The following is a 57,671-nucleotide window of genomic DNA, read 5'->3' as shown; positions in this document are numbered from 1 at the left end:
CCAACTGCTTCTACTGAAGAATAAGATAACATTACAATAAAGCCGTTGTGCCGGGTGATGTTTACTTTTGTGGCATTATCTACATAACGGCTTTACCTTTTTTATAACTATAAACATATTTTAAAATGGCAAATATTACTGCTGCAGACGTAAATAAACTAAGAACCATTACCGGTGCCGGTATGATGGACTGCAAAAAAGCGCTTGTTGAAGCTGACGGAGATTTTGACAAAGCTATTGAAAACCTTAGAAAAAAAGGTCAAAAAGTTGCTGCTAACAGGGCAGACCGCGAATCTAGCGAAGGTGCGGTACTTGCTGTTGTTAATGCAGACAAAACCGAAGGTGTTGTTATATCTGTTAACTGTGAGACTGACTTTGTTGCTAAAAACGAATCTTACGTTAAACTTGCTACAGACATTGCTAACCTTGCCCTTAACTTTAAAACTAAAGAAGAGCTTTTAGCTGCTGATTATAACGGTATTACTGTTGAAGAGAAGCTTATTGAGCAAACCGGTGTTATAGGTGAAAAAATCGAGATTGGTGCTTTTGAAAGACTTGAAGGTGCTTTTGTTGGTTCTTACATCCACGCTGGTAACAGGATCGCTACTCTTGTAAGCCTTTCTGCTAACGTAGAAGGTGCTGAAGAAGCTGCACGTAACGTTGCTATGCAAGCTGCTGCTATGGCGCCACTTGCACTTAACGAAGAAGGTGTTGATGCTGCTACAGTTGAGAAAGAAATAGAGATCGCTAAAGATTTACTTCGTCAGGAAGGTAAGCCGGAGGCTATGCTTGATAATATTGCTAAAGGTAAACTTGGCCGTTTCTTTAAAGACAACACCCTTGTAAACCAAGACTATATAAAAGACAGTAAACTTAGCGTAAGCGAGTACATTAAATCGGTTGACGCTGGTTTAACGGTTACTGGCTTTAAAAGGGTTGCTCTTGCTTAATTAGCAAACCATTTTTTACAATATAAAAACCCGCTCTCAAAAGCGGGTTTTTTCGTTTATAACATCAAGGTAATTCCTTACAATTTATATTCTAAAAGTGCTTAATATTTCACTTTTTGATTTTGAAATAGCCTTTTTTAGCCAAAAAATCAGGCATAAATATGCAAAAAAACGCTAATATTTCACTTTTGGATATTGAATTTAGATTGAAGATTGAAGATTGAAAGATTTAAGATTTAAGATTTAAAAATTCGCTGCCAAAATTTAGATTTCAGATTCAGTTTGGAATTTGAGATTTGTTTCTTGGAATTTGTTTCTTGGAATTTGAAAATTGTGATTTGGAATTTCAAACGCTACTTATTTGCTTTCAAAAAATATTGCACCGATAAAAATTCTTCAAAAAGCCCGAAAGTAATTTTGTTCAAAATTTTGGCGGCTGATTTTCCTTTATAAATACTTATGGCACTTTTTACCTCGGTAATTTTAAAACCACTATTTTGCAGTAATTGTTTCATGTTGTACTTGCAGTAAAAACGCATGTGGGTATAATCAAAAAGGCCACTTTCATCGTACTTAAAATCGCCTTTAATAAAGATCCTTATAAAAGTACTATAGTGCCTTACATTAGGCATGCTTACTAAAAGCGTACCGTCCTGTTTAAGGTATTTTTTAGCCTTCGCCAAAACAAGCTTAGGCTCAACCAGGTGCTCTATAACATCGGGCAGTAAAATGATATCAAAATAATCATCATACTCAGGGAAATCCATGTTTTCTATATTGCCAAATATAAACCTGTCCAAAGGTTTGTAGTTAGCAGGATTTTTAAGGTCTTCAAAGATATCAACACCCACAGCCTCCCCCGCAATACCTGTTTGCTTTAAATGATACAGGGTATCGCCGTAGGCAGCGCCAATTTCCAGTACTTTTAGTCCGGTTCGTTTTTCGTCCAGGCAGGTTAAAAGATCTAAACGGTTGTTAGAGTAATATTCTGAAGCCTTATCTATATAATTCATGCGAGAGGTGTGTATGTAAGTTAAGAGGCAATGTTACAATACTACAAGTTTACACAAATTATCTCAAAAACAGCACACTAAATAAGTGTTAGAATAAACACTTACACCAAACCCGACTCAAAAGCATTGGTAATTTCATCAACAACCACCTTGCCTTTAACAATGTTTAGTCCGCGGCCCAGGTCGGGGTACTCTTTGCAGGCCGTTTCCCAACCCAGGTTGGCCAGCTTTAAAACATACGGCAGCGTAACGTTAGTAAGCGCCAGTGTGCTGGTATAGGGTACCGCACCCGGCATGTTCGCCACGCAGTAATGCACAATATCATTTATAATGTAAGTAGGGTCTTCATGGGTGGTAGGCCGCGTAGTTTCAAAACAGCCGCCCTGGTCTACCGCCACATCTACCAGTACGGTACCGGGGCGCATATCTTTAAGCATGGCGCGGGTAATAAGCCGTGGCGCCTTAGCCCCGGGAATAAGCACCGCGCCAATAATAAGGTCGTGGTTTTTAATATGGCGCTTAATGTTGTACACACTGCTAAACTCGGTAACCACATGGGGTGGCATCATATCGTTAATGTAGCGCAGGCGTTTCATGTTAATATCAAGCACGGTAACGTGGGCACCAAGCCCGGCAGCCATTTTAGCCGCCTGTACCCCTACAATACCCGCACCCAATATAAGCACCCTGCCCGGCGGTACACCCGGCACACCGCCAAGCAGCACTCCCCTGCCCTTTATAGGCTTCTCCAGGTACTTTGCGCCCTGTTGTATAGCCATACGCCCGGCAACCTCGCTCATAGGCGTTAGGAGCGGCAGGGAGCCGTCTTCGTCACGCACGGTCTCATAAGCAATGCAAACCGCCTTACTGGCAATCATGGCGCGGGTAAGGCTTTCGCTGGATGCAAAATGGAAATACGTAAAAACAACCTGGTTCCGTTTAATAAGAGGATATTCCTGTGGCACCGGTTCCTTAACCTTTACGATCATCTCGGCCATGGCATACACCGCCTCTATAGACGGCAGCATAATGGCACCGGCCTCGCGGTAATCTTCATCGGAAAAACCGCTACCTTCGCCCGCCGTTTCCTGAATATACACCTGATGGCCGTAATTAACCAATTCAAAAACCCCACCCGGCGTTAGGGCTACACGGCTTTCATTTGTCTTTATTTCCTTTGGCACCCCTATTGTCATGGCAGTATGTTTTTAAATTTATGCAAATATAAAACACATACCCCTATGATGATTAGCCATACGACAGATTTAGGTATTTAGAAAATTTGATAGTCTAAAATTAAATATCTGACACCTATAGTTTAATTCTAACAGCACATTTTGACGAAACCCATACTACCGACAGCCGAATGTTTATTACCTTTGAAAATTAAGTTTTTGAGGGAATTTGTCTTCTCTGTTTATGGATAAGGACATTTCAATAGCTACAAGAACTCTAAACCCGAAACTACAAACCTGTTAGCATGTTCGAAACCCGTAAAAGCACCCTTTTTGTAATATTAGCCGGTATCTTTATTACCAATGCCGTTGTGGCCGAGCTTATTGGCGGCAAGCTGATACACATAGGCCCCTATGTTATGAGCGTGGGTATTATACCGTGGCCGGTGGTGTTTATAACAACCGACCTTATTAATGAATACTTTGGGCAAAAAGGCGTTCATAAACTATCGCTTATTACCGCCGGGCTTATTACCTACTGTTTTGTGCTGCTGTACATTACGCTCCAGATACCGGCCGTAAAAGGTGAGGGACTGGTGAACGACGAGCAGTTTACCGCCGTGTTTGGGCAAAGCCTTTGGATCATTGTGGGCAGCATTGTGGCCTTTATGGTGTCGCAGCTTATAGATGTTACCGTTTTTCACTTCTTTAAAAACAAAACGGGCACTAAAATGATATGGCTGCGCAGTACTGGCTCTACGGTTATCTCACAGTTTTTTGATACGTTTATCGTGCTGGGCATTGCCTTTTATGCCACCGGCAAAATGGATACCCATACCTACATCACATCGGGCCTGGTGGGATACTCGGTTAAGCTGGCAATTGCCATAGTGATGACACCGCTTATTTATCTGGGGCACGGACTTATAGAAAAGTACATCCACAATAAATAAACCGGTTTAATACCCACCTGTCAACCCCATTAAAAATACTTTAATAAGCCGCTTTTACGTTATAAATAATATAGTTGGCATGCGGGCGCATATCTAAAAACTATGCACTATATTTGATTGTATATACTTAAAATTGCTCACCTTGAAAAAATTAGCTTTACTACTGCTGCTAACCTTTACATCGCTTTTTGCACAGGAAAAAAAATACCAGGGGCTGCTGTGGGAAATATCGGGCAATGGCCTAAAAAAGAACTCGTATCTGTACGGGTCCATGCACGTGAGCGATAAGGTTTCGTACCACTTATCTGATGCTTTTTTTGCCCATTTGCTTAGCGCCGATATTATAGCTAACGAGAGTGAGCCCTCTACCTGGATGGACATCATGGGGCTGGTGGGCAACGGCAGCAACTATTACCGTGGCAGCAGCAGGAAATTTTATTCGGGCTTTTATTTAGAGCCGTCTACTAAAAATGAGCTGTACCAGCTGTTCCGCACCAATAACTATACGCTTAACAACCTGCTTTTCCGCACTAACGAAAACCAGAAAGAATACCAGGAAGAAACCTACCTGGATATGTTTATTTACCGCACAGGCCGCAAATACAACAAAAAGACCGTGGGGCTGGAGGATACCAAGACATCGCTGCTAAACATTATGAATATTGATTACAGGGCCATGAAACCCCGTGAGGAAAATATTGCCACCCTGCAAAAAATACTAAAAAATACAGGCTACCAGGAAGCCTTGCTTAACTACTACCGCGATAAGGATTTAGATATGCTCGATTCGCTTACCACGCTGGCATCGTCTGAATCGTACCTTAAAACCCTGCTGTACGACCGTAATGTGGTTATGGTGCACTCTATAGACTCCATTATTAAAACAGGCAGCCTGTTTGCCGCTGTGGGTGCTGCCCACCTTCCAGGCAAGCGCGGTATTATAGAAATGCTTCGCTCACGTGGCTACAAGGTTAACCCCGTGGTAGACCGCTATACCGATGCCGGCAAAACCAAAAAAGAAAAAATTGAGGAGTACTTTATTAAACCCACCTTTAAAAGCTACACCACCGCCGATGGCATTGTTACGCTGCCCGTATTTAACGGGTCGGTTATAGAGAGTGGCGAGAACATGCAGTCGCCCGACCTGGCCAATGGCGGGTACATTAACATTAAGCGCCTGCTGCTGAAAGACTTTCTTAAAAAAGACAACAAGCCGTTTAACCACCAGAGTTTAGACAGTTTGTTTTACGAAAATATCCCGGGGAAGATCATCCAGAAAAACTTCTCGCAAACTAATGGCGTAGGGCTTTATGATATTAAAAGCGTTACCAAAACCGGCAATGCGCAACGCTACAGGTATTACATTACCCCGCTGGAGATAATTATGGTGAGCATGGCGGGCGAGAAAAACTACGTGCGCCAGTTTGAGAACGAGGTTTTTAACGGCATTAAGGTTAAGACGGAGCTTTCAGGATGGGGCAGCATCAACCCTGCTAAGGGCGGCTTTAAGGCAGATATGCCTGCCTACCACGCCATACACGGCGAAAACGCCACCGCCAAAACCCTTGAGGATGTAGAATACTACGCCTACGACAGCACCGATAAATCGAACTATTTTGTTATTGAGCGTACCCTTAGCGATACCGAGAACCTGGAAGACACCAACTTTGAGCTGCAACGTATGCACTATGAGTTTTACAACCAATTGGGTATAGATTCTACGCAAACTAAACTAACGGCAAACCCGGCGGCGTTTACATCATCGTCTAAAATTGGCGCTAAGAGCATTAAATTAAAGTCGGTTATAAACGGGCCTAAATATTATTTACTGGGCAGCGTGGGCGCTACAGAGGCTAATACGGGCAGGTTCTTTAACTCGTTTACGCTGGCACCTTACAAAGAAGATGTAGCATACGAAACTTACAAAGACACCACCGCGCTGTACAGCATCAACATCCCGAAATCTCAAAATGCAAAACTGGAGTTTGAGCGCAACATGCCCGAAATGGGCGATTATGGCGACGATGATGAGAATGAGAATGTTTTTCAGGAGAAATACAACACAAGGCAGTTTACGTTGCCATCGGGCGGTACGGTAGAGGTATATTACCACAAATACCACAGGCACCATGCCGTGGTGGTAGATTCGCTTTGGGCCGACTTTAAAAAGTTCATTACCGAGGAAGATACAAATAATGATGTAGTCATTGATGATGAAGTAGTAACCACCATTGCCGACGACGAAACCGAATATAACGAATATGCATCTAACCGGGAGTCGCTTTGGGACAAGCTTATCGACACAAAAACCCGCAAGTTATCTATTGCAAACGAAAAGAAAGAGAACAAAGGCAGCTACCAAACCTATGAGGGCTCGGTAGAAAGCAGCGAAAGCAGCCAGGCCATAAAATTTAAGGCACTGCACCGCAACGGCACCAGCTACCTTATAAGTACCATGACGCCAAAAGGCTATAAGAACAACGACCCGGCCATAGAAAAGATGTTCAGTTCGTTTACGCTTCTGGATAATTCTAAAGAAGAAAACCTGCCCGCCGACAGGATGCAGCTTTTTATAGACGATGCCCGTAGCGAATACGACAGCATCCGCAGCAGCACGTTAAAATCGGTAAACCAGTTACAGGTAACCAAAGAAAACCGCGTTAAGCTACAGCAGTTTATTGAGGGCTTTACCTTTAAGCCTGAGGAAACCAACGCGCTTACCCAACTGTACCGCAAACTGGGCAACCTTAAAGACAAGGCGGTTATCCCGTTCTTTGAAAACCAGTACAAACGCGAGGACAGCAATACCATCATTCAGTTTGCGGTGTTAGAAGCCCTTGCCGAATTTGAAACCGAGGAAGCCTACAAAAAAATTAAAGAGCTTTTAGAATACGACCTCCCGGTTACCGATGATAACTACGAGGTGGCTAACCTTTTCAGCACTTTTAGCATCGACCCTAAAAACAGCGCTGTGCTGTTCCCTGATGTTTTTCAGTACTACAGCATACCCGAGTACCATGAGCCGGTGGTGAGCTTTACCGCCAGCCTGCTGGAAGCCGATGCCATTAGCCCTAAAAAGCTTAAGGCCTACAAAAAAATGCTGCTTACCAATACCCGCCTCGAAATTAAAAGGGCTAAGAGCCGCAAGGCCGGTAAAGAATCGGGCGAAGATGAGTACTATTATGGCAATTCAGCTTCGGGTAATCTTACCGGGTATATGGAGCTGCTGTACCCTTTTAAAAGCGATAAAGAGGTTAACGCCATCTTTACCGCCATAAAAGCCCTGGATATCGACGCGACCAATATGGAAATTGCCCGCCTTGATATTAAGAACGGCAATACTAACGAGCAGGAGCTGCAGGCGCTTTTAAACAACCCTAAAACACTGTTTGAGGTACAAAAAATGCTTATCGCACAAAAGAAAACCGCCGCCCTTAAAAACATTACCGATGAGCAGATAGCAAAATCGGCACTGCTGAAACTTGCAAGGATAGATACCGCAAAAGATTCGGTAGCGCTTAACGAAAAACGTGTTATTCAGCACGGCAAAAACTCGGTTAGTTTTTACTTTTATAAGGTTAAAAGTATTGATAACGAAGGCTCAGGCTATAGGCAAAAACGCGAAAGGCTTTGCGCCGTTGCCTTTGTAAATAACGGCAGCAGGATTAACCCACAAGCCTATAAAAACGCCGGTACCCGCTTTATTACCGATGACGATGAAATAGCCGATTATAAAAAAACCATGATTGATGCCGCCCTAAACGCCCGCCGCAACAGGGCCGGCTATGGCAAGCGCACCACCGGTTATGACGCTACAGAAGAGTATGCGGAGGAGGATTATTAATTTTTTAAAACAGTCACAAAGTTGCAGAGTTACAAAGTAGCAAAGTTTACATCACGGATATTTTCTACTTTGTCACTCTGTTACTTTGAAACTCTGTCACTTTGAAACTAATTCCGTATTTTTACTTTCAAACTATAACCTATGAAAGTAAATTCACTTCAAATAGAAATAGACGGTATTGATAAAGAGATACTCCGTTTCCTTATGGAAGATGCCCGAAAGCCCATTTTACAGATAGCCTCTAAAATAGGAATCTCGGGGGCAGCCATACACCAGCGGCTTCGTAAACTGGAGCAGGCCGGGGTTATAAGCGGTTCTAAATTTATCGTGAACACCCGCGTTTTGGGCTACAGCACCATGGCGTTTGTGGGCATCTATTTAGACAAAGCATCCAGCAACCCCGAGGCGGTAAAAGAACTCAAAAAAATACCCGAAGTTTTAGAATGCCACTACACCACCGGAAACTGGTCGATACTCATAAAGATCATCTGCCGCGATAACGAGCACCTCATGCAGCTGCTCAACAACAAGATACAGCCCATTAGCGGGGTATCGCGCACCGAAACGTTTATATCGCTGGACCAGCAGATAGAAAGGCAGATTCAGTTGTAGTGTTCAGTGTTCAGTCGCAGTAGGCAGTTTTGAACAGGCAATAGGCAATGAGCAATAGGCAATGAGCACCGAACTTTCGACTTGACGACTTTAAGACTTTCGACCCACAAAAAAAACCGCCCGGCATTGCCAAAGCGGTTTTTAACGCATATATATAGACAGGGGTTTTAATCCCTGGAACGGCCTCCAAAAACCATTAATGCCCAGTAAAGCAATGTTGCCAGTGCGCCAATGGCAGCTACTACATAGGTACGGGCAGCCCATTTAAGCGAATCCTCGGCGCCGGCATATTCCTGTGGCGTAAGCATGTTCTTGTTCTTTAACCAGGCAAGGGCGCGGTTACTGGCATCATACTCTACCGGAAGGGTAATAAAGCTAAACAGCGTACCCATAGCCATTAGCACAAGGCCCGCAATGGCAATGTAATACCCAATACCAATGCTTGCCGCAACACCCATACCAAGGCCTACAATAATTAATATAGGCGAAAACCCGCTCGCAATGTTAACCACCGGCACAAGGCTGCTGCGCAGTTGCAGCATACTGTAAGCCTGCGCGTGCTGTACGGCGTGGCCTACCTCGTGGGCAGCAACAGCCGCCGCCGCCGCGTTACGTTCGTTATATACGGCCTCGCTAAGGTTAACGGTTTTATCGGACGGATTATAGTGGTCGGTCAACCGTCCTGAAGTGCTTATAACCCTTACATCATAAATGCCGTTGTCATTTAGCATTTGCTGGGCAATCTCGGCACCGCTCATACCGTTGCGCAAATGCACCTTGCTGTAAAAATCAAACTTACTTTTAAGCTTACTGCCCACGGCAAAGCTTATAAGCGCTATAATACCAATTAATACATAATATCCTATCATCGTCTTTTTCTTTTATTTGGTTGGTATGTATACAGCAAAAAGAAAGCCAATTTTTACAAATGAAAAATTGTCAGGTGCACAGTGCTAAACATTTAGGAAGACTTTAAGAATTTTACCAAACAAAAAAACCAGCCATGGCAGTGGCTGGTTTTTTAACCTAAACTAACTATCTAACTAAATCTAATCTTTATATGTTGTGTAATTTTATTACGCTTAACGTAAGTCAAATTTTGTGCCACAATTTCTGACTAAAATTAAAATCAGCCAGATTTAATAATGCAGACACATTACAGATACAATTTCCTAATATAAATAGTTTCTATCAGCACGTTAAAACATCCCGATACTACAATATTACAAAAAAAAAGAACACAAATTAAAACTTGTGCTCTTTTATAGTTTTGAATATAAATTAGTTACCCAACAATATTAATAATCTTGCCCGGTACTACAATAATTTTTTTAGGCGCCTGCCCGTTTAGCTGCTGCGCGGTGCGCTCGTCAGCCAAAATGGCGGCTTCTATTTCTTCCTTGCTCAGGTCCATTGGCAGCTCTATTTTAAAGCGTGTCTTGCCGTTAAAAGATACCGGGTACTCCTTACTGCTCTCTACCAAATGCTCGGCATTAAAGATTGGGAACGGCACTGTAGAGATGCTCGTTTTGTGCCCCAGCTGCCTCCAAAGCTCTTCGGCAATGTGCGGTGCATACGGCGATATCAATATAGCCAGCGGCTCTAATATAGTGCGCTCGTGACAGTTAATGGCCGTAAGCTCATTAACGGCTATCATAAAACTGCTGACAGAGGTGTTGAACGAGAAATTCTCTATATCATCCTGCGTTTTCTTAATGGTGCGGTGCAGTATCTTAAATGCCTCTTTGCTGGCCTCGTTAGTGGTAACAATTAGCCCGTTATCATCAAAATACAGCTTCCACAGCTTTTTAAGGAAACCCGATACCCCCGTTATACCGGCGGTATTCCACGGTTTGGCCTGCTCAAGCGGACCTAAGAACATTTCATACAACCTTAATGTATCGGCACCGTATTGCTCGCAAATCAAATCAGGCGTAACCACGTTGTATTTTGATTTCGACATTTTCTCGACTTCGCGGCCTACAATGTATTTGCCGTTGTCTTCTGTTACAAATATGGCATCTTTATAATCAGAATATAGTGGATGATTTTTAAATGCCTCAATATCTAATTCATCTGATGAATTAATTAGAGCCACATCCACATGAATAGGTAATGAGAGCGGCTCAGCATTAAACCATGCCATACTACTTATACCTGCGTTACGATAATCATTTAAAATTTCTTCTTTAACTCTATTAATTTGAGGATTATCCACTCCATTAATAAGATCCGTATGAATACTTTTAGAAAGCAAATATGTTTTCTTCTTGATGTCAGAAGTCATTGATTTTACTAATTCATTCGGATCTTGTAGTGTCGTATGCTGATAAAAAATATACACAAAAGCACTCATCCCCAAAATCATACCCTGGTTAATAAGCTTTTTAAACGGCTCTTCCTGATTTACAAAACCGCGGTCTTTTAAAAACTTATTCCAAAAACGGGAGTACAATAAATGGCCTGTAGCATGCTCGTTACCGCCAATGTATAAATCAACATTTTGCCAGTAATCTTCAGCTTCTTTGCTTACAAATTCATCATTATTGTGCGGGTCCATGTAACGCAGCCAGTACCATGAGCTGCCTGCCCAGCCCGGCATGGTGTTTAACTCTAACGGAAACACCGTTGCCTCATCTATCAGGTCGTTGCTTACCACCTTATTCTCGGTAGTGCTCCACGCCCACTCGCGGGAGTTACCCAATGGCGGCTGACCGTCTTCGGTAGGCAGGTATTTTTCAACATCGGGCAAACGCACCGGTAAATGCTCTGTAGCAATAAGCTGTGGCACACCGTTTACATAGTACACCGGGAACGGCTCGCCCCAGTACCTCTGGCGGCTAAAAACAGCATCGCGCAGGCGGTAATTGGTTTTGCCCTTACCCTGGCCTATACCCTCTAAAGAGCTAATCACTTTTTTAGTTGCCTCTTTATATGTATCACCATTTAAAAAGTCGGAATCCTTTAGGATAACGCCGTCTTTAGCACCATACGCCTCGGTTGAAATATCCTGGCCTTCAAATATATTTTTTATCGGGATGCCAAAATGCCTTGCAAAATCATAATCACGCTGGTCGCCTGCCGGTACCGCCATAACGGCACCCGTACCGTAGCCTGCAAGCACGTAATCGCCTATCCAAACCGGGATGGGCTCTTTAGTAAACGGATGCTCGGCATACGCACCTGTAAACACGCCCGATATGGTTTTAACATCGGCCATACGCTCACGCTCGCTGCGTTTTGACGTGGCTTCTACATAAGCGTCTACCAACGGTTTTTGCGTAGGCGTGGTAATTTTAGCCACAAGCTCATGCTCCGGCGCTAACGTCATAAACGTTACACCAAAAATGGTATCAGGGCGGGTGGTAAATACTTCTATTGTATAGTTACTGGTGTCTTCTTCCTCAAACGGACTGATTATATCATCAAAGAATTCTCGTAAGCCGAGGCCTTCAAGGATGGATGGGTTGCCGTTTTGGTTTAGGGTCACATCATTATCAGACCTCACCCCCGGCCCCTCTCCGAAGGAGAGGGGGGCAGCTTCACTCAAATCCTTCTCATCATTGTAGGATTTGCGGTTTGCCAGGGCTATTCTTATTTGGGATAAAACATTATCTAAATTATTAAGCACTTCATCATTAGTAAATCGAAGTACTTTAAACGAATATTTTTGCTCCAGTTCTAATGTGCGGGCGGCATCCAGTTCAACCTGTTCCGCATCATCATGGTATCCCCCATCAACTTCAATGATCAGCCTTTTTTCAAGCGATATAAAGTCAGCAATATAGTTGCCTACATAGTGCTGCCTCCTTATTTTATACCCAAGCTTTTTATCTCTTGCAGCTTCCCATAATAACGCTTCTGCCTTGGTAGCTTCTTTTCTGTTAGAACGGGCAAACCCAACCAACTCTTTAGCATTAGAACTATCGGCGGTCATGTACCCCGGATCTCCGGCTACGTTTCCGGCCTGAGTTCCCCTCTCCTTCGGAGAGGGGTTAGGGGTGAGGTCTTTTGAAGAGCCGGGGGAGAGGACTGCGCTGTTAGGGGTGAGGTCTGAAGATGCATTTATCACATTAAACCTAACCGATGCCCCAACCGATTTACCAATCCAGTTGCGCTGGCTTTCCTTGATAGATTCACTCCAGTCGATGGTATCAAGCCCCTGTAAAAAACGTTCGGCATACGCCGAGATGCGCATACTCCACTGGGTCATCTTTTTACGGATAACCGGGTAGCCCCCACGTTCAGACACTCCGTTAACAATCTCATCGTTAGCCAGTACGGTACCCAATGCCTGGCACCAGTTCACTTCGGTTTCGGCAAGGTAGGTAAGCCTGTATTTAAGCAGCAGTTTTTCCTGCTCGTCTTTAGTGTAGCCTTTCCAATCATCGGCCGTAAAGGCAGCAATGTTATCATCGCTCACGGCGTTTACGCCTGCATTGCCGTTAGCCTCAAAATGGCTGATAAGCGTACAGATGCTCTCGGCCTTATCGGTGTCTTTATTGTACCATGAGTTGAACAACTGGATAAATATCCATTGTGTCCATTTATAATATTCGGGGTTAGAGGTGCGCACCTCCCTGTCCCAGTCAAAAGAAAATCCTATTTTATCCAGCTGCTCGCGGTAACGATTAATATTAGCCTCGGTGGTAACGGCAGGATGCTGGCCGGTTTGTATGGCATACTGTTCTGCCGGAAGGCCAAAACTGTCGTATCCCTGCGGGTGCAGCACATTAAAGCCCTGGTGGCGCTTGTAGCGCGCATAAATATCACTTGCTATGTAGCCCAGCGGATGCCCTACGTGCAGGCCGGCACCACTTGGGTACGGAAACATATCCAGCACATAGTATTTGGGTTTATCAGATTGGTTTTCGGCGCGAAAGGTACCTTCCTCTGCCCAGTATTTTTGCCAGTAGTCTTCGATTCTCTTATGATCGTATCTCATTTTGTACGTTACTTAGGTTCTTAGTGGCTTAGGGCATCAGCACCTTCGCGGCACAAATTTACAGTTATTGTACGAATGTAAAAACTTTGCCCGTTATAAACTATGCTGTACCGAATAGTTTATTTATTTTTACGCCTAAATTAAGATAACCTATGGCATCATCTTTTGAAAAATTCCAGAAACGACGGGTAATTTCTTCATATTTTTCTGTTGTGCTGTGTATTTTTATAGTGCTAACGCTGCTTGGGGCTTTGGGCCTCTTTGTTATTAATACCGATAAGATTTCCGGCTATGTAAAGGAAAATATCCCCATGACGGTTTATTTTAAGCGCGAAGCTACCGATAGTACCACCCAAGCCTTTGGCGTGCGCCTGCAAAACTCGGCGTATATAAAAGACCATGTGTTTATTTCTAAAGAAGATGCGGTTAAGAATAATCCGGAATTAATGAAGGATTATGATGTAATGCTTGACGAGAACCCATTGTTGGATTCGTACGATATTCACCTTAAAAGTGCCTATGTGCAAAAAGACAGCATTAAGGAAATTGAGGTAGAACTGCGATCTGACCCTGCCGTGGGCGATATTACTTATGATAACGTTTTGGTAGACCTTGCCAACGAAAATATTAAAACCATTACTTTTTGGATATTAATTATAAGCGGCGTACTGGCCTTTGTAGCCATGTTGTTAATAAACAGCGCATTACGCCTGTCTATTTATTCGCACCGCTTTACTATTAAAACCATGCAGATGGTGGGCGCTACAAAATCGTTCATCCGCAGGCCGTATATCTGGAAGGGTATTAAATTGGGGCTTTTTGGCGCATTGCTTGCCATTGCCGCACTTATTTACCTGGTGTACTGGCTTGATGGCGCTTTCCCGGTACTGAACATTTGGGAAGACTGGATACCTACCGCTATAGTACTGGCCGGTGTACTGGCTTTTGGGATCATCATTGCCATGATAAGCACCTTTTTTGCCACACAGCGCTTTTTAAATTTAAGAACAGACGATCTGTATTAAGAATTTTCAAAATACAAATCTCAAATAACAAACAGAGCGCTTACGCTTAAACAATAAATAAAAACCAAAGCTTCAATTTTAGAATATTGGATTTTTAGATAATAGACCGAAGACGATATACACCACGAGTGAAGCTCCCCCTCTCCTTTGGAGAGAGGCTGGGGGTGAGGAACCTGAAACTTTAAACTTTTAAACTTTAAACTCTGTAAAGTGAAGAACAACGAAATAAAAACCCATTTCCTTTTTGAAAAGGTTAATTATAAAATACTGCTTATTGGCCTTGGTGTTATTGCCCTTGGTTTTATACTAATGTCGGGCGGTGGCAGTGATGACCCTAAAGTGTTTAGCGATGCTATTTTTAACTGGAGGCGCATTCGCCTGGCACCTACTGTGGTGCTTATAGGTTTTGGTATTACTATTTATGCCATCCTTAAAAACCCATACCCGCAGGAAGCTAACACTGTAGAAACTACTACAACCGAGCCTTTCCCGGAAGATAAAGCCATCAAGAATTTTAAAAAATAAACATTATTAGATGGATTTTATACAAGCCATTTTTCTTGCCATTATAGAGGGTTTAACCGAATATTTACCAATTTCCAGCACGGCCCACATGATCTTTGTGAGCTCGTATTACGGCATACAGGACGACGAATTTGTAAAGCTGTTCCAAACCGCCATTCAGTTTGGGGCCATACTTGCCGTGGTAGTATTGTACTGGAAGAAATTCTTTGATTTTACCCGCATTAGTTTCTTTGTAAAATTAGCTTGTGCCGTGGTGCCCGCCCTTTTATTAGGCTACCTTTTTGACGACCTTATAGATGCAGCCCTGGGCGATCCTATACCTATTGCCATTATGCTTATTGTGGGCGGTTTTGTATTGCTGTTTATAGACAATTACTTTAAAAACCCTGTAATAGCTAAAGAAGAAGACATTACACTTAAAAAAGCCATTACCATTGGCTTTTGGCAATGCCTTGCCATGATGCCGGGCACCAGCCGCTCTGCCGCCTCCATCATTGGCGGTATGCAGCAAAAACTAACCCGCGAAACGGCTGCCGAATTCTCTTTTTTCCTTGCCGTGCCTACCATGCTTGCCGTAACCGTATACTCTGTACTGCTTAAAAAATATGGCCCTGCAGAGGTTAAAGGCTACGAAATGCTTATGGAAGGCGACAACCTTAAATTGTTCCTGCTTGGTAATGTTATTGCATTTGTGGTGGCTATTATTGCCATTAAAGGCTTTATAGGCGTTATTAAAAAATACGGCTTTAAGCCCTGGGGTTACTACCGTATTGTTGTGGGCTTTGCGCTACTGGCTTATTTTATAACTACCAAATAAAACACATTGGCCGCTGCAAACCCCGAAGATTTCCAGGAAGGAAAAATTGTACTTATAGATAAGCCACTTACATGGAGCTCTTTTCAGGCTGTAAACAAAGTAAAGTGGAGCCTTAAAAAACACCTTGGGCTTAAAAAAATAAAAGTGGGCCACGCCGGCACGCTCGACCCTTTAGCCACAGGCCTGCTTATTGTATGCACCGGTAAATTTACCAAACGCATTACAGAGTTGCAGGGCATGCCTAAAGAATATACCGGCACTTTTTACATAGGCGCTACTACGCCATCATACGATCTGGAGACCGAGGTTAACGAAACTTTTCCCACCGATCATGTAACGCCCGAATTGGTATACGAAACCGTGCCTCAGTTCATGGGTGAGATCGACCAGAAACCACCGGTATTCTCGGCCATTAAAAAAGACGGTAAACGCCTCTACGAACACGCACGCAAAGGCGAAGAAGTAGAGATAGCATCGCGCAAAACTACCATTCACGAATTTGAAATTACACGCATTGCCCTGCCCGAAGTAGACTTTAGGGTAGTATGCAGCAAGGGTACTTATATTCGTTCTTTAGCTTACGATTTTGGACTGGCCATACAATCTGGTGCACATTTAACCGCACTAAGGCGTACTAAAATTGGTGAATTTCCCGTTGAAAAGGCCATAACCCCAGATGCTTTTGAAGATGAAGTCTCCGCTTAAAATAACTGCCTTACTCCTCTTTTTTGCCCTGGCCTCCCACGCACAAATAACCCGGGATGAAACCGTATTTATAACCAAGGGCATCCCTGAAGGTGAAAAGCCTCCTAAAGAAAAACCGTTCTTTGGGCAGTTTAGCATTTCAATTCCGCTAAGGGCAAACCCATACCGTGAAGACAACATTGCCTATGTTGATGATGACCAAAATGGCGTAAACGACTATGAAGAAGATAAATACAGTGCGCTTGATTACATTTTACCCGATGGCTTAGCGGTTAACGCCGGCTATGGCGTACACCTTAAAAAGTGGTTAGGCGTTTCTGCCAATACTGGTGTTGAATATTCCGGAACTAATAAACTGGTAATAGCTCCGGTATTTGGCAGCGTTTTATTTACGCCGCAACTATGGGAAGAAACCAACATTTGCCTGCAATATGGCTATGGGTATGCATTTGCGTTAGGCCGTGGCGATTTAGGCGGAACATACCAAAAGTACCGTATAGGTGCAATAAAGGATAATGAAGTATCTTTGTATGTGGAAGCCAACCTGTATGCATTTCCTTTGCATGAATATGATCGTGTAGGGACAATATGTATAGGCCTTGCTTTCTTTGATTTTTTATAAAATGAAATACCTACTTATTTTTCTTTTCAGCATAACATCGGTTGCTGCACAAAGTAAGATCGATCTTAAAGATGGCGACCTTATTTTCCAGGATATGGACTGCGGCCCGCTTTGCGATGCCATAGAAGCCGTAACAGAGGGCCACAATGGCGCCGATTACAGCCACATGGGATTGGTATACCACCGCAATGACACCCTTTACATTATAGAGGCCGCCGGAAGCGCGGTACGGCTTAGCACGCTACAGAGTTTCAGTAAAAACACTGGTAAGCCTATGCTGGTAGGCCGCCTTAAAAAGAAATACCAAAAGCTTATACCTGCCGCCATTGCATTTTCGCTAAAGCAAATGGGCGTACCGTATGATGATGAATATGTTTATGGTAACGGCAGCTACTACTGCTCAGAACTTATATATGATGCTTTTAAAGATTCCAATAAAGGCAAGCCTTTTTTTAAACTATACCCTATGACGTATAAAGAGCCCGGCACCAACGCGTTCTTCCCTGCATGGGTAGAGTACTATAAAACCATCAATAAATCCATCCCTGAGGGGCTGCCGGGTTGTAACCCCGGTGGTATCTCTACCAGCGATAAAATTGATATTTTAGGGAATCTTTAAAGAAAGTCACAGTCGCAGTTTTCAGTTTTCAGTTTTAATGGAACGCGGATGACGCTGATGCTTCGCAATCGCGCCTGCCCGAATGGTACAGGCGGGGATTTACACAGATTTTTACGAATTTGAGTAAGCACAGGAGCCTGTCATTGCGAGCGAAATGCAATGGAGCGCGGCAATCTCACTCGGGGAGCACGCAATAAATTATCGAGATTCTTCCTTCGTCAGAATGACATGCTTGCTTCCATAAAATGCCACAAAAAAAAAGCAGCCCTAAGCTGCTTCTTGTAAATATTTTAGAACCCTGATTATAGGTTACCACCTTTTTTTGCATCGGCAGAACAGCATCCTGCTTTTTTCTCCGTCTTGGCATCGGCCGAACAGCACGATGGCTTACCGTCTTTTTTAGCTTTGGCAGCAGCCTCTTTAGCCTCTTTCTCGGCTTTTTTCTTTTTCTTCTTATCCTTATCGTGTCCTGAATAGTATGCCTTATCACCCGATGATTTTACATCAGATACCTTATAAACACCTCCGGCAATTTTCTCAACCGTTTGTACAAAGCTTTCGGCAGTTTGTTTGGCAGGGTCAAAAGATATGGTAGCCGTTTTGCTGTCAAAGTCAACTTTAGCATCATCAACACCTTCCATATGGGCAAGCTTATCCTGAATGGTAGCCGCACAACCCATTGGGCAGGTCATACCCTCAATTTTAAATGTAGCCGTTTCAAGGTTAGCAGCGGTTTCTTTTTTCTGGGTGCTGTCGGTTACAATTTCTTCTTTAGGCGTTTCAAGGTTGCCATCTTTAGAGGTGTCCTTACAACTTGTAAACAACACAGCAGCAAGGGCTATTAGCGAAAGTTTTTTAGCAAATTTCATATATCGCGGGTATTAGTTTATTACTTGGTTTAAAACAGGTTACAAATTTAAGTAAAAACGCAGTGCCAAAACAGCCACGCCATCATAAAATTATTTAGCTTTTTAGTACTAACGTTACAATAAACGGTAATTGATAGATTCCCAACAGTTAGAATAAGCCTTTTGAGTGATAGCGGGAATTTCGCTATTGCGTATCAAATTTACGCATGAGTGATAGCGCGGATTTGCAATCCGTGCAGGCAATGTAACCAGAATAAGATTTATTTACCTGATACAGAAACTCAGTAGTATGTGCACGGATTACAAATCCGCGCTATTACTCTGCTGGTAGAAAATCAGTTATCACTTTGAATTAATCAAAACAGATCAAGCAAAACTATATCTAAATCATTGTCCAATCCTGCATAATTTCGAGCCGAACTGAAATAATAATCTTCAGGTAGGCTAACAAATTTTTCTGCTACTGGGTTATTATGAATATATTTTACCTTTTGTTTTATAAACCAATTGGTTTCTACAATTTCGGCATGATAACCTTCCTGCCACACCTTAAATTGCTGTGGCCTTTTTAAATGCTCGCATGCTTTTGCAAAATATGCCAGCATCCATTCCCTACGGCTTTCGGGTTCTTCGATAATTGATGTAATTATCTTTTTGGAAGTAAACTTTTTAAAGTCTCTCATAATATCCGACAATACAGCTCCGTCTACTCCTTTGCAAAGGATATGCAGGTGACTTGGCATCAGGCAGTATGCATATATCTCTAAGCCTTTATGCTTGCTACAATAGTCAAGGGCATTTATTATATTGTATTTCTGATTTAATCTTGTAAAAACATCAATCCAACCTACGGTAGTTATTGTAATAAAATATGCCTCTTCGGTTGTTATTGCTTTGTATTTAGTTGACATAGAAAATAATTATTGTTACCGGCACGGATTGCAAATCCGCGCTATCACTCAGGTGTTAATAATGCTACCCCACCCCACCCTAATTATACAACTCCACCCATTTAGTAATCTCGTCAAGCACTTTCTTTTCGCTATTGGGTTGGTTCATGCCGCAGTCGTGGCCTTTGCCTTTCATGGTTACAAACTTTGATTTCACACCCTTCTTTTGCAATTCGCCATACAAAAATACCGACTGCGAGTACGGCACTATGTTATCGGCATCGCCATGAAACAACAGCGTTGGGATTGCTTTTATATGCGAGTACGGACTCACAACCGTAAACTCGGTGCCTAATTTTTGCCCGGGAATATACTTGGCATCGGCTAATAGCTCAACATTGTGTACCAGCTGGTGCTTGTTAAATTCATTGATGTCATTAGGGTCGTCCAAGCGTGAAGGTGCGCACAAGGCGGTGATCGACTTAACGGTTTTAGAGGTGGTATAGCCATACAAAAGCGACAGGTGCGCACCGGCACTTATACCCGCCATATGATACCCTTTTGGGCTGTAATGGTACTGCGCCGCCTGCTTTTCTACATACGTTATGGCATCATCTATATCGCGCAGCAGGTTTTTTGCACTAACCGAATCGTTCACATACCTGTAATCAACATTCGCTACGACAAAACCACGATTGCGCAGGTCTTTAGATGTTTTTTCGGTATATTCATTACCACCCAGCATCCATGCACCGCCGTGCAGCATAATAACAACAGGGGTCTTTTCTGTGTAGGTTTTAGGCAGGTACAAATCAAGCGTATTTTGCTTTTCCGATCCGTATTTTAAATGCATCAGGTCTTTAGGGCCTGTTTGGGTTTGGGCATTGCACGACACTAAAAAGAAAAAGCAGGAAAAAAGGCAAAGAATGTTTTTCATTATAAAATGTTTTTGTAACACCTAAGATACGGCTGTTAGTTAATGTACACAAGCAATTCAGCACAAGTAAGAACGAAAGAGTGAAGCTCAGGCGGCCTCATCTTTTTGCGTTAAGCAAATTATGAGAAAAGGCGTTAAAAATCATTTGCTGTTTGAAGCGAAGCAAGTTCAAATGATTTAGCCTTTTTGAAATAATTTGTAGCTAAAAAAGATGTAGCCTTGATTTTTTGTTTCTTTTGCATCAAGGCAAAAGAAAAGGCTATAAATATTTATTGCCACACATTGTACTATCGCATACCTTTGTATGACCAATGAACAACCCGGAAAAACACCCAATTTACAACCTCCAGTTCGGCTTGCTGTGCCTTAGTTCGCTGCTGTTCTCGGCCAGCTTTAACATGCTGATACCCGAACTCCCCGCCTACCTCAGCAGCCTTGGCGGTGCCGAATACAAAGGGCTTATCATTGCCCTGTTTACCGTTACCGCAGGCATATCGCGCCCCTTTAGCGGGCGGCTGACAGATACCCTGGGCCGTGTGCCGGTTATGGCGGTTGGCTCTATAGTGTGCTTTGTATGTGGCTTTTTATACCCCCTGCTGGCAACCGTGGGCGGCTTTTTGTTTTTGAGGTTACTGCATGGATTTTCAACCGGGTTTAAGCCTACGGCAACTGCCGCTTACGTTGCCGATATTGCCCCTAAAGAACGCTGGGGCGAAGCGCTGGGCATACACGGCCTGTGTTTTAGCACCGGTATGGCTATTGGGCCTGCTATAGGCGGATACATTACACTCCACTTTTCTATCAACGTACTGTTTTACATATCGTCGGCTTTTGCATTGCTGTCTATCGTTATCCTTATGAATATGAAGGAAACCTTGCCTATGAAGCAAAAGTTCAGCTTTGCCTTGCTTAAGCTTTCGCGCCGCGACATCATAGCGCCCGAAGTGCTGCCCGCTGCCATCGTCATAATCATGACCTACATTGGCTATGGCGCAATACTAACTCTGATCCCTGACCAGTCTGCCCATCTGGGTATTGCCAACAAAGGGCTTTTCTTTATGGTTTTTACCATTGCATCACTCTTAATCAGGTTTGTGGCCGGCAAGGCATCCGACCGCTATGGCAGAATCAAAGTAATTAAAGTAGGGTTAGTAGTATTGGTAACTTCACTCATAATTATTGGCATGGCCAATAGCCTTATACTGCTTATAACGGGGGCCGCCGTATATGGTATTGCACAGGGTGTACTCTCGCCCGCGCTTAATGCGTGGACGGTAGATATGAGCCTGCCCAACCATCGTGGCAAGGCTATGGCAACCATGTATATTGCGCTCGAAGCCGGTATTGGCCTTGGCGCGCTCTTTGCCGGATGGTATTACCAGGATGATTTGGCGCGGATACCGCTGGTGCTGTATGTATCGGCAGGTATAACATTGGCAGCTTTTGGCTACCTGTTTTTAAGGGACAGGCAGCGTGCCTAAAAATGCCCTTTGCATTTATGGCGCATAAATAGTATGTTTACCAAAGCAACGGCAACACCCCTTAGTAATGCTTTTTAACTCAATAGGTTTCGCGCTTTTTTTACCGGCAGTATTTGTACTGCACTGGTTTATAGCAGGCAAAACCGTAAAGGGGCAAAACATACTATTGCTGGTGGCAAGCTACTTTTTTTATGCCAACTGGGACTGGCGTTTTCTCTTCCTGCTTCTGTTCTCTACCGCTTTAGATTATTTTTCCGCCCTGAAAATTGAGTCGGAAACCCGCCAGCGCGCTAAGAAAACATGGCTGTGGATCAGCATTTGTATAAACCTGGGGCTACTGGGTGTATTTAAATACTACAACTTTTTTGCGCTCTCGTTACAGGATGCTTTGGCTACCGTGGGGTTGAGTGTGAGTCCGTTATTGCTAAAAATAATCCTTCCCGTGGGGATATCGTTCTACACCTTTCATGGGCTATCGTATATAATTGACACCTATCAGGGCAGGATAAAAGCCGAGCGGGATTTTATAACCTATGCCCTATTTGTGAGCTTTTTTCCACTTCTTGTGGCCGGACCAATAGAGCGTGCCACCCACCTGTTACCGCAGTTAAAAACCAAACGGACTTTTGATTACAGCAACGCCATAAACGGACTTCGCCAAATTTTATGGGGATTGTTTAAAAAGGTGGTCATTGCCGATAATTGTGCCGAACTGGCTAATGTAACCTTTAACAGCCACCTGCACCTTAGCGGTAGTTCGCTGGCAATGGGGGCGGTATTTTTTGCCTTCCAGATTTATGGTGATTTTTCGGGCTATTCCGATATTGCCATTGGTACGGCACGTCTGTTTGGCATCGACCTTATCCGCAACTTTTCGTTTCCCTACTTTTCGCGCAATATTGCCGAATTCTGGAGGCGCTGGCACATATCGTTAACCACCTGGTTTAGGGATTACGTATACATTCCCCTCGGCGGAAGCCAAAACGGCCGCTTTGCCGCCATCCGCAATACGTTTGTTATTTTTATCATCAGTGGTTTTTGGCATGGCGCCAACCTTACGTTTATTGCCTGGGGCATGCTGCACGCACTGTATTTTATGCCCTTGCTGCTCACCAAAACCAACCGCCGCTACCTTACCATTGTTGCACCCGGTAAATGGCTGCCAGGCCTAAAAGAAACTGTTCAGATACTGTTTACCTTCAGTCTGGTTACTTTTGCGTGGATCTTTTTCAGGGCCGATAGCCTCACGCATGCATTTAAATACATAAGCACTATATTTTCGCGCACCCTGTTTACCGTACCCAGTTTTTATGTGGCAGCCAATGCAAAGATAACCATTCTGTTACTGGCTGTATTTTTAATCATTGAATGGCAGGGGCGCGAGCACCAATATGCCATAGAAAAACTGGACACCAACTTTACCAAACCGGTTAGGATAGCATTTTACTACGCCATTATTGCCGCGCTGTTTTTGTTTGCCGGTAAGAACCAGCAGTTTATTTACTTTCAGTTTTAAGGATGAAAAAGTTTTTGCGCAATACCGCCTTTTTCCTGCTGCCGCTCCTTGCGCTGATGTACCCGCTTGATTATTTACTATCTAAAAGCCTGGCAAAATCGGGCACCGCTGCCGAAGGCGAAATTAGTGTGTGGACCGATATTTATGAGGGTAACATCAACGCAAACGTGGCGGTTTACGGCTCATCGCGCGCATCCATGCATTTTGACACTAAGATATTGTCAGATGGGCTTTGCACCCCCACTTATAACTTTGGTATTACCGGCCATAATTTCTGGACACAATATTACAGGCACACGCAGTACCTTAAGCACAATAAAAAGCCCAAGTACATCCTGCTATCTATGGATCCTTTTAGTATGATAAAGAAAGTACCGAGGGATAATATATCGCAGTTTTTACCCTACAGCCTTTTTAATAATGATATGGCCGCCTACACCAAGGGCAAAAAAGAGTTCTCTGCGTGGGATTATTACGTGCCGCTGGTGCGGTATGTGGGGCAGTACCAATCGGTAGGCATTGCGCTGCAAAATATGACTGGTAAAGAATCTGCCAAACCGCTGCGTTATAAAGGTTATGAAGCCCGCAACGAGCAATGGAACAGCGATTTTGTAAAGGCGCAGGAACTTTTGGGGAGCTATAAGGTAACGGTTGACCCGGAAATGCGCAGGCTGCTGCACCGCTTTGTAGCCGAGTGCCAACAGCAGAACATTAAACTGATCTTTGTAAACACGCCCCAATACTACGAAAGCCGGAAGTTTACCCAAAATAGCGATGACGTTATGCAGGAACTAAAAGGCTTTGCAAACCGGCAGGTCATTCCGTTTTTAGATTATTCTGACAGTCCGCTGTGTTATAACAAAGCGTATTTTTTTAATGCCACCCACCTCAACAAAACCGGCGCAGAACTGTTTACCAAACAACTGGTATCCGACCTTAAAAAGCAACATCCCGGCATTGCAAACTGTAAATAGATATTGGTTTCAACTGCTATGTACGTATGACTGAAAACTGCGACTGCGACTGAAAACTCCTCTTACGGCGCTTCAATAGTAACCTTACGTTTAATTTCATTCCCCGCCTCATCCGTCACGGTAATGTAATACGTGCCCGTTTTAGCTGCAATAGGCATTTCATGAAAGGTTTTGGTTTCGCCAAGATATTTATCCCCCAAATACCAAAACAACCGGGCATTGGCCGAAGTATGTGCCGCTTTTACAATAAAGGGCTGCACGATACCATTAAAATCTTTAGTAAGGTACACTTTGCCGTCTTCTTTAGGATAAATAAAATCGAGGTAGGCACCCGTTGTGCCCTGGCAATCGGCACGGAAAGGCGGCAGCGGACGGTAATCCATATGGCCGCTTTTGTAGTACCATTCCATTACGGGTGGCAGCACAAACCAAGCCGTGGTAACCATATTATCAATACTCTCGCAACTGCTGTTAACCTGGTACTGCCTGCCTGCATCTAAATGAATAACCTTGTGGTAGCGGCACACCGTAGTCTTACGCCCTTTAATCGGGATCCATTGTTTAACCACTGGGCAATGTTCGCCAGCCAGGTGCCCGCTGAGTTTGCAAACATCGGCCTCTTCAAGGTCGTTATAAGGCGGTGCGAACCACTTTTGGCGCGGCAGCAGGTTAAAAACATCAAATAAAATAGGTGCGGCACTACCCACCCCGGTTAAAGACGGGCGACCCTCTCCTGATGCATTGCCTACCCACACCCCTACTACGTAGCGCGAACTTGTGCCAATGGCCCAGGCATCCCGGCTGCCAAAGCTGGTTCCGGTTTTCCAGGCAATCTCTAACGACGAATCGTAAAAACGCCAGGCTTCATCGCCTTGCGGCCGGTTCACTTCTTTCATGGCATTGTACGTAAGCCATATCGAACCTGCCCCCAACTCAGGTTTGTTGTACACTTCTTTCCCAAAATCGCGGGTAACGCTGTTATCCCAATTAAGTTCGGCAAAATCGTTTATGCGGTATTTGGCCTGGCTGGAGGTAAAGTGATTTAGCGTAGAGGTAAGCCCGGCATAGGTGCGGCACAAGTCCCAAAGGTTGCTTTCGGCACCGCCCAAAATAAGTGAGAGTCCGTAATGGCTGGGCTGCCTGTTAATGTCCCGAAGCTTAAAATGCTTTAGCTGATCGTAAAAACGCGGCACGCCAAAATCTTTCAGCATCAGCACCGCAGGAATGTTAAGCGACCGCGATAACGCCTGTTGTGCCGGCACGGCGCCATCATACGTCAGCTCATAATTCTTGGGGCTGTAACCTGCAATTTGTGTGGGTACATCGGCCACCAGGGTATTGGGCAATATCTCTCCAGCATCGAGCATGGAGGCAAACAAAAACGGCTTTAGAATACTGCCAGTACTGCGTGGCGCGGGTATAATATCTACATCTTTCTGGTGGACTTTATCGGTAGGCGAGTTACCCACATAAGCCACAATATTGTGCGTTTGCACATCTACCACCATTATGGCAAGGTTGTAAACTTCGGTCTGCTTGTACTCCTGGTAGTAGCGTGCCGCGATTTGGTTCACACGATTTTGCAGGGTAGTTTTAACCGTAGTTTTTATACGCTGACCCTCTTTGACCCCGGCGATGTTCTGCAATAAATGCGGCGCAGCCTGCGGCAGGTCGAACGGCTTCTGCGGAAGCCCTTCCTGCAACGAAAGTTCGTAGGTAGTTTTATCAATCACTTTCTCGGCAAACAGCTTTTTAAGCAGCCTGTCGCGCTTATCGCGAAGTTTTGACTGGTTCTTACCAGGATAGATAAGGCTTGGCGCATTGGGTAGTACCGCAAGGGTAGCTGTTTCGGCCCACGATAGCTGGTGCGGCTGCACGCCAAAATACCGCCACGAAGCCATTTCTAATCCCACTACATTGCCACCAAAAGGCGCATGCGCGGCATAAAGCCCCAATATATCATCTTTGCTTTCGCGGAATTCCAGTCGCGTTGCCAGTATAATTTCTAAAAACTTCTCAAAATAGCTGCGGTTTTTACCTTCACGGCTCAGGCGGATTACTTGTTGCGTTAGGGTGCTGCCTCCACGCACCACTTTACCGGCATCGTGGTTTTGCTTTATGGCTTTTACAATAGCCACGGGGTTAAAGCCGGGATGGCTGTAAAAGTGCTGGTCTTCAAAATATACAATACATTGTTTAAACTTGTTCGGCACGCTGTCCTGCGCCGGGAAACGCCACTGCCCATCCCTTGCTATACGCGCGCCAAGCAGTTCGCCTTCGGTGCTTTCTATCACGGTGCTGTAGGGCTCGCTAAAAAGCATTCGCGGAAGGCAAAAGTAATAGGCAACAAAAAGCAGCAGGGCGATGCCCGATTTTATTTTGTTACGTTTTATGTAGCGCGCAATGCGTTGCCTTAAGGTTTTAAAAAACCTCCCTATGCTTGTAAAAAGTGCCCTGAATTTATTTTTCATTTGGATGTGAGCATCCTAATTTGGTTATTGTTATTATATGATGTTTCAAGACAAGTCATTGCGAGACACGAAGCAATCCCACAAGTTAATTATGAGATTGCTTCGTCGTGCCTCCTCGCAATGACGGCGCGTGAAAATAATGATGTTAATAATATCCGGGGGGTTAGAATCCCTCTTTCTCCGCAACCCTTACCTCACCACCTTAACCCACTGCCCTTTAGTCCTGCTCAAATACGAGTTATCGTACATGGCTTCGCACTGCACGCCCGGCAGGTAATAACTGCCCGGGTAAGATGCATTAAGCAATATCCTGAACGTTTTGGTCTCGTTCGATTTTAGCGAGAAGTAGAAGTTAGTCCTGTCGTCCCTTATGTCGGTATAATCAACGGCGTTCTCGGCAAAGCTTCCAAAATCGGTAAAGCGGGTATTTACGATTTCCCACCCTGACGGGATTATCTGCGTAAGCGCCACGTTATCTACATACTCGCCTTTGCGGTTGTTAACCGTAACCTCTGCTACAAACTCGGTGCCCTGGGACAAGCTCGACGGGTTAATAACCTGTCCTGCCCTGTCTTTAAACACGATGCCTGTACTAAGCCCGCGCTCTTCGGTAAGTTCCTGGCCCACCGGGAGCACGCCACTGTAAACAACCTTTACATATAGCGAAGATTTTTTATTGTTCTTAATCGTTATTACATTACTGCTGCCAATTTCCAGAACCCTGTCGGCAAAGGTTTTAGGCGTGTTTATGGCCTGCGTTTTGCCTTTATTGGTATAGCTTACATCAATGCCTTTTGGTCCGTTGCTTTGCGCGAATTTGGTCATGGCGTAAAGGCAATACGCCGTAGTCTGTGTACTCATCCATTGGTTAGACGACATTTCTTTAGCCAGCTTAATTGCCGTGGTAAAGGCTTTCTCTTTCTGGCCCAGGATCAACAGTGTTTCCAGCGCCATAGCCCTGTTGCGTTCTGCCGACCCATAGTAATAGTAATGATTATAGTCATTGTCATAATCAATGGCACTTTGTGCTAATAATTCCTGACCCACATTTTTTTGTCCTGCCAGTGCATAGGCGGCAGCCAGCCTTAGTTTAGATTCGTTGCTGATGCCACTGGTTTCCCTCAATCGGTTCATAGACGACAGATCTGCCGATCCAGCCAATGCCAGTGTGTACAGCCTGTAGGCCTGGGCAAAATCGTTATGGTAGCCATCGTTATAACGCCATTGCCTTGCGGTACGCTGTTGGTACTGTATCCATTGTTTTTTAGAGTTCATAGGCAGGGCGTAACCTTTTTTCTCTGCCTCTACAAAGAAATGCCCCACGTAGCTCGACCCCCAGTCATCAGGGTTCGGTTGCCCCTGCCAGTAGGCAAAGCCACCATCGGCTAATTGAAATTGCGCCAGCTTTTGTATGGCTGCCGTTACGTTTTTCTGGATCTTATTTTTACGCGTCTGGTCGATGTCGGCAATATCGGCAAGGTACAACTGCGGGAATGCGCTTGATGTGGTTTGCTCTAAACAGCCATGCGGATACTGGATAAGGTAATCCAGCCTGCGGTTAAAATCGATAGACGGGAACGATGATACCTCCAGCCTTGCTTTGTTGGTTCCGGAAACGCCAAAAGAGTTCCAGTCGATACTGCCCGATTTACCCGACTCGATAACCATCTCTTTATAGTTGTTGGTTATCGGGTTAGGATTCATAACATCGAGCTCTACATTGTAACTGGCTTTTTCTTTACCACTTGTGGCTGTAACCGTTACTTTACCAATGCCGGTAATGTCGGCAACTTCAAGGTCAAAATACGCTATCTTTTCGTCGGGCCTTGCAAAGTTTACTACTTGCGATGATGCACCCACTACCCTAAAGCCATTGTTGGTTTTAACCGATAGTGTTACGTTTTTAATGCTGTTTTCCATAGCAAAAATGGTTACCGGCAGCGTTACCTTTTCTTTAGGCGTTACCTTGCGAGGCAGTGATGCCAGCAACATAAGCGGACTGCGAACCGGCGTGGTTTTTTCGGCCATACCATAAGCGCTAACATCGGCGTTGGCGGCTACTACCATAGTGCGCACCGAGCCTACATACATGGGTAGCTTAACATCGTGCACACGGGTTTGGCCTTTGCCCAGCGTATATGGGCCAAGGTAAATTACCACCGGCTTAAAGCGGTTGGCTTTTTTAGCGGCACCACCACCTAAGTCGGCATCGCCACCAATGCTAAATACCTGGTTTACCTTGCCGCCATAAGCGCCAATTACATCATCATAAATATCCCAGGTGCGCACACCAAGGGCTTCTTTTGCATAAAAAGCATCCCAGGCGTTTGGCGTTTTAAAGCGGGTTAGGTCTAAAAGTCCATCATCTACTATCGCAAGGGTGTAGGTCATGGCCTTGCCTGTTTTTTCGCTGACCCTTATGGTTGTTTTTTGTTCAGGTTTAAGTACTGCCGGCATAGTTATTTGCGGCTGTAACAACGTGTTTTTATCTACCACCTCTATTGGTACGATGCCATATAAACGGATAGGACTGTCGTTAGCCGTTGTGGCATGCGGCTGCAGCAGCGTAACGTGAATGTACACATTAGGTGCCATTTTTGGCGTTACCGGAATGGTTAACTGTGTTTCGCCTTTTTTGGTTTGTACCCAATAGGTTTCTACCACGCGGCTGCCGTTCTCTAACGATACCAATGCCCTGCCACCCTCGCTGGATGGGAAGGATATCGTGGCTTTTTCGCCTACGTTGTATTTTTCTTTATCGGCTGTAAATACCAGCATTTTTGCTTCTTCGCCTGTAGTGGTGCGGCTGCGTCCACTCCAGTATGGGTAGTCAACATGCACGGTTTCCCCTGCCGAATGCCCACTCTCCATATCGGTTACCCTTACTAAATAACGGCCCCATTCTTCTTCGCCGGTTTTTAGGTTGAAGGATGCTTTTCCACTGCCATCGGTAATTACCTGCTGCGTGTAATAGGGCGTGTTGGATAGCGCCGAACTGTATGCCGACCCATTGCCGTGCGATGCATCCCACCACCAGCTCCACTCTACTTTATATACTTTTACATCTAAGCGCCTGCCTCCTTTGGGCTGTCCTTTATCGTTAACCGTTGCAAGGTCGAACCTGTTCGATTTACCAGTTTCTAACATGCCGTATTTATTGCCTTCCGGAAGTTTTACGCCCACGTAGGTATCGTATGGCGAATAACTTGCCGTAACCACATCGGTACTAAAATCGCCGCCCCTTTCGTAAGCTTTGGTAATAATGGCCGCTTTTAGCATACCCGGTGCACGTGCCTCTAATTTAGGCTCTAAATTTACCTGTACCACGCCGTTATCGTTAGCCACGCCCGAGAATATATTAACCTCTTCGCTGCTGAAGTTTTGCGTAGGATCATCAAAAATATAATTGAGGTAGCCTTTAAACGCTGTGGTTTGTTTCAGGAATTTAGCCTGCATTTCTACCTTAAGGCCTTTTGCAATAGCGCCGTGCAGCCAGGCCACCTCTACCGTACCCGTATTTTTAGAGCTTCCGTAAATGGTTTTACCCTCAAAGCTGTTCTTAATTTTTAGGCGGTTAGGTTTGATGGTCTCTATCTTGATATTTTTATAGAAGTGCGCACCTCCCACAGATACCCTTGCCTCCCAACTACCTGTTGGGGTGCCGGCCTGCGTAAGCACTACAAATTTAAAGTGGTTACGGGCGTTGTAGGCCTGAACCGTTTGGAACACTACTTTACCATTCGGGTCGGATAACCTCAACTTTATAGGGTGCGACGGCGGCAGTTTAGCCGCCTTATCGTTTAAGATGAAGCCTATGAATAGCGAGTCGCCCGGGCGCCAAACGCCACGTTCGCCATACACATAGCCTTTTAATCCTTTTTGAAGCTGTGTACCATCTACATCAAAATTACTGACCGACTGCGCGTTACCGTCGTACAGCTTAACATACGTGGTGTTCTTGTCTTTTTTAACGATGGCAAAAAACGCCCTATCATCTGCCGAAAGGTTAATGATACCCTCGCTATTAGTCTGTGCCGTAGCCACTTTTTGCTGTTGGAATGTAAACAGCTCTACCGTTGCGCCAGCAATGGGCTGGGTAGTGGTGATGCTGGTTACTGCAAAAAAGTAACTGTTGTTTTCGCCGCGTTTTGCGATCACGCCAAGATCTGACGCCAGTACGTTAGTGGCTACTTTCCTGTCATAAAAATACGAGCTGCTGCATGGGTTTTCACGCTGGTCCCAGTCGTAATCATATGGGTAGTAATCGTAGTACTCGTCTTCGCTGTTGCCGTAATCCTCATCATCTTCACGGTCTTCCTCATCTTCCTCGCTTTGCGCGGAAGTCGCCGCTGTGGTAGTATCGCTGGCATCGCATTTGTATAGTGAATACGATTTTTTAACCGATAGCTCTACCCTGTAAATAGCGCCCTGCTGCGGGATTATAAGGGTAGAAAGGTCTATGGCATAGGCATTCCATTTGCCGTGGTTAAGCAGTTTATCGGTAGTTAGGTCTAATGTTTTTTTGGCTACGGGCAGGGCTACTTTGCGCAGGCTGTAGTTGCCGTTAAGCTCGTTATCCTGAAGGAACTGCATTACATTGTTCTCGAAAATACGGTACACCTTAACGTCGACCTTGCTCAGGTTAACGGCCTCGAAGTTTATCTTCAGGTTGCTGGATGCCGGCAGTATGGTACCGCTTTTAATAAAGCGCACCTCCGGGTTAAGCTGTTCAAAAACTACTTTTTGCGTCCACGTATTCTTAGTTTTAAAACCCTCGGTACTTTCTATACCCTGAAACACCTCTACCAAAAAGCTGCCGTTAAGCGGCTCGGGGAAAAACACTTTTAAGAGGTTACCGTCTACCGAATATTTTAGGTCGGTGGCGCTCTCTACGGCTACAAGGCCGCTAAAGTCCTGGTCTTTTTTAATAGGGTCGGAGAAATTAATAAGCAGCGTTTGGTTGTCGCCGGGGGCGGGCTCCATGGTAATTACCTTAAAGTTGTCTTTACCGGGAACGGTAAACTCTTCGCTGCCTTCGCGGTCTATATTATAGGGTTTACCGTTCCAGGTAATTTTAATTTTACTGTCCTGCGCCTTGCGTTGAATGCTGTCAATCACAAAATGGAATTGCGTTGGCGTACCGGCATTGGCATCAAACCTTATGGGCAGCTTTCGGCCGTCCTGCTCTGCGGTTACCAGTTTTTTAGCAATGGCAATATCAAGGTTATCGCTGGCTTTTAGAATAGCGTTTAAATATTGAAGGTCGCGGTTGTACGATTGAAGGTCGGCTATGCTAACCAAAAAGTCCTGCTTGATGGTTTTTACGCGGAAGTTAAAATCCTCCAGCCCTTTGGGCATCTGCATAAATTTAGAAAGGTGCAGCGTAATGCAGTACTCTTTATCGGCCTCCAGTTTTTTTGATGGGCGAAACACAATGCTGTTATCCTGTAAAAAGATAACCTTACCCTCTACACCGGGAGATACCGAGAAGTAATCCTTATCCAGCTCCTGGTTAGCCTGCCACTCTTTTTTAGTAAAGGCAAGCCCCACCTTGATATCTGACTTGGTGGAAATGATACCCGACGAAAAACTGGTAATGTATTCGCGGAATTGAGAAAAATCTGAATCGAAATCTTTTCCCGACTTTGTAGTACAGGAATGCAGCAGCAGTGTGATGACTGTTAGGCACAGCACCAGTTTCAGGGTTTTCATTTGTGAGGATTGGTTAAGGTTAAACTGTTAAATTACAGGTTGGTATTTTACGCTATAACTATTAATATCCTACAAATATTGTAATAAAAAGAAGAATTAATTTTAAAATTTTCTTAAGAAATCAATTACCTGATTTTCAGCCCCTCCTTTGTTTAAAAAACGTTTTCACAAGGGCACTGCATTCGGCCTCCATAACGCCGTTAACTACCTGTGTTTTAGGATGTAATTTTGTTCCCATGGCACGGTACCCCCGCTGATCGTCTGCTGCGCCAAAAACCACTTTGCTAACCTGGCTCCAGTACAGCGCCCCGGCGCACATCTGGCAGGGCTCTAATGTAACATACAGCGTACAGCCCGTAAGGTATTTACCCCCTAAAAAATTAGCCGCCGATGTTATGGCCTGCATTTCGGCATGGGCAGTAACATCGTGCAGTAATTCGGTAAGGTTATGGGTGCGGGCAATAACTTTATCGTTTACCACCACTATTGCGCCTACGGGTATTTCGCCTTTATCAAAAGCGGCCTGTGCCTCTTGTAGTGCCTTGCGCATAAAGTACTCGTCGGTAAAAATGTTTTCCATAAAGGCAAAAATACGAATCTAATTTTGATGTGGGTATACAATGGAACACGGATGACACGGATGCTTCGCAATCGCGGATTTTCACAGATTTCGTTATTTTTACCACGAAGGGAAAAAGGATTTTCACGAGGGATGCACAAAGTTTTATATAACATGAAGGATAACTTTGTTATCTACAAAGTTCACAAAGCTTTGTGGTACTAAATAACCCCTGCCTTGTGTTCTTCCATCTTTAGATGGCTGTCTTAGTGTTTTCTTTGTGAAAACTTCGTGCCCTTTGTGGTTAGAAAAAAACACAACATAAAAACGCGGATCTATCCATTGCCGTAAAGCAAAAAGATACATCCGCGTCCAATAAACTTAGTTCTTAATAACCTTCTGCGTAAGCGTTTTATTACCTGCACTAACGGTTACAAAATATAAGCCACTGTTGTAAGAGGCCATATCTACCTGAATGTTACCTGTAGCAGCCTGTTCTGCATTATATAGCATTTTACCTGTAATATCATAAACACTTACAGTAGCTGTAGCCGAAGTAAAGCTCCCGGTGTCAATCGTCAGTTTATCAGTAACCGGGTTAGGGTATACTGATAGCCCTGCCATTTGGTAATCTTTTACCGAAAGCACGGTGTTGTTAAGGCGGGCAAGCCTGTTTTTGGTTACACCGCCTACTTTATCAAACCAGCCACCGGCCAATAGCTTACCGTCATCCTGTAGTGAAAGCGTAAGCACCTGATTGCCCACACTTTGCTCTGATATAAAAGTAGTGTCAAGGGTTCCGTTAGCATTAAATCTTTTTATATAAACGGGTACGCTGTCATCATCCTCTCCAAAAATAACTTCCGAATCATGAAAATTACCCCCGGCAATTATTTTACCATCAGGCTGAATTATTAAATCTAAAGCCGTTACCGTATCGCCTGTTGGTGGTACAAAGCTGTCATCAACACTACCATCGGCATTAATACGTACGATCATATTGCGGTCAAAACCATTTACAGAAGCAAAGAGCCCACCAACAATAATTTTACCATCGGGTTGTATTGCTACCGACATTGGCTGCCCCATAATACCTGTACCGGCATCAAAAGTATCATCAAGCGTACCATCGGCGTTAAGCCTTATTAAGTTGGCAACCGCTGTTTCTCCATAATATTCAAATTTACCTACGGCAATAATTTTACCATCGGGCAAAACCCGTGTATGGGCAAAAGGAGTGTTAGCAGCATAGAGCCTTACAGGTGCAAAAGTTTCATCTAACGATCCGTTGGCGTTAAGCCTTACAATGCAACTTAGTGGCTCAGGTGAATTAACATTAACCTGAAATGCCCCCGAAACAATATATTTATTGCCTTGTTTAGAGATTGATACAATTTCTGACAAGCCCGGGAATACCGGCGGTATAAAACTATCGTCAAGAAATCCATCCGGATCTAATCTCCTCAGGATACTCCCGGGATATATCGTAGCATACATTATTGAACCATCTTCTTCAATTAAGGTTTTGTAGATAAGCTGAGGTGTAGCAGGCGATGTAAAAGAGGTATCTAAATCGCCATTAGCTGTAAGGCGTGCGAGCCCGTTAACCGTTTGCCCATTGTATTGTGCAAACTGGCCCGCAATAAGTATTTTACCATCGGGCAGGGCATCAATACCGTTAACGGGAGCGTTGGCGCCGGTGCCTATGTTAAAGGTGCTGTCCCAGGTGCCATCCTGGCTATAGGCAATAGCTGTGCTCGCCATTAAGGCAGTAAGTAATAATTTTTTCATAGCGTTGAATTATTTGTTGTTTCAAAAATAACAATTTGGTTGCGAAACCGTTGTAAATAAACCATCAAATTTACCAACACATGAGCAATTACAAATTATCGGTGCCCAAACCCTGCCACGAAAGCTGGGATGCCATGACCCCTGATGCTAAAGGGCGCTATTGCGGCCTTTGCGAAAAAACCGTGGTAGACTTTACCGGCATGCCGGGAACCGAGATAAGCAGCTACCTTTTAGCCAATGCCGGTAAAAAAGTGTGCGGGCGATTTAATACCGAACAATTAGACCCGAAACCGTTTATACCGCAAATACCGCGTAGTGTGTTATTTAGCCAAACGAGTTTTAGGAAGATGTTTTTGCTTGCTTTGTTAGTTACTATGGGCACTACGTTGTTTAGCTGCCGCAGAACTATAGGCGAACCCGCCATTGTTGATGATACAGAGCAGCAGGTTGAAACAATAAATCAGCCTGATACGCCATCAACTAAGAAAATAACTGTTGCAAAAGGAGCCTCTTCCACAAAAAAATCTGCCAAGGATACAATACTGTTTCAATTGTCTAAAGGTACTATAGTGGGTGAAGTGGCACCACCCCCTCCTGAACCAACCCAATTAACTGGCGATACCATTGTTGCGCCTAAGTAAGAACAGTATCCCTGATAGGCCTTAACCGCAACTCCTCTCCTGCAGAAAGGAATGACGAAGCAATACTGCAAAAAAGGACAAAAATTTAACCGGATGTAAAAATGAGGCTTAGTTCTTCTACATCTTAATCCAAACGTTTTAAAATAAGCGCCCGTAAACGTTCTTCATACTCATCGCCCCAATTACCGATGGCTGAAATTACAGGAATTAGTGTTTTTCCAAAATCTGTCAGGCTATATTCTACTTTGGGAGGCACAACAGGGTAAATAATCTTTGAAACGAGTTCATGTTCCTCTAATTCCTTCAGCTGAATATTTAAAACCCTGCGCGTGGCATCCGGTATTTTGCGCTGCAATTCACTTGGGCGCTTATGACCCTCATTAATAAACCAAAGTAAACGCATTTTCCATTTGCCGTAAAGCACTTCACCTACCAGGTCAAGCCCGCAGTTTAAGTTGGGTATTATTTTTCTTTCATACATATTACAAAAGTAATCCTATGTTCTTATATGTACAATAGGGGATTAATTTATCCCTATATGAATCGTAACTCCGTACTTGTGAGCAACTAACATACTTCCGAGATTTGTACAAAAGAAATGTAAAAAACTATATAAGATGGATTATCAAAATGAATTATCAGGCAAGATCGCCTTAGTAACAGGAGGTACAAAAGGAGCCGGAAAAGCCATTGCAGAAAGGCTGCTTGAGGCAGGTGCAACGGTAATAATCACCGCCCGAAACTTTCCGGAAGACGAAAACAACAAACTGCATTTTATCCCTTCTGATTTGAGTAAGGCGGAAGATGCACAAAAGCTGTTTAGCGAAGTGCTATCGGCTTACGGGAGGTTGGACATCCTTGTTAACAACCTTGGTTCTTCAACAACACCCGCCGGTGGCTTTAGCGTGCTAACTGATGAAGACTGGGTATTAACCCTGCAAGCTAATTTGCTTGCTCCTGTTAGGCTGGACAAGGCATTTTTACCGCAAATGATAGACAGGGGAAATGGTGTTATTATTCACATCGCTTCCATCCAGGGCATATTGCCGCTATACGACTCTACTTTGCCGTACGCAACTGCAAAAGCAGGATTGATTAATTACAGTAAAAGTTTATCTAAAGAAGTTACGCCAAAAGGTGTCCGCGTACTAACGGTTTCGCCGGGATGGATAAACACATTAGCATCGAAAGCCTTTTTAGGAGAAATTGCAAGAAACGCAAACAGTACTGTAGAAGAAGCACAACAAAGCGTAATGAACGCATTGGGCGGAATACCTTATGGCAGGCCTGCCGAACCGGAAGAAGTAGCTGAATTGGTTGGCTTTTTAGTTTCACCACGGGCAAGTTACTTAACAGGAACAAATTTTGTCATTGATGGTGGCACGGTACCAACAATTTAAAAATTAAAGATATAATGGTCATGGAATTACCACAAGTAATAGAGCGTTTTATTGAAACGCAGCACATTTTAGACAGCAAGGCTTTCGCGGAATGTTTTACCGAATCTGCCATCGTTCATGACGAAGGAAAAACCCATAATGGCAAAGACGAAATTCAACAGTGGATAGAACATTCAATGCAGGCGTATAAATCTGCGCTGGAACCACTTAATTATGAGCAATCCGGGTCAAAAGGTATCCTGACAGCAAATGTTTCCGGCACATTTCCCGGCAGCCCTCTCGTGTTGAAATTTCATTTTGATATTAATAACGGACAAATTCAACACTTAAAAGTAACAGATTAAAACATAAAGAGAGTGTCTGATTTTCAGTCACTCTCTTTTTATTAAACTGCGTCATACGTGTTCCATATCCATTCATATTGCATTAAATTGTAAATTTGCCTTTCAATAATTATCATGGCAGGCAAACTATTAGATACCATACAATACCCCAGCGACATCCGCAAGTTAAGCCCGGAGCAGTTGCCGCAACTGGCTGCCGAGCTGCGGGAGTTTATTATAGATATTGTATCGGTTAAAGAAGGCCACCTGGGTGCAAGCCTGGGCGTGGTAGAGCTTACCATTACACTGCATTATGTTTTTGACACCCCTAACGACCTTTTGGTTTGGGATGTGGGCCACCAGGCGTACGGACATAAGATACTTACCGGCCGAAAAGATAATTTTGACACCAATCGCCAGCTGGGCGGTATTAGCGGTTTCCCTAAGCGCAGCGAGAGTGAGTACGATACCTTTGGTACCGGCCACAGCAGCACGAGCATATCAGCCGCGCTGGGCATGGCAATAGCATCGCAAATTAATGGGGACAACACAAAAAACCACATTGCCGTTATTGGCGATGCCAGCATAGCGTCGGGCATGGCGTTTGAAGGCCTTAACCATGCGGGAGTAACGGATGCCAACCTGCTCGTAATTTTAAACGACAACGCCATTGGTATAGACCCCAGCGTGGGTGCGCTAAAAAATTACCTAACCCAGGTTAAAGAGGGTAAGAACCCGCGGCAAAACAACATGATAAAGTCGCTTAATTTTGATTATACCGGCCCTGTAGACGGGCACGACTTTACCGCGCTTTTAAAAGAACTCAACAAGCTTAAGGACACTAAGGGCCCTAAATTTCTCCATATCATTACCACCAAAGGCAAAGGGCTTAAACAGGCTGAAGAAGACCAGGTTAAATACCATGCCCCGGGTAAATTTGATAAACTTACCGGAGAGGTGCTGGCTGTAGCCGATGGCCACCTGCCGCCCAAGTACCAGGATGTTTTTGGCTTGACACTGGTAGAACTCGCGCAGCAAAACCCTAAGATAATAGGCATTACCCCTGCCATGCCATCGGGCAGCTCTATGAAGTTTATGATGGAGGCTTTTCCCGAAAGGGCTATAGATGTGGGCATTGCAGAGCAGCACGCCGTTACCCTTGCCGCCGGTATGGCTACGCAGGGCATGGTAGTATTTTGCAATATTTACTCAACCTTCCTGCAACGGGCTTACGATCAGGTTATCCACGATGTGGCGCTGCAAAACCTGCCCATTATTTTTTGTCTGGACCGCGCGGGCCTTGTAGGCGAAGATGGGGCCACCCACCACGGCGTGTTTGATATTGCTTACCTTAACTGCATACCCAACCTTATTATTTTTGCCCCGCTTAATGAAGGCGAACTGCGCAACATACTGTACACTGCCCAACTTGGGTTAGAGCATCCCATTGCCATTCGCTACCCTCGCGGGCGCAGCCAAAATGTAAACTGGCAGCTGCCTTTTACCGAAATTGAAATTGGCAAAGCGGTACAATTGCAAAGCGGAACCGATGTTGCCGTACTTTCTACAGGAACAATTGGTAATAATGTGGCGATCTCAATATCCAAAAGTGAAAAATTAAGCCTTTTTTCTCATTATCATTTTGGGTTTGTAAAGCCGTTAGATGAAAATGCACTGCACCACATTTTTAAAAACCATAAGAAAATTATTACCGTAGAAGACGGGGCCATTATTGGCGGGTTTGGAAGCAGTATAATTTCTTTTGCAGCAAAAAATCATTATCAACTGGAAATTAAAACCTTAGGTATACCTGACGAATTTATAGAACACGGTAGTACAAGTGAGCTACAACATTATAGTGGTATTGACGTTAAATCTTTAACAGATATTTTTTCGGGTTGCTAAAATTACCGACTTTTGCAATCCGTTTCATACTAAAAATGCACTGCATGAGATTAAAAGCCTGTATTATAACACTATTACTGTTAGCATTTACACCAAAAAGCCGTGCCCAGGTACTTATAACCACCACATTGCCTGACTCTATTACCTACTGGGAACGCACCAATGCCGTTGGCCTTGATATTAATGAGATTGCCTTTGTTAACTGGAGCGTGGGTGGTAACAACTCGGTTTCGGTACTGGCAAAGGGTAACTTTACACGCAAATATGTGCGTAAAAACATCAACTGGCTTAACGAACTTATTGTAAAATACGGCATTAACAGCCAGGAGGGTCAGGAACTTAGAAAAACCGATGACCAGTTTACCTTTAACTCTACCTTTGGTTACCGCCGTGATACTATTAGTAACTGGTATTATAGTGCTAAGTTTAACTTTAATACACAATTTAGCAACGGATACGCTTACCCTAACACTACCGCTGCAATATCGGCGCCTTTAGCACCGGCTTACATCTTCCTCGGGGTTGGTACAGAGTATATTAGAAAAGACATTGGCCTTAATGTATACCTTTCTCCGTTAACCGATAAGACTACGTTGGTACTCAACAGGGATCTTGCAAATCAGGGTGCTTTTGGTGTTAGGGCCGCTGAAAAAGATGCAGAAGGCAATATTATTACCCCGGGTTCTACTTCAAGAACCGAAGTTGGTATTTTGGTTAGCAATCAATTTAAAAGGCAGATCTTTAAAAATATTATGCTGGACCAGAGGCTTAGCTTATATACCGATTACCTGAACAACTTTGGCAATATCGACGTGAACTTTGAATTTCACCTGGATATGACCGTAAACCAGTATGTTAAGGCAAACATTGGCGCTAACGTAATTTACGACCACGATATTAAGGCTACCGAAGAAGTTGCCGGCGAGGTAGTTACCGTAGGGCCTAAAATTCAGCTAAAGCAGATGCTGGGCGTTGGGTTAAGCTACACGTTTTAGATTGGATTGTTAGATACTTAGATTTTAAGATCGTTAGAAATCCTATACAATAAAAAAGCACCTTTTTTAGTAGTTATGGCCAGAAGATTTTTCTTCTGATTTTTCTTGCAGGTCATCAAAACAACTTTAAACTGATAACGCAAATTTTAATAATATTTGCCGGAGGTTAACCCCACTGAAGTGTTTGAAAACATGAAATGAAAATGGTCGGAATAACTTCCGACCATTTTTAGGCACAAGCCCGCTATATATTATAAGAACATTCCGCCGGAAGCCTCAATGCGCTGTGCAGTGATCCATCGGGAATCATCGGTACATAAAAAGGCAACCACGCCACCAATATCATCCGGCAGGCCTACACGCCCTAAAGCGGTTTGCGAAGCGATGAAGGCATTAACCTGGTCGTTATCTCGCACCATACCACCACCAAAGTCGGTTTCAATTGCGCCCGGAGCCACAATGTTTACACGAATGCCCCTTGCGCCAAGTTCTTTAGCCTGGTAGCGGGTTAGTACCTCCATACCGCCTTTCATAGACGCATATGCCGAATAACCCGGTGTGGCAAAACGCGCCAAACCTGTAGAAATATTGATTATACCACCACCATCGGCCAGTATAGGCAGCGCTTTTTGCGATAAAAAGAAGGGGCCTTTAAACTGTATGGCAACAAGAGTATCAAAGTCGTCCTGAGAAGTTTCGGCGAACGCCTTATGTATACCAATGCCAGCATTGTTTATTAGGTAATCTATTTTATCGCTACCAAAGGTTGACGACAGGGCTTTAGAAACCTCTGCGAAGAAATCATCAAAACTGTTGGCATCGGCAACGTTAAGCTGTAGTGCGAATGCTTTTTGCCCAAGGGCCTCAATTTCGGCTACAACGGCATCGGCTTCACCTTTTTGGCTGTTGTAAGTAAGGATAACATCAAGGCCTTTTTTTGCAATGGCAATGGCCATGTTTTTGCCAAGTCCGCGGCTGCCGCCGGTTACAAGTGCTATTTTAGATTGTGTCATTTTTATATATTTTAATTAGTATCTTATTTTGACATTACAAAATTACGGCGAGGGCAAGCCTCAAAAATGGTGGACTCTTCAGTTTTTGCTGCGCAGTTTATTTAGTTTAAAGTTTCAGGTTTCACGTTGCTCCCAGTTATCAGGTACGAGTGGCAACCTGAAACTTTAAACCTGAAACAAATTAAAGACTCTTCCTATACTGCAACGGCGTAACGCCCGTCATGCTTTTAAAGAATTTTATAAAATTGGTAGGTTCATCGTAGGCAAAATGCTGACCGATATCGGCTATAGAGAGGGTAGTCTTTTGCAGCAGTTTTTGGGCTTCGGCAAGGATGCGGCCTTCCATATAATCGCAAACCGATGTATTTATGGTAATCCTTAGGGTGTTGGTTAAATGCCGTGGATGTATAAAAAGCAGGTTGCCAAAATCTTTTGCAGCGTAGCGTTTTTTGGCAACGCCCGTCATCAGCTCGGTAATGTGGCGTTCGGCGTGGGTTATAAAGTCGGCCGTTATCTCCTCCTTGCGGGAGAGTATCTTCGCGGGGATAACGGGTTTTGGGTTCAGAGTTTCAGGTTGCACGGTTGCTATGGGTTTTACATACAAAGTTGCGCCTGTTTTGGCATTAAAAAATGGTGACAACTTCAGTATTTATTTGCATTACTTATGTATGTGTACTAAATTACAAAATGATTAGCATAATAAATACTATTTTTGCACCACAGTATGGCAAAACGAAGTAATAATACCAACCAGATATCCCTGTTTCCGGAAACCGTGTATGAATATCATATACTGCTTTCGCCCAGCGATACCATTAAAGAAGAAGTGGATGCGCTTAAGCAAACGCTGCATGAAATGGTGGGTATTGCCGAACGCGACCGAAAATCGATAGCCCATATTACCCTGCTTAAAACCGAAGGCTACGAATCTATGGATATGAAGGCCATGATTAAAAATGCTGTTGCCGGCGAGAAAAAGTTTACTGTAAAACTTAACGGGCACAGCCATTTTGAACATGGCGCCGAACGTACTTTTTACTTGCAGGTAGAAGACCCGGAGCCTATTGCCAACCTGGTGGACCTGATTAGAAATCCCACTAAAAAACGCCAGCCTAAAATTGTAAACCGCCAAACCAGTATTATAGACAGGCCCGTAAGGCCCAAGCCTAAAAAGCCGTCTATGATTCCGCATGTTACCATTGCCCGTAATATTGCCGCAGCCGACTTTGAGCGTATTGAAGATTTTACCCCTTTTGAAGACTACCAGGCCGAATGGCTGTGTGACCGTATTACCATACGCCGCCGTGTAGCGGGCACTGATAAGCATTTTTCACCTGCGGGTGAAGTGAAGTTAGGGTAGTTATTTTATTGATGATTTTATCTCTTCAAAAAGTTTTGATACAGTATCTTTTACAATGGAATTGATTTCATCTTGTGTAAGCTCTTCCGAATAGAGTTTTGTAATACTACTTTTTTCTTGGAGACGTTGACCATTATTACTAACAAAGTATTTATATTCGTCAAATCCAATATACAACTCTGCCCTAGCGCTAAACGTATTTATACCATCATTCTTAAAACCATTGTAATAAAGATATATTCGTAGCGAATTGATTGTGCCAACTGATTCGATTTCATAAATATTGATATCTTCCTTTGATATCTTTAGATAATTTGATTCCGCCTCAATAACATCGTCAAAATGTTGAACATTATTTGATTCAATTGATTGACTTTTACGAGCTTCAACATCATTGATTACTCGTTTACTATTGAATTGATCATCGAAACGTGAAGCTTTTTCTAAAAAAGCAATGAACAAAGGTCTGAATGATGATTTATATAATTCTGTGATTATTGAATTACTTTTTATTTCTAAACTGTCTTTTTTTACAAACTGTCTTTTCCATAAATCAATCTCTTTGTCCAAATCATCTTCATCCTCAATATCTTTGCCTTCAATTACATGTAGAATCAATTCTTGTGAATGCAATATTTGTTCTGCCAAAAATTCTTTTAGCAAGTCCGGCGACCCCCAATGATTTTGAATATCTGCTAAGTAGTTGTAATATACATCCCGCTCTTTAACTGTTATCCAAAATGGAGGATATCCAAGTGAGATAAGAATTAAGTTAGAAAGTATACGTGCGGTTCGCCCATTACCATCATAAAAAGGATGGATGTTTACATATTCTAAATGAAAATTAAATGCGACATCTAATGGATGCGGGGCATTTTTCTTTTTATGATGAATGGCATCTATAGCGGCGTTGGTACGATTTAAAAGGTCATGCATTTTTTCAGGCACTTCTTCGTAGTCTATAAAATCGTAACGTTCACCCTTGTAATTATAAATGTAGTTATTGGTCTTTTTCCATTTACCTACCTGCTCTCTTTTGGTCTCATCTTCTTCATATATGATGTCTTCATGTATCTTTCTTATGCGGGTTTCAGATAGCCGTAATTCGCCTTTACCTATTTTCAGGATATCAGTAACCACATCGTCATGGCCTTTCATTTCGGCCACATCTTTATACGGTTTTTTATCTACCACGATATTGCCTACCATTACGCTCCTTGTTTCCTCTATGGTAAGTGTATTCCCCTCCATGCTGTTGGAGTTGTAATTCCATTCCAGCCTGAATTTATAGTTTATTTTGTTGAGCTGCTCGGGCGTTAGTTTGCCATGTTGCTCAATTTGCTCCTTAAGTAAATCTATTTTATGTTTAATATCGGTGTAAGACATATCCTGAATTAATTTTATAAAGATATATAAAATTCCCTCACGTCTTTAACAGCTGCTACAGCGCATTTGTTTGGCTACCCCACCTCTTCACTCTGCACCGACCCTTTAATGCTGTTAAACAGCCTGCCTGCATTTTCTTTAATAATGTGCTTTATCTCATAACGGGTAAGCATTTCCGAATATAGTTTTTTGCTTAGGTAGGTATCGGTATTGTTGGTGGCATCATCCTGAATTACATAGTTAAACTCCTCAAAATGCACATACAGTTTTGCGGTTTTATTAAAGGTATTCATGCCGTTGTTTTTAAAGCCTTCAAAAAACACGCACAGCTCTAAGGTGTGCAAAGATATCATGTTAATGGGGCTGGCCTCCTTAATGCTTTTAGATAGTTCGTAAAAAAAGTCGTCGAACTTTTTAATGCCTTCGCTCCAACTCTCTTTAGCATCAAGGGTATTGTACACAATTTTACGCACAAAAAGATCGTCAAACTGCGATACCTTTTCTAACAACCCGGTAAAAAGCGGCTTAAGTGACCGATGGTATACATCGGCTACAGCTGTGCGGCTTTTGGCAATGTAATTGGCTTTCTTTTCAAACTGTTTTTTCCATTGGGCAATTTCCTTGTCAAGCATATCGGTGCTCTCGGCAGGGCGGCCGTTAATAACACGCAGCACCATTTTTTGGGAGCGCAGTATAAGGTTGGCCATGTACTCTTTAAGCAGTCGCTCCCTGCTTTTGGCGGTATTGGTAAGGTAAGAGTAATACACGTCTCTCTCGCGGGCGTTGACCCAAAACGGAGGGTAGCCCAGCGATATAAGTATAATGTTAGCCAGTATGCGTGCTACGCGCCCATTACCGTCGTGAAAGGGGTGGATGTCCCAGAAATCAATATAAAAATCTAAGGCTACATCCAGCGGGTGCGGCGCATCATCCTCATTTGTATGAATGGCATTTAGTGCGATATTGGTACGCGTTAGCAGGTCGTGCATTTTTTTGGGTACCAGTTGCCAGTCGGTAAAATCATACTGCTCGCCGTTCTGGCTGATGAAGTAATTGTTAGAAATTTTCCACTGGCCTACCTGTTTCCTGCCAAACTCGTCTTCCTCGTGTACAATACGTTTATGGATCTGCTTTATACGCTGTTCGGTTAGCTCTATGGGCCCTCTGCCCAGCGAAAGTATTTCTGATACTACCGCGTCATGTCCGCGTATCTCGGCAACATCTTTATAGGGCTTTTGCTGCACGTTAATGCTGCCCGCCATAACACTGCTGGTTTCGCGCAGGGTAAGCGTATTGCCCTCCATGCTGTTGCTGTTGTAGTTCCACTCCAGGCGCAATTTGTTGTTAATCTTTTCCTGTTGCGATTTACCCAGCTGGCCGTGCGCATCGATCTCCAGTTTTAGGATATCGATGTTATATTTTATATCTGTATAGCCCATTTTATTTAAATATTGCATAAAGTTATGCAAAACAAGCAGTTGTGATTTTACAATAAATTATAAAGAAATGCTAAAATTCAGCGGTTTTTGCCGTTAAAATTAATATTTGTTTAGTGTATTGCAGGCACTTGAATAATCTCACTCAATCGATATATTATTTAAATAATTGTATGTACATCAAATTATGGGTTTGATTTACAATGATTTATTTTTATCGATTTTGTAGTGTTAATGAAATTAACTTTTTATGGTTTTCCGTAAAATCATTAAACAGTACTTAAATGAATAATTACCTTTTAGTTAGATGATGGCCGGTTAATAAACTCCAAAGTAATTAACAATAACCTTTTCGCAAACTAATGTTTCTAAAATAAGCATTGATAGTGATGCGAATGCTGTAATTTTGCACACTGAATACATTTTTATGAAACTAAGTTTACTGCCGCTTGCCCTTGGCGGCCTTACCATAGGGATTACCGAATTTGTAATGATGGGCCTGCTGCCCGACATCGCCGCCGACCTTAAAATTTCTATCCCGGAGGCGGGCCACCTTATATCGGCGTATGCCATTGGGGTCGTGGTGGGCGCTCCGCTGCTGGTTATTGCAGGGCGCAATTTTCCGCCTAAAAAAATGCTGCTGGCCATGGCGCTTATGCTTACGGTTTTTAATGCGCTTTCTATTGTAGCGCCTGGTTATAATTTGCTATTGGTTAGTCGGTTTTTATCGGGGTTGCCTCACGGCGCGTTTTTTGGGGTGGGTGCTGTTGTAGCGAGCCGCCTTGCCGAAAAAGGCAAAGAAGCACGCAGCGTTGCCGTTATGTTTAGCGGGTTAACCATTGCCAATGTAGTAGGCGTGCCGCTGGGCACGTTTGTAGGGCATAACTTTAGCTGGCGCTATACTTTTGTAATTATTGCCGTTATAGGGCTTATTACGGTTATATCGCTGCTGCTGTATATGCCTAAAGTTGCGGCAGATAAAAGCACTAACATAAAAACACAGCTTGGTTTTTTTGGTAAAACACAGGCATGGCTGGTAATATTTATTACGGCTATAGGTAGTGGCGGTTTGTTTGCATGGATAAGTTACATAGCACCATTGCTAACCGATATTTCGGGCTTTGATGCCGAGAATGTTCCGTATATACTAATGCTTGCCGGTGTAGGTATGGTTGTAGGCAACCTTGCCGGTGCACGCCTTGCCGATAGGTTTTCGCCATCGCATACGGTATTTGCCATACTTATTGGTATGGCCGCTACGCTTACGGCGGTGTTCTTTTTATCTACCAATCAATATATATCCCTGGGGCTGGTGTTCTTAACCGGCTTTATGGCTTTTGCGCTTATTGCCCCGGTACAAATGATGATGATACAAAGTGCCAAGGGTGCCGAGATGATCGCTTCGGCTGCCATACAGGCCAGTTTTAACATAGGTAATGCGCTTGGGGCTTTCCTGGGTGGGCTGCCCTTGGTTTGGGGATACAGCTATGCATCGCCTAATATAGTGGGGGTTATTATGGCGCTTACGGGTGCCGCGGTAACGCTGCTGTTTATTAAGGTTGCCGCTCCTGCCGCCCCGCTAACCGAAGAAGAAAAACGTGCCATAGCACACTAAGATATCTAACGTTTGTTTTTACTTTCCTGTCCGGGTTTTTGGTGTATGCTGAAAGCCCGGTTTTTTTATGGGGTTAAAAAAGCCGACACGAATTTCACGAATTTACACCAAACCCAATTCGTGCCAATCTGTGAAATTTGTGTCGGATAGCATATTAAGCCGTAGCCGATACCCCATTATGATACGGATGCCCTAACAACCGTACGGCTACAGGATCTGAAATACCTTTTAGGCGTATCAGTGTGGCTGCTGTGGTATCATTAGGCTCCAGGGTGCGGTAGGCTTCGTCCGAAATTACAATCGTATTGTTAAGCTCTTTGGTGGCCGACTGTAACCGTGCTGCTATGTTTACCGGCAGCCCCATTACGGTTAGGTGGCCGTAATCAAGGTCGCTGTAACTTACCGCTACCCTGCCCTTGTGCAGGCCAATGCCAATTTCCAAGTCGAGCCCAAACTGCGGCGTAGCATAAAGGGTATTAAAGGTATCCAGGTCGGCTAAAATAGAATGCGAAGCGGTAACCGAATTACCCACGGCGTTAAATGGGTTATCGAGCCCAAAAACCGCATACACGCTGTCGCCACCGGTTTCTATAATGCGTCCGCCATTTTCTTTGATCGATTTGCTGAACATAAGGAACAGCAGGCGCACTATTTGCAGCACCGTTTGGGCAGGGTGCAGCTCCATTATTGCTGTAAAGTTGCGGATGTCTAAAAACAGCAGGGCAAGGTTGCGCTCTTCGGTTGGGTTGGTAATGCTGCCTAACAGTTCGGTTAGCCCGTTGCTGTTGGGCTGGGCAGTGTCGGCATTAAGCTTCACGTTTGCCGGAAGGCTAAAACGCTGCGCCAGTTGCTCCTGTTGCGGACTCACTTTAATAACCGACTGCTTTTTGCTGAAATCTACCTTGCACGAGGCCAGCGCTTGGTATCCGGTGGTATTGTTTTTACGTTTAGTTGCTACGGCAACAAGTTGTTTTTTAACCCGTTGTTGTGGGCAACCAAGCTGTGCTTTAAGGGCGCTGATTATGGCTGCTTTTTTCATATTGTGTAATTTTTAGCGATATGCTGTATTGTTAGGTGTAAAATTGGTTTTTTTAAGCCTTATAAAATTGTAAGAAAGCGAAAGGCCCGGTTAAGGTCTTTTGCTCGCTATTTCTAATTGACGATTATCTTTAGGCATTGTTACCTGGGTAACGGCATATTCTTTTTTGGTAATTGTTTCCGGGTGTTTGTGCTGGGTTACGGCTGACGTTAGGCACAACAGCCCGGCCATGCCTGCCGATAGCGCTGCCGTCATGATCACGGTGCTGAGAAATATATAAACTACTTTCATGGCATATAATTTTAAGTGGTTTTTTAACGGTACAAATGTATAACGGCACAAGCACAAAAAAGTTATACCAAACAAAGCATTGATTGCACAAATCAAACAATTTATTGTACGTATTGCGGCAACTGCTTTTGTTTTTCAGGCACTGTGTATGCTGTGTCAAACATTTACACTACAAAGGTAAGGTAGTTGTTAAGCAGTTTTTGTAACCGAATTGCCGGATGTTGTAGCCAAAATGGGGAGTTTGAAGTAGACCTCGTTAGGCTACTTGAACAAGTTATGAATAAAGAAATAACAATTTCTTGAAATGCTATAGATATTAGTGAAATACATTAACTCAAAAAAAATTACTGCCCAAAGAAAATAGGTTATCATATTTTTATTTCGATACTTTTTTTTCAGTTCCTTACGATTATTTTCATGAATGCCTTTCCTAGCAGTGTAATTAAATTTCTCAGACTCTAAGTTTATTAATCTTTTGTTATGCAAAAATTTAAGTGCAGCCAAGCTGCCCGCCTCTAATAGAAATTTTCGTTCGGATTCATTAAGTTTGAATTTCAATGTACTTATCGGCGATGGATCAATTACCACAATACTATCCTTGTGCTCCCTTAAAATTTCAGGATCGCTAGATTCCATAAATACATCTAACAGTTCAGTAAATAAACTTTTATTTTTGTGTGTATAAATTTCATCCCCAAGATATAAACCTACGAAATCTGTATTTGGGCTATCTTTAAGAATGAGATCCACTGGAAAATTATTTTGTAACCCTCCATCGAAGACATTTTTACCTTCGTTTTTTTGAGGTGTAAAAACAAAAGGGATTGACATACTACATCTAGTTGCAAATGCTACGCTAACTTCTTTAGTTTTTGATGATGTGGAATCGAACATTAAAACTCTTTTATTCGCTGTACTGGCAAAAATGGATGTTCTATTAGGCAAATCCGTGAATCTTATCTGAGTTGCTCGTCCTAACTTATGTGCTAGAAGATATTCTATCCACTCGGTGAAGTTAATAGCTTCATAAAACCCGTTTTTAGCTATATAATTAAAAATAGCTTTAAGATACGAAGAATCTTTAAAATCGTTGAAATTTTTGCTTGATAAAATATCTTTTAATTCCTCACTTGTATATCCACAACTTAAAAGAGCTGCTGATATAGCCCCTGCAGATGTTCCAGCAAACCAATTAAATTCATAAAACTCACTAAGTACTTCTAACGCTCCCACGTATGAAAGTCCTTTAATTCCGCCGCCTTTCATAATCAACGCCGTATAATTAATACCTGCAATTGTAATTCCAATATTATTGGCGAAATGTTTTGTTTCAGTCATAAGCAAGTCATATGCATACATGCTCAAACTGTCATTACTATATCTAATCCGCACCGAATTAACCCAGTCATGACCGAGGGTTTGATAGTGCATTATAGATTTCCAATCAAGTTTTACCCTGTTATGAAAATCTTCTGAAATTTCATGAGCTAAAGAAATAAGAGCTGGATCTAACAAAGATTTTTAGATTAATGTATAATAGTTAACAACGAAAACGTCATCAATACTTTTTTTATCACCTAACATAGTGCTGACATGTTTAGGAATTTCAGTTACATCTTCATAATCCCTCCCTATCTTATGTCCATTTTCATCTAATATTCTATAAACCGGTTTAACAACTTTTGACTCTTTCATTATATAGAAAGCTACATTAAGTTGTTCTTTAGTTATAGCATATTTATTACTGTAAAATAAATCCATAGAAATATACTTTTGCTTTGGATGAGCAAGAAACCAATTTAAAACTGCCTGAAAAACATTTGAGTAATCAGGGTAAAGTTTTATAAGTTTAATAAATTTGTCTTCTGACATATCTATATTCTGAAGGTTTTATTTTTGCTGGAATTATTAGATGATTAATTGCGTCTCTGCTTATAATCACATTAACATCGTTTTTTAAAGCACCGCCTGAACCGCTGGCTAAAAATCGTACATGTAAAACAGTACATGAAGCATTACCATCTTGATATGCCTCAATTGCACTTTTTCTGCTAGATTCTGACAATAAATCATCATCTCCGTAGTCATCGATTGATCTAAATTGCCCTGATCCACCTTTAGAGTCCACAAAATTAGCCATTATCAATTTATAAATCGACGAATTTTCTTCAGAATTTTCTAAAATTCTAGCAATCCCATCACGTAAATCAACTGGAGCGAAGTCCTGATCAACTAAAACCCCATTGCCACCACCAAAAACAGCATTTTTTACCTGAGCAATTGACTTTTTAAGACTTTTTGCCGAATCAAAGGTGGTTCTGTTCACTTTAATTTCAATCCTATCGTTACCATCCCATTCTATAGAATAAACCATACGTGTAGGGTAAACTTTATAAACAACAGTTCTTCTATTTGTTACCGCATCAAAATCATCGTTTTCTTTTGTCTCTCTTATTTTCAAATCATACATTTTCATGTACCAACTATTGTCTATGCCACGATTTGGAGACCTGAAGTCTGCCCATTCAAAATTTTCAGGCATCATCGTTAATAACGGAAAATTAGAGCGTTTATTTGAGGGAATTATTTTTGTCGCCAAACCGTTAGCGTCGTTATAATAAGGTGCCCTTGTATTATTTAATAATCCAAAAACAAAAATATGTTGGTCTCCATATTCTTCAGTATCTTTAATCAAAGATTGAATTTCGATCAAGCTAATAATATTAGCATCAACCGCCTCGAATATGTTATTAATTAAATCTGGTTTAGTACCGCTAAGACGTATTAAAGATTTATTGTCATCTTTATATTTTTTTAGTAATTCATGCAAATCATCTAAAACAGTATTGGTATCTAATAATTCTCTATAAAGATCCTTTTGAGCATCTGATAAGGCCATAATTAATCTAAGTAGGTTTAAATATATTGCTTTGAATTTTGGCAATAAGCAAAAGTATACGATTAAAAATAATTAAAAATACCTATATATGGGTATTTTTTAAAAACTATTTTTGTAATTACTTTACATAGCACTACCTTGATAAGTTAGTCGACCTTGTATACAACCGAGATATTAAAACTCTCACTTATAATCCATTTGATATACTTCTGCTCAAATTATTGAAATTAACTATACAATAAGTTGGTTAGCCTATTAATCACTCTGTACCGCAATAAGATTTGTTCAATTGGTAATTATTATCTAACATGAAATGCATAAATAAGTTTTAGTAAATTGTATAAAAAACTGATACCCCAAATGTGACTGCAAAATTACAATGCAAAACTAATCGCAGTACTGAAGCCGTTCTTTCAGTAAACAAAAAAGCAACCCTGTAGAGGTTGCTTTTTTATACAATGTGGCGGCCTGGGTTAAGGCGCTACAATAGAGTCGTTATTTAGCTGTTTGGTAGTATCTACTGCTTGCTCTGTAGCTCCGTCCGGGTACACAGCCGTTGCGCTGTCTACCACGGTACTATCTACGCTTGTGCTGGCTTCACCCTCGGTTTTATTGCTTCCGCAAGAGGTAAGGCCAAGGCCGGCAACCATAAGGGCAACCGCGGCCAGGTGTTTTAAATTGTTCGCTTTCATCTTTTTAGTATTTAATTTTTAGTATGTCATAAAAATACCACTATTACCATTTGGTGGGTTAGGGCAGGATATTAAAAAAAGCTTAAAGTTTTAATCTTAAATCTTTAAATTTTTCAATCTTAAATTCTAATAATCCAAAAGTGAAATATTAAAGCAAAATACGGGTTGTAATATTTCACACCATAGCGAATTGTTTTACCGGTTTTTTAAAAAATACCGATAGCATGTTCAAAATTTCGGGGGCGAATTTTCAATTTTAAATTTTTCAATTTTCAATCAAAAACCAAAAATGTCCAAAAGTGAAATATTAAAAATTTGGTATTCATTTTCAGCAACTTACAAAACACTAAAATTGCCGTTTTAGGTCATCTCGCAATCCAAAAGTGAAATATTAGCGTTAAATTTGAGTTAATTGCATACATTTGCGGTACCAACTACCACCTCTGTTATGAAAAATAGTATATTCGCCATTTTTGCATTGTTATTCGTAGCGCAATCATCTGTTGCACAAAGACTTGAAGTTAACGATGTAGACCCTAAAACAGGTTCTAAAACCTTTATTACCAGCAACCACGCCGGCGCCGACGTGATGTGGGACGATACCGTTACACGCAACGGAATGTTGTTTTTTTCGGCAGGCTATACCTCTGATATTAAGAACAATACACCTGTAGAAACCTATTTTATAGACCTCAGTATGATTCATAATGATGCCCGTTTGGGTTGCCTTATGCATGATTCCGGTAAGATTATTATTACATTTACCGATGGTACCACCGCAGAATGTATGCAAGTGTCTGATAATAGCTGTGATAAGCTTGCTTTTAACGCCGGATACGCCCTTATGCCACGAGGGGATTATACCGCAAAAATGAAACAAACCTTTGATAATCTGCTGGTTAAAGACATAAAATCGATAGAGGTTTTTACATCGGAAACTACTATTAAATACCCTATAAAGTCGCAAAAAATGGACTATATCAAGGCTCATTTTGCCCTCCTGGACAAGAGAATTAAGCAATCTAAGCCCGCGAACGGTACAGCATCAAATTGATGTTCAGCACATTAAAAATAAGATTAAAATTTATTTGCAATCATTAAAAAATAGTAGTAATATTGCAACCTCAAAACCGGTCCTATAGCTCAGTTGGTTAGAGCACCTGACTCATAATCAGGTGGTCCCTGGTTCGAGCCCAGGTGGGACCACTGGTTTTACAAAAGCCTTCACAGCGATGTGGAGGCTTTTTTGTTACTCAAATTTCGGCAAAAAGTGCTTAATATTTCACTTTTGGATTTTGAAATGCCCTAAAACGTGATTTTTAGCATCTCGTAACATCCTGAAAATCAATTGTAAAATTTTGATATTTCACTTTTGGTAATTCGATTTTCTTTAGTTTTAACTTTCATAATATTGCTTACTTAAACTCCGAAAAACGTATACGCTATGGTGTGAAATACCAAAACTCCTCATCTATATGTGTTTTTTGTTTAGGCGATTTTGTTTCAAAAACAACCTAATATTTCACTTTTGGATTTTAGTTTTAAAAGTATCAAAGAGTAACAAGCTTCATGATCAAAGGGCGAGCGAATGCTCTGCCGCTACCTGCCACTCCCTACCGTTATGTTTAAGCAGGTAAAGACGGTCGGCAAGAAAACTCGCGTTATATTTTTTATGGCGGTAGACCTGCCAGGCTTTTTCAAATTCGGTGTAAGTTAGGTCGCGGTAAGCAATGGTCATATGGGGTTTAAAGTTCCTCTCAGTAAACTGTAATGCAATGTTTGGGAAAGCCTCTTCAAAACCATCAATAAGCGCCCTTTGTACCTTTGCCAGGGCATCGGTTACGACCGGATGTACAAACACCACTGGGTTTTTAGCATTATCAAATACGCCAAAATCGTTTAGCTCTACCTCAAAAGGTTTTTCGTTTACTGGCAGGTTCGCAAACCAGTCCATTACCTCATTATGTCTTTTGGCTTCAATTTTAAAAGGCGCTTTAAGGGTAATGTGCGGCATGTTCTTTAAGGCGGCTTTACTATTGTAGTTAAGAGCAAAGTCATTTTTAAACGCAGTAACTTCCCCCGCTATGGCATCAGGCGGAATAAGCGCAATAAAGTAAAGGTTTTCGGCAGGCATTGTTTCGGTTTTATCACAAAGATAAAAAGGAATATGCCTATGTTTTACATATTTTAGTTGCTGTGCCAACGAATACGGTTTGCCAATTGGGACACTCAGGCTAAATTAATTATGGCTAATTTTTACAACCTGTATGTAATCTGGCATTAGCAGCAGTTTGTAAATGCTGGTCCTAAAAAGGCCGTGCACGGTAAGGTTAACCTCGTTCCTGCCTTCGGTTTTAGGCAGCACCAGTTTGTTAGATATCGTTTTATGGTCTTCGGCCTTAAACCAAATCGCGTTCCTAAAACGGTATTTAATTGCAACATGGTCGTTATCCGGCGCCCCGTTATAATCAATATATAGCATTGATATATCCTTCCTTTTACGGGGCATAATTGTAAACATCCTCTTAAGGATGTGGTACTTAAAATGAAATTGTTGTACTACTGGCTCCATTTTTATGCTTTAGGTTTACTATTATGCTCAGGGTCAAAACCCTAATTACTAATTATTTATAATTCAAATTAACAAAACTTTCACATTTAAATCGCCATAATTCGTAAATTAATCGACGTGTTACCTGTTTTTACAGTTGTACTACATTTTTTCTTGTTAAAAATACCTTAATAACTTTTTACAAACGGTTGTTATTAGTTAAATAATAGCTTTTTTACAGTTATCATTTTTAGCCAAAACAACTTGTAACATAATTTAACAAACTTTAAACCCACTACTGATTGATGTTAGTTTAACTTAGTAGCTATGCGCCAGTTTATTGGCCCCACCTACTATGAAGAAAAACTACACCAAGGCAAAAAATTACTGGCAGCTTGCGCTCCCCCGTTGGGGCAGGATCGTGGTGCGCACAATTTTGGGCCTCCTTTTAATTATTGCTATTGCTTATATTGGGCTGGCATGGTACATTAATACCCATAAAAAAGAAGTGCTGGCATCGGTAACATCCTCATTAAACGATGGTATTAGCGGTACCCTTACCATAGGCGGTATGGAAACTACTTTTTTAGAGGGCTTTCCGCGGGTGTCGTTCAAACTGCAAAACGTGGTACTGCGCGACAGCCTTTATGCCACCCATAAACGCACGCTGCTTACCGCAGGCGAAGCCGAAGTTGCCATTAATACCCTTGCCCTTGTGCGCGGCGCTATAGAGATTAAAAAGATAACCATTATTAATGCGGGTATCGATTTGTTTACCACGGCTACAGGCTACAGCAACTCGGCAGTTTTTGCCAAAAAAAAGAAACCTGCCAAAGACAGTAAGGGCGGCGGCGGTTTCCCAGAACTGCGCAAACTTGGGCTGTATAACGTAACCTTTACTGCCGATAACCGCAAGACCAATAAACTGTATAAGTTTAAGATAAGCAGCCTTGATGCGGCTTTAAATTACAATAGCGATGGCTGGCAAGCCGGTGTTAACCTGGAGGGTATGGCAAACAGCATGGCGTTTAACACCCAGCGTGGCAGTTTTATTAAAAACAAAACCCTTGATGGCCGTTTTGATATTACGTATAACGAAGATGAAGGTTTCCTTACGTTTGATAAGAACAGGCTGGATATTGGCGGCGAACGTTTTATGATAGCCGCTAAGCTTGGCGTAGGAGAATCATCTAAGTTTATTATAGATATAGAGAATGATAATATACTTTGGGGCAATGCGGCGCGGTTGCTTTCGCCTAACATTACCTCTAAATTAATGATGTTTAACCTGGCCAGCCCCATTGCCGTTACCTGTAAGCTGGACGGCGACTTTAACAGCAGTGGCGATCCGCTTATTTATGTTACCGCAAAAATTAAAGATAACGTGCTTACCACCCCAGGCGGCGATATTACACAATGCAATTTTACAGGCATTTTTACAAATAATAATGTAAAAGCAAACGGTTTTACCGATGCTAATTCGGCAATTAAACTTTACAATTTCAACGGCATTTATGCCGATTTGCCTTTTGTAATGAAACAGGCTTTTATCCTTAATTTAGAGAAGCCCATTGCTACCGGAGATTTTACTTCCAACTTTCAGATGCAAAAACTGGCTGCATTAGTAGATGATGACCTCTTAAAATTTACAAAAGGTACCGGCAGCGTTAAGGTTAATTTTAAGGCCGATATTGTAAACTTTAAACTTGCCAAGCCCCTGGTAAGCGGGTTGGTTGCTATTAAGGATGCCAATGTTACCTACATTCCCAGGAAGCTTGATTTTAAAGATATTAGCGTTAACCTGAATTTTAATAAGGATGACCTGTACATAAGCGAGATCATTCTTAAAAGCGGTAAGAGCATCGTGAACATGCAGGGCAGCATTAAAAACTTCCTGAACCTGTATTATACCGATCCGCAAAAGATAGTTTTAGAGTGGAAGATAAACAGCCCGCAGCTGCACATGGGTGAGTTTATGGGCTTTTTAGGCAGCCGCCAAAAAGCCAAAGCCGCTATTAAAAAAGCCCGCAAAGGTAATTTTACCGATGACCTTAACCAACTGTTTGAAAAGAGCAATGTAGATATGAAACTGCGCGTGGATAAGCTGTATTACAACCACTTTTATGCCACCAATGCTAAGGCAGATGTGCTGCTTACCGATAATGCCGTTTTTATAAAAAATGCGGGACTTAATCATGCCGGGGGTACCCTGCTTATTAACGGCAGCATGGCGCAGGGCAATGTAAATAAATATAAACTTAACGCCACCGTTAGTAATGTAGATATGCAAAAATTCCTGTACTCCTTTGATAATTTTGGGATGGAAGCATTAAAGTCAGAAAACCTTAAGGGTTATTTTTCGTCTAATGCCGATGTTACCGGAATCATAGACAGTAATGGTGCACTCGTACCAAAATCGATGTATGGCACTGTGAGTTTCGGACTAAAAAAGGGCAGGCTTATAGATTTTGAACCCGTGCGTAATGTGGGCAAATTTGCCTTTCCGTTCAGGGATATGAAGAACATAGAGTTTTACGACCTTAAAGGCAAGTTTGATGTTAAGGGCGAAAAAGTTACCATCCATCCCATGCAGATAAACAGCAGTGTATTGAATATGGATATTGAGGGTATCTATTCCTTTGGACGAGGCACACAGATTTATATTGATGTGCCGCTGCGCAATCCTAAAAATGATAAAGAAATTACCGACAAGGAAGAGCTTGCCAAACGCCGTAATCGCGGTATTGTAGTACACCTTAAAGCCGAAGATGATGAAGACGGTAAGGTTAAAATAAAATTAGGCAGTAAAAAAGAGTAGCGACGCAATGCATTGCATCTGCCGCTACTATCATACATCCTCCGTAGAGACGCAATGCCTTGCGTCTCCCATTCTGATTAACAAATTGGATGTATTGTTGGACCCGCAAAGCACTGCGTCTCCAAAAACATTTTATACATTACGCCAGACGCAAAGCATTGCGTCTCTACCCATAAACAAACAACCCCGCGTGAAAACGTGGGGTTGTCCTTGTATTAACTATTATCCTGTTGGATTGTTACCTTTTCAGGGTAAAGTGTGCTTTAAATTCTTTGGTCACCGCCCCTTCAGGGTAGGTTATG

At 42.7% G+C, this 57,671-nt stretch carries 46 protein-coding genes, 1 tRNA gene and 1 pseudogene (1 of these 48 running past the window's edge); 24 read left to right on the top strand and 24 right to left on the bottom strand.

What is annotated here, in order from left to right:
- Both rpsB and tsf read left to right on the top strand, forming a co-directional pair.
- Window positions 1-24: the 3' portion of a 30S ribosomal protein S2 gene (rpsB, locus tag FMM05_RS17675; RefSeq protein ID WP_143374751.1), read on the top strand. Its footprint begins 789 nt before the window's first position; 24 of the gene's 813 nt are visible here — the last part of the coding sequence; the start codon falls outside the window, past its left edge; it ends in the stop codon at window positions 22-24.
- A 101-nt stretch (window positions 25-125) separates the two neighbouring features.
- Entirely contained in the window at window positions 126-950 is an 825-nt protein-coding gene (gene tsf / locus FMM05_RS17670; RefSeq protein ID WP_143374750.1) for a translation elongation factor Ts, read from the top strand.
- A gap of 353 nt (window positions 951-1,303) precedes the next feature.
- On the opposite strand, the gene FMM05_RS17665 is transcribed toward tsf, so the two are convergent.
- Together FMM05_RS17665 and ald are read right to left on the bottom strand one after the other, a co-directional pair.
- Window positions 1,304-1,963, bottom strand: coding sequence for a class I SAM-dependent methyltransferase (locus FMM05_RS17665; protein ID WP_143374749.1), 660 nt, complete (start codon window positions 1,961-1,963; stop codon window positions 1,304-1,306).
- A gap of 101 nt (window positions 1,964-2,064) precedes the next feature.
- Window positions 2,065-3,159, bottom strand: coding sequence for an alanine dehydrogenase (gene ald / locus FMM05_RS17660; protein WP_143374748.1), 1,095 nt, complete (start codon window positions 3,157-3,159; stop codon window positions 2,065-2,067).
- Between the two features lie 284 nt (window positions 3,160-3,443).
- Between ald and FMM05_RS17655 the strand changes: the two genes are divergently transcribed.
- From FMM05_RS17655 to FMM05_RS17645, 3 genes are all read left to right on the top strand, one after another.
- On the top strand, window positions 3,444-4,091 hold the full coding sequence (locus FMM05_RS17655) for a queuosine precursor transporter (RefSeq protein WP_143374747.1): 648 nt from the start codon (window positions 3,444-3,446) through the stop codon (window positions 4,089-4,091).
- A gap of 142 nt (window positions 4,092-4,233) precedes the next feature.
- Window positions 4,234-7,935 (top strand): TraB/GumN family protein, encoded by a 3,702-nt coding sequence (locus tag FMM05_RS17650; protein ID WP_185965624.1) that lies wholly within the window; start codon window positions 4,234-4,236, stop codon window positions 7,933-7,935.
- A gap of 141 nt (window positions 7,936-8,076) precedes the next feature.
- Window positions 8,077-8,547: an Lrp/AsnC family transcriptional regulator gene (locus FMM05_RS17645; RefSeq protein WP_143374745.1), complete on the top strand. Its 471-nt coding sequence runs from the start codon at window positions 8,077-8,079 to the stop codon at window positions 8,545-8,547.
- Between the two features lie 167 nt (window positions 8,548-8,714).
- Here FMM05_RS17645 and FMM05_RS17640 read toward each other — a convergent pair whose 3' ends face one another.
- Together FMM05_RS17640 and FMM05_RS17635 are read right to left on the bottom strand one after the other, a co-directional pair.
- A complete protein-coding gene (locus FMM05_RS17640) occupies window positions 8,715-9,416 on the bottom strand; it encodes a zinc metallopeptidase (protein ID WP_143374744.1) in 702 nt (233 codons plus the stop codon).
- A gap of 416 nt (window positions 9,417-9,832) precedes the next feature.
- Window positions 9,833-13,492: a class I tRNA ligase family protein gene (locus FMM05_RS17635; protein WP_143374743.1), complete on the bottom strand. Its 3,660-nt coding sequence runs from the start codon at window positions 13,490-13,492 to the stop codon at window positions 9,833-9,835.
- A gap of 152 nt (window positions 13,493-13,644) precedes the next feature.
- On the opposite strand from FMM05_RS17635, the gene FMM05_RS17630 reads away from it, so the two are divergent.
- The 6 genes and pseudogenes from FMM05_RS17630 to FMM05_RS17605 all read left to right on the top strand — a co-directional run bounded on the left by FMM05_RS17630 (window position 13,645) and on the right by FMM05_RS17605 (window position 17,805).
- Window positions 13,645-14,517, top strand: a complete 873-nt coding sequence (locus tag FMM05_RS17630; protein ID WP_143374742.1) for a cell division protein FtsX — start codon at window positions 13,645-13,647, stop codon at window positions 14,515-14,517.
- Window positions 14,518-14,727: 210 nt separating this feature from the next.
- Window positions 14,728-14,958: pseudogene (locus FMM05_RS17625) on the top strand (DUF3098 domain-containing protein); the annotation flags it as partial.
- 94 nt (window positions 14,959-15,052) lie between these two features.
- Window positions 15,053-15,859, top strand: a complete 807-nt coding sequence (locus tag FMM05_RS17620; protein WP_143374741.1) for an undecaprenyl-diphosphate phosphatase — start codon at window positions 15,053-15,055, stop codon at window positions 15,857-15,859.
- A 6-nt stretch (window positions 15,860-15,865) separates the two neighbouring features.
- Window positions 15,866-16,564 (top strand): tRNA pseudouridine(55) synthase TruB, encoded by a 699-nt coding sequence (truB, locus tag FMM05_RS17615; RefSeq protein ID WP_143374740.1) that lies wholly within the window; start codon window positions 15,866-15,868, stop codon window positions 16,562-16,564.
- Window positions 16,542-17,186 carry a hypothetical protein gene (locus FMM05_RS17610; protein WP_143374739.1) on the top strand — a complete coding sequence of 215 codons (645 nt, stop codon included), beginning with the start codon at window positions 16,542-16,544 and terminating at the stop codon, window positions 17,184-17,186. Before truB ends, FMM05_RS17610 begins: the two co-directional genes overlap by 23 nt.
- A gap of 1 nt (window position 17,187) precedes the next feature.
- Entirely contained in the window at window positions 17,188-17,805 is a 618-nt protein-coding gene (locus FMM05_RS17605; protein WP_143374738.1) for a YiiX/YebB-like N1pC/P60 family cysteine hydrolase, read from the top strand.
- Window positions 17,806-18,107: 302 nt separating this feature from the next.
- Here FMM05_RS17605 and FMM05_RS17600 read toward each other — a convergent pair whose 3' ends face one another.
- From FMM05_RS17600 to FMM05_RS17590, 3 genes are all read right to left on the bottom strand, one after another.
- A complete protein-coding gene (locus FMM05_RS17600; RefSeq protein ID WP_143374737.1) occupies window positions 18,108-18,674 on the bottom strand; it encodes a heavy-metal-associated domain-containing protein in 567 nt (188 codons plus the stop codon).
- A gap of 356 nt (window positions 18,675-19,030) precedes the next feature.
- The gene (locus tag FMM05_RS17595) at window positions 19,031-19,585 is read right to left on the bottom strand and encodes an REP-associated tyrosine transposase (protein WP_143374736.1); all 555 of its coding nucleotides are present in this window, start codon (window positions 19,583-19,585) and stop codon (window positions 19,031-19,033) included.
- Between the two features lie 79 nt (window positions 19,586-19,664).
- Window positions 19,665-20,501 (bottom strand): prolyl oligopeptidase family serine peptidase, encoded by an 837-nt coding sequence (locus tag FMM05_RS17590; protein WP_143374735.1) that lies wholly within the window; start codon window positions 20,499-20,501, stop codon window positions 19,665-19,667.
- Between the two features lie 311 nt (window positions 20,502-20,812).
- Between FMM05_RS17590 and FMM05_RS17585 the strand changes: the two genes are divergently transcribed.
- The 3 genes from FMM05_RS17585 to FMM05_RS17575 all read left to right on the top strand — a co-directional run bounded on the left by FMM05_RS17585 (window position 20,813) and on the right by FMM05_RS17575 (window position 24,472).
- Window positions 20,813-21,982, top strand: coding sequence for an MFS transporter (locus FMM05_RS17585; RefSeq protein ID WP_143374734.1), 1,170 nt, complete (start codon window positions 20,813-20,815; stop codon window positions 21,980-21,982).
- A 67-nt stretch (window positions 21,983-22,049) separates the two neighbouring features.
- The gene (locus FMM05_RS17580; RefSeq protein WP_143374733.1) at window positions 22,050-23,498 is read left to right on the top strand and encodes an MBOAT family O-acyltransferase; all 1,449 of its coding nucleotides are present in this window, start codon (window positions 22,050-22,052) and stop codon (window positions 23,496-23,498) included.
- Window positions 23,499-23,500: 2 nt separating this feature from the next.
- Window positions 23,501-24,472, top strand: a complete 972-nt coding sequence (locus FMM05_RS17575) for a hypothetical protein (RefSeq protein ID WP_143374732.1) — start codon at window positions 23,501-23,503, stop codon at window positions 24,470-24,472.
- Between the two features lie 62 nt (window positions 24,473-24,534).
- On the opposite strand, the gene pbpC is transcribed toward FMM05_RS17575, so the two are convergent.
- From pbpC to FMM05_RS17555, 4 genes are all read right to left on the bottom strand, one after another.
- The gene (gene pbpC, locus FMM05_RS17570; protein WP_143374731.1) at window positions 24,535-26,943 is read right to left on the bottom strand and encodes a penicillin-binding protein 1C; all 2,409 of its coding nucleotides are present in this window, start codon (window positions 26,941-26,943) and stop codon (window positions 24,535-24,537) included.
- A gap of 189 nt (window positions 26,944-27,132) precedes the next feature.
- On the bottom strand, window positions 27,133-32,655 hold the full coding sequence (locus tag FMM05_RS17565; protein ID WP_143374730.1) for an alpha-2-macroglobulin family protein: 5,523 nt from the start codon (window positions 32,653-32,655) through the stop codon (window positions 27,133-27,135).
- 136 nt (window positions 32,656-32,791) lie between these two features.
- Window positions 32,792-33,235: a nucleoside deaminase gene (locus FMM05_RS17560; protein WP_143374729.1), complete on the bottom strand. Its 444-nt coding sequence runs from the start codon at window positions 33,233-33,235 to the stop codon at window positions 32,792-32,794.
- 360 nt (window positions 33,236-33,595) lie between these two features.
- Window positions 33,596-35,005 carry a T9SS type A sorting domain-containing protein gene (locus FMM05_RS17555; RefSeq protein ID WP_143374728.1) on the bottom strand — a complete coding sequence of 470 codons (1,410 nt, stop codon included), beginning with the start codon at window positions 35,003-35,005 and terminating at the stop codon, window positions 33,596-33,598.
- A gap of 80 nt (window positions 35,006-35,085) precedes the next feature.
- On the opposite strand from FMM05_RS17555, the gene FMM05_RS17550 reads away from it, so the two are divergent.
- Complete coding sequence (locus FMM05_RS17550) at window positions 35,086-35,646, top strand: hypothetical protein (RefSeq protein ID WP_143374727.1); 561 nt, start codon at window positions 35,086-35,088, stop codon at window positions 35,644-35,646.
- 124 nt (window positions 35,647-35,770) lie between these two features.
- Here FMM05_RS17550 and FMM05_RS17545 read toward each other — a convergent pair whose 3' ends face one another.
- On the bottom strand, window positions 35,771-36,127 hold the full coding sequence (locus FMM05_RS17545) for a winged helix-turn-helix transcriptional regulator (protein WP_143374726.1): 357 nt from the start codon (window positions 36,125-36,127) through the stop codon (window positions 35,771-35,773).
- Window positions 36,128-36,263: 136 nt separating this feature from the next.
- Between FMM05_RS17545 and FMM05_RS17540 the strand changes: the two genes are divergently transcribed.
- From FMM05_RS17540 to FMM05_RS17525, 4 genes are all read left to right on the top strand, one after another.
- Window positions 36,264-37,046: an SDR family oxidoreductase gene (locus FMM05_RS17540; protein ID WP_143374725.1), complete on the top strand. Its 783-nt coding sequence runs from the start codon at window positions 36,264-36,266 to the stop codon at window positions 37,044-37,046.
- 20 nt (window positions 37,047-37,066) lie between these two features.
- A complete protein-coding gene (locus FMM05_RS17535) occupies window positions 37,067-37,390 on the top strand; it encodes a nuclear transport factor 2 family protein (RefSeq protein ID WP_143374724.1) in 324 nt (107 codons plus the stop codon).
- A 114-nt stretch (window positions 37,391-37,504) separates the two neighbouring features.
- Window positions 37,505-39,274 (top strand): 1-deoxy-D-xylulose-5-phosphate synthase, encoded by a 1,770-nt coding sequence (locus FMM05_RS17530; RefSeq protein ID WP_143374723.1) that lies wholly within the window; start codon window positions 37,505-37,507, stop codon window positions 39,272-39,274.
- Window positions 39,275-39,318: 44 nt separating this feature from the next.
- Complete coding sequence (locus FMM05_RS17525; protein WP_143374722.1) at window positions 39,319-40,269, top strand: DUF3078 domain-containing protein; 951 nt, start codon at window positions 39,319-39,321, stop codon at window positions 40,267-40,269.
- A 251-nt stretch (window positions 40,270-40,520) separates the two neighbouring features.
- On the opposite strand, the gene FMM05_RS17520 is transcribed toward FMM05_RS17525, so the two are convergent.
- A complete protein-coding gene (locus tag FMM05_RS17520) occupies window positions 40,521-41,282 on the bottom strand; it encodes an SDR family NAD(P)-dependent oxidoreductase (RefSeq protein WP_143374721.1) in 762 nt (253 codons plus the stop codon).
- 181 nt (window positions 41,283-41,463) lie between these two features.
- Entirely contained in the window at window positions 41,464-41,922 is a 459-nt protein-coding gene (locus FMM05_RS17515) for a helix-turn-helix domain-containing protein (protein WP_143374720.1), read from the bottom strand.
- An 84-nt stretch (window positions 41,923-42,006) separates the two neighbouring features.
- Between FMM05_RS17515 and FMM05_RS17510 the strand changes: the two genes are divergently transcribed.
- Complete coding sequence (locus tag FMM05_RS17510) at window positions 42,007-42,642, top strand: 2'-5' RNA ligase family protein (protein WP_143374719.1); 636 nt, start codon at window positions 42,007-42,009, stop codon at window positions 42,640-42,642.
- Here FMM05_RS17510 and FMM05_RS17505 read toward each other — a convergent pair whose 3' ends face one another.
- Both FMM05_RS17505 and FMM05_RS17500 read right to left on the bottom strand, forming a co-directional pair.
- The gene (locus tag FMM05_RS17505) at window positions 42,643-44,028 is read right to left on the bottom strand and encodes a Fic family protein (protein ID WP_143374718.1); all 1,386 of its coding nucleotides are present in this window, start codon (window positions 44,026-44,028) and stop codon (window positions 42,643-42,645) included.
- A 74-nt stretch (window positions 44,029-44,102) separates the two neighbouring features.
- Window positions 44,103-45,467 (bottom strand): Fic family protein, encoded by a 1,365-nt coding sequence (locus FMM05_RS17500; protein WP_185965622.1) that lies wholly within the window; start codon window positions 45,465-45,467, stop codon window positions 44,103-44,105.
- A gap of 424 nt (window positions 45,468-45,891) precedes the next feature.
- Between FMM05_RS17500 and FMM05_RS17495 the strand changes: the two genes are divergently transcribed.
- Window positions 45,892-47,079, top strand: a complete 1,188-nt coding sequence (locus FMM05_RS17495) for an MFS transporter (RefSeq protein WP_143374716.1) — start codon at window positions 45,892-45,894, stop codon at window positions 47,077-47,079.
- Between the two features lie 154 nt (window positions 47,080-47,233).
- Here the strand turns inward: FMM05_RS17495 and FMM05_RS17490 are convergent, their stop codons facing one another.
- The 6 genes from FMM05_RS17490 to FMM05_RS17465 all read right to left on the bottom strand — a co-directional run bounded on the left by FMM05_RS17490 (window position 47,234) and on the right by FMM05_RS17465 (window position 52,000).
- Window positions 47,234-48,118 (bottom strand): adenylate/guanylate cyclase domain-containing protein, encoded by an 885-nt coding sequence (locus tag FMM05_RS17490; protein ID WP_143374715.1) that lies wholly within the window; start codon window positions 48,116-48,118, stop codon window positions 47,234-47,236.
- Between the two features lie 90 nt (window positions 48,119-48,208).
- Entirely contained in the window at window positions 48,209-48,409 is a 201-nt protein-coding gene (locus tag FMM05_RS17485) for a hypothetical protein (protein ID WP_143374714.1), read from the bottom strand.
- A gap of 261 nt (window positions 48,410-48,670) precedes the next feature.
- Window positions 48,671-49,924, bottom strand: a complete 1,254-nt coding sequence (locus FMM05_RS17480; protein WP_143374713.1) for a patatin-like phospholipase family protein — start codon at window positions 49,922-49,924, stop codon at window positions 48,671-48,673.
- A gap of 6 nt (window positions 49,925-49,930) precedes the next feature.
- A complete protein-coding gene (locus tag FMM05_RS17475) occupies window positions 49,931-50,281 on the bottom strand; it encodes a hypothetical protein (RefSeq protein WP_143374712.1) in 351 nt (116 codons plus the stop codon).
- Entirely contained in the window at window positions 50,259-51,308 is a 1,050-nt protein-coding gene (locus tag FMM05_RS17470; RefSeq protein WP_143374711.1) for a hypothetical protein, read from the bottom strand. The genes FMM05_RS17475 and FMM05_RS17470 overlap by 23 nt, the downstream gene beginning before the upstream one ends.
- Window positions 51,309-51,781: 473 nt before the next feature.
- Window positions 51,782-52,000, bottom strand: coding sequence for a hypothetical protein (locus FMM05_RS17465; protein ID WP_143374710.1), 219 nt, complete (start codon window positions 51,998-52,000; stop codon window positions 51,782-51,784).
- 448 nt (window positions 52,001-52,448) lie between these two features.
- On the opposite strand from FMM05_RS17465, the gene FMM05_RS17460 reads away from it, so the two are divergent.
- Window positions 52,449-53,054, top strand: a complete 606-nt coding sequence (locus tag FMM05_RS17460) for a hypothetical protein (RefSeq protein ID WP_143374709.1) — start codon at window positions 52,449-52,451, stop codon at window positions 53,052-53,054.
- A gap of 78 nt (window positions 53,055-53,132) precedes the next feature.
- Window positions 53,133-53,206: transfer RNA gene (locus tag FMM05_RS17455), tRNA-Ile, on the top strand.
- 367 nt (window positions 53,207-53,573) lie between these two features.
- On the opposite strand, the gene FMM05_RS17450 is transcribed toward FMM05_RS17455, so the two are convergent.
- Together FMM05_RS17450 and FMM05_RS17445 are read right to left on the bottom strand one after the other, a co-directional pair.
- Window positions 53,574-54,134: a 2'-5' RNA ligase family protein gene (locus FMM05_RS17450; protein ID WP_143374708.1), complete on the bottom strand. Its 561-nt coding sequence runs from the start codon at window positions 54,132-54,134 to the stop codon at window positions 53,574-53,576.
- A 105-nt stretch (window positions 54,135-54,239) separates the two neighbouring features.
- Complete coding sequence (locus FMM05_RS17445; RefSeq protein ID WP_143374707.1) at window positions 54,240-54,572, bottom strand: hypothetical protein; 333 nt, start codon at window positions 54,570-54,572, stop codon at window positions 54,240-54,242.
- 334 nt (window positions 54,573-54,906) lie between these two features.
- Between FMM05_RS17445 and FMM05_RS17440 the strand changes: the two genes are divergently transcribed.
- Window positions 54,907-57,369: an AsmA-like C-terminal region-containing protein gene (locus FMM05_RS17440; protein ID WP_143374706.1), complete on the top strand. Its 2,463-nt coding sequence runs from the start codon at window positions 54,907-54,909 to the stop codon at window positions 57,367-57,369.
- The last annotated feature ends 302 nt before the right edge of the window (window positions 57,370-57,671 follow it).

Source organism: Flavobacterium zepuense, assembly GCF_007097145.1.
Taxonomy (GTDB): domain Bacteria; phylum Bacteroidota; class Bacteroidia; order Flavobacteriales; family Flavobacteriaceae; genus Flavobacterium; species Flavobacterium zepuense.
This window is presented reverse-complemented; position numbering and strand designations above follow the sequence as displayed.

Coding starts and splice junctions, on each gene's coding strand:
- tsf (WP_143374750.1), top strand. CDS start 126: ATGGCAAATATTACTGCTGCAGACGTAAATAAACTAAGAACCATTACC.
- FMM05_RS17665 (WP_143374749.1), bottom strand. CDS start 1,963: ATGAATTATATAGATAAGGCTTCAGAATATTACTCTAACAACCGTTTA.
- ald (WP_143374748.1), bottom strand. CDS start 3,159: ATGACAATAGGGGTGCCAAAGGAAATAAAGACAAATGAAAGCCGTGTA.
- FMM05_RS17655 (WP_143374747.1), top strand. CDS start 3,444: ATGTTCGAAACCCGTAAAAGCACCCTTTTTGTAATATTAGCCGGTATC.
- FMM05_RS17645 (WP_143374745.1), top strand. CDS start 8,077: ATGAAAGTAAATTCACTTCAAATAGAAATAGACGGTATTGATAAAGAG.
- FMM05_RS17640 (WP_143374744.1), bottom strand. CDS start 9,416: ATGATAGGATATTATGTATTAATTGGTATTATAGCGCTTATAAGCTTT.
- FMM05_RS17635 (WP_143374743.1), bottom strand. CDS start 13,492: ATGAGATACGATCATAAGAGAATCGAAGACTACTGGCAAAAATACTGG.
- FMM05_RS17630 (WP_143374742.1), top strand. CDS start 13,645: ATGGCATCATCTTTTGAAAAATTCCAGAAACGACGGGTAATTTCTTCA.
- FMM05_RS17620 (WP_143374741.1), top strand. CDS start 15,053: ATGGATTTTATACAAGCCATTTTTCTTGCCATTATAGAGGGTTTAACC.
- FMM05_RS17605 (WP_143374738.1), top strand. CDS start 17,188: ATGAAATACCTACTTATTTTTCTTTTCAGCATAACATCGGTTGCTGCA.
- FMM05_RS17600 (WP_143374737.1), bottom strand. CDS start 18,674: ATGAAATTTGCTAAAAAACTTTCGCTAATAGCCCTTGCTGCTGTGTTG.
- FMM05_RS17595 (WP_143374736.1), bottom strand. CDS start 19,585: ATGTCAACTAAATACAAAGCAATAACAACCGAAGAGGCATATTTTATT.
- FMM05_RS17590 (WP_143374735.1), bottom strand. CDS start 20,501: ATGAAAAACATTCTTTGCCTTTTTTCCTGCTTTTTCTTTTTAGTGTCG.
- FMM05_RS17585 (WP_143374734.1), top strand. CDS start 20,813: ATGAACAACCCGGAAAAACACCCAATTTACAACCTCCAGTTCGGCTTG.
- FMM05_RS17580 (WP_143374733.1), top strand. CDS start 22,050: ATGCTTTTTAACTCAATAGGTTTCGCGCTTTTTTTACCGGCAGTATTT.
- FMM05_RS17575 (WP_143374732.1), top strand. CDS start 23,501: ATGAAAAAGTTTTTGCGCAATACCGCCTTTTTCCTGCTGCCGCTCCTT.
- pbpC (WP_143374731.1), bottom strand. CDS start 26,943: ATGAAAAATAAATTCAGGGCACTTTTTACAAGCATAGGGAGGTTTTTT.
- FMM05_RS17565 (WP_143374730.1), bottom strand. CDS start 32,655: ATGAAAACCCTGAAACTGGTGCTGTGCCTAACAGTCATCACACTGCTG.
- FMM05_RS17560 (WP_143374729.1), bottom strand. CDS start 33,235: ATGGAAAACATTTTTACCGACGAGTACTTTATGCGCAAGGCACTACAA.
- FMM05_RS17555 (WP_143374728.1), bottom strand. CDS start 35,005: ATGAAAAAATTATTACTTACTGCCTTAATGGCGAGCACAGCTATTGCC.
- FMM05_RS17550 (WP_143374727.1), top strand. CDS start 35,086: ATGAGCAATTACAAATTATCGGTGCCCAAACCCTGCCACGAAAGCTGG.
- FMM05_RS17545 (WP_143374726.1), bottom strand. CDS start 36,127: ATGTATGAAAGAAAAATAATACCCAACTTAAACTGCGGGCTTGACCTG.
- FMM05_RS17540 (WP_143374725.1), top strand. CDS start 36,264: ATGGATTATCAAAATGAATTATCAGGCAAGATCGCCTTAGTAACAGGA.
- FMM05_RS17535 (WP_143374724.1), top strand. CDS start 37,067: ATGGAATTACCACAAGTAATAGAGCGTTTTATTGAAACGCAGCACATT.
- FMM05_RS17530 (WP_143374723.1), top strand. CDS start 37,505: ATGGCAGGCAAACTATTAGATACCATACAATACCCCAGCGACATCCGC.
- FMM05_RS17525 (WP_143374722.1), top strand. CDS start 39,319: ATGAGATTAAAAGCCTGTATTATAACACTATTACTGTTAGCATTTACA.
- FMM05_RS17520 (WP_143374721.1), bottom strand. CDS start 41,282: ATGACACAATCTAAAATAGCACTTGTAACCGGCGGCAGCCGCGGACTT.
- FMM05_RS17510 (WP_143374719.1), top strand. CDS start 42,007: ATGGCAAAACGAAGTAATAATACCAACCAGATATCCCTGTTTCCGGAA.
- FMM05_RS17505 (WP_143374718.1), bottom strand. CDS start 44,028: ATGTCTTACACCGATATTAAACATAAAATAGATTTACTTAAGGAGCAA.
- FMM05_RS17500 (WP_185965622.1), bottom strand. CDS start 45,467: ATGGGCTATACAGATATAAAATATAACATCGATATCCTAAAACTGGAG.
- FMM05_RS17495 (WP_143374716.1), top strand. CDS start 45,892: ATGAAACTAAGTTTACTGCCGCTTGCCCTTGGCGGCCTTACCATAGGG.
- FMM05_RS17490 (WP_143374715.1), bottom strand. CDS start 48,118: ATGAAAAAAGCAGCCATAATCAGCGCCCTTAAAGCACAGCTTGGTTGC.
- FMM05_RS17485 (WP_143374714.1), bottom strand. CDS start 48,409: ATGAAAGTAGTTTATATATTTCTCAGCACCGTGATCATGACGGCAGCG.
- FMM05_RS17475 (WP_143374712.1), bottom strand. CDS start 50,281: ATGTCAGAAGACAAATTTATTAAACTTATAAAACTTTACCCTGATTAC.
- FMM05_RS17470 (WP_143374711.1), bottom strand. CDS start 51,308: ATGGCCTTATCAGATGCTCAAAAGGATCTTTATAGAGAATTATTAGAT.
- FMM05_RS17465 (WP_143374710.1), bottom strand. CDS start 52,000: ATGAAAGCGAACAATTTAAAACACCTGGCCGCGGTTGCCCTTATGGTT.
- FMM05_RS17460 (WP_143374709.1), top strand. CDS start 52,449: ATGAAAAATAGTATATTCGCCATTTTTGCATTGTTATTCGTAGCGCAA.
- FMM05_RS17450 (WP_143374708.1), bottom strand. CDS start 54,134: ATGCCTGCCGAAAACCTTTACTTTATTGCGCTTATTCCGCCTGATGCC.
- FMM05_RS17445 (WP_143374707.1), bottom strand. CDS start 54,572: ATGGAGCCAGTAGTACAACAATTTCATTTTAAGTACCACATCCTTAAG.
- FMM05_RS17440 (WP_143374706.1), top strand. CDS start 54,907: ATGAAGAAAAACTACACCAAGGCAAAAAATTACTGGCAGCTTGCGCTC.